The organism is Streptomyces chengmaiensis (genome assembly GCF_029846775.1).
GTDB classification, from domain to species: Bacteria; Actinomycetota; Actinomycetes; order Streptomycetales; family Streptomycetaceae; genus Streptomyces; species Streptomyces chengmaiensis.
This window is the reverse complement of record NZ_JARWBG010000052.1, coordinates 1-43,937: the sequence shown is the minus strand read 5'-3', so window position 1 is coordinate 43,937 and position 43,937 is coordinate 1. Positions and strand designations below refer to the sequence as shown.

Genomic DNA, 43,937 nt, shown 5'->3' with positions numbered 1-43,937 from the left:
GTTTCGGTGGTCATTGCGTTAGGGGAACGCCCGGTTACATTCCGAACCCGGAAGCTAAGCCTTTCAGCGCCGATGGTACTGCAGGGGGGACCCTGTGGGAGAGTAGGACGCCGCCGAACAATTATTGGGCCGTAGGCTCCTGGACTTGGTCCGGGGGCCTACGGCCTTTTTGCGTTGCCCTGCGGGCGGTCGGCGGGGCTCATGCTCAGAGCCGGCCCGCGGCCTTGAGCGCGAGATAGGCATCGGAGAGAGCCGGGGCGAGATTCTCCGGCGTCGCGTCGACCACCGTGGCCCCGTGGCGCTCAAGCTGTGCTGCCGTGCGGGCTCGCCGGGACTGCTCCTGCGTGGCCGCCGCGGCCTCGTACACGTTCTCGATCGTGCCGCGGCCGCGGTGGCTCATCTCAGAGATCCGGGGATCCGCCACGGAAGCCACCAGCACGGTGTGCCGTTGAGTGAGCAGCGGGAGTACGGGCAGCAGGCCCTCTTCAATGGGGGCGGCGTCCAACGTCGTGAGCAGGACGACGAGCGATCCCCGGGGAGCGCATGCGAGCGCCGCGGCGCTGAGGCCCCGGGCATCCGTCTCGACCAGTTCAGGCTCGATGGTCGCCAGTGCGTTGACCAGGGCGGGCAGAGTGTCCCCGGCGGAGCGGCCCTGGACCTGAGCGCGGATGCGGCGGTCATAGGCCAGTAGGTCGACCCGGTCACCCGCCCGCGAGGCCAGCGCGGCCAGCAGCAGCGCGGCGTCCATGGCTGCGTCGAGCCTGGGGATGTCTCCGACGCGGCCGGCCGAAGTGCGGCCGGTGTCCAGGACGACCAGGATGTGGCGGTCACGCTCGGGACGCCAGGTGCGCACCGCCACGGCGTTCTGCCGGGCTGTCGCCCGCCAGTCGATCGAGCGGGTGTCATCGCCCGGTACGTAGTCGCGGAGGCTGTCGAACTCGGTGCCCTGTCCGCGCGTCAGAACGCTGGTGCGGCCGTCCAGTTCGCGGAGCCGTGCCAGCCGGGACGGCAGGTGCTTGCGGCTGGTGAAGGGCGGCAGGACGCGCAGAACCCAGGGAACTTGGTGGCTGCCTTGGCGGGCGGCGAGACCGAGCGGCCCGTAGGAGCGCACTGTGATGCGGTCTGCCTGCCGCTCGCCGCGGCGGGTGGGGCGAAAGACCGTGGTGATCCGGCGGCGCTCTCCTGCGGGGACGGTGACGCTGTGGCGGGACGCCCTCTGATCGGTGCCCGCCGGCCAGCTGCTCGGAGGCCAAGCGTCCCGGACATGCGCTCGCATACGGCGCCGCGAGGGGTTTGTGATCGTTAGATCGATCTTGGCATCGTCCCCGAGTCGAACTGTTGTATCACCGGTTCGGGTGAATCGCAGGGTTCGTACTGGCGCGGCGAGGGCATAGTCGCACAAGATTGCCAGTGACAGGGGGGCGTTCACGGCCAGCATCCCCGTCCAGCTGGGCGCGAGGATGCCCACAGGAAGTGAGCCGAGAGCGGCGAGAAGCGCGGTTCGTCCGGTGAGGGCCATGGGTCAGCGCCTCAACGGGGGACCGGGACGTGGGCCAGGATTGCGGTGATGACGGAGTCGCTGGTGACTCCTTCCATCTCTGCCTCAGGGCGGAGTTGGATCCTGTGGCGCAGCGTGGGCAGGGCGAGAGCTTTCACATCGTCGGGGATGACGTAGTCGCGACCGGTCAGCCAGGCCCAGGCGCGCGCTGTGGAGAGGAGAGCGGTGGCGCCACGAGGCGAGACACCCAGAGTGAGCGAGGGGGACTCACGAGTGGCACGACAGATATCGACGACATAGCCGACGACCTCATCGGAGACCGCGGTCTTGGCGACGGCGGCGCGCGCGGTCTCAAGGCCGGCGGGGTCGGTGACGGGGCGCACTCCGGCGGCGTGGAGATCGTGTGGATTGAAGCCTTCAGCATGTCGGCTGAGAACGTTGATCTCATCCTCGCGAGATGGCAGAGGGACTGTCAGCTTGAGGAGGAAACGGTCCAGTTGGGCTTCGGGAAGGGGGTAGGTGCCTTCGTATTCGACCGGGTTCTGTGTCGCGGCGACGAGGAAGGGGTCCGGGAGCCGGCGAGGTGTTCCGTCCACCGTGACCTGACGTTCCTCCATCGCCTCAAGGAGCGAGGACTGGGTCTTGGGAGGGGTCCGGTTGATCTCGTCGGCAAGGAGGAGGTTGGTGAAGACGGGGCCGGGCTGGAAGGAGAACTCGGCGGTGCGTGCGTCATAGACGAGCGAGCCCGTCACATCACTCGGCATCAGGTCGGGCGTGAACTGGACGCGTTTGGTGTCGAGTTCGAGAGAGGCGGCCAGAGCACGGACCAGGAGTGTCTTGGCGACGCCCGGAACCCCTTCCAGGAGGACATGACCTCGGCAGAGCAAGGCCACGACGAGCCCGGTGACGGCAGGGTCCTGGCCGACCACAGCCTTGGCGATCTCGGTCCGCACAGCCTCCAGGGAGGAGCGGGCGCGGTCCGAGCTCTCGGTTGACTCGGGGGTCGGGGCGCTCATGAGGTGCGTACCTCTCTTTCGAGGGCGTCGAGTTGATCGGCGAGCTGGACGAGTGCGGCGTCGTCGGCCGGAGGCGGACCGAAGAGCAGGTGTCGAAAGTCCCGGTCGCTGTCGGGGAGGCGGGCGGAGAACGCAGCGAGCAGTACGCCGGGGGAGTCGGCATCGGCTGGAGGCACGCCGAGCAGCGGGGCAAGCCGTCTCCGGCTGGCAGCGCGCAGTGCCACGGCGGCTCGGCCACGGGCGTTGACTCTGCGGTAGAGACGGGCGCGGCCCTCCGTCGCTTCGGACGCCCTGATGGCGACGGGAAGCTGCTCGGTGACCAGCGGGCCCAGGCGTCGGGCGCGCCAGACGGCGGCGAGGGCTGCGGCGACGCCGAGCTGGAGAGCACCCCAGATCCAGCCGGGCGGAATGAGGTCAAAGAAGGAACTGTCGCCTTCGGGCGTGGCGACGCTGTCGCTGAGCGAAGGGAGGTACCAGATCAGATGGGGGCGAGAGCCGAGGAGTTGAAGAGCGAGAGAGGCGTTGCCGCGCTCGTCCAGACGGTCGTTGTAGAGGATATCGGGGGCGCCGAGCAGCACGGTGTCGCCGCCGGGGCCGTCGAGGCGCAGCAGTGTGGGGAAGCCGCCGCTGGGATAGCAGCTGTCCGCGTCAGGCGTGTCGGTCGAGTAGCGCTGACCGCCGAGGTCGACGCCGCCGGCGCGAACGGCGGCCGACAGGGCGCACTCCGGGGCCCGGGCGGACACCGAGGTCGAGCCCTCGGAGCGGACCTCCGGAGCGAGGATGCCGAGAGACGAGTCGGCGGACAGGAGCACGGTCCGCCCGGCGGAGGAGGCCATCGCCGCACGCAGCGTGTCCTGCTGGTTGACCGTCAGCAGATCCGGGTGGGTCACCAGCAGCGTGGTCGTGTCGTCCATCGAGGCAGTGGCTTCATCCAGGGTGGTCGTCACACGCGTACTGACGCCGTGATCGTCGAGGAGCTCGGCGACGGCTCGGCTGCCGTACTGGTCGGCGGAGCGGGGGTCGAGGCGGCCGTGCTGATCCCCGGAGCGCAGCGCGGCCATGGCGACGCCCGCCACGATGAGGAGGGTGAGCGCGATCAGCAGACCGCGGGCGCGCCTCCACATCCTGTGTGTGGTGGGAGCGGTGGAAGTGGTGCCTACGGCGTCGGTCATGGGACCGCCCCTGGGACGGTGTCATCCAGCCGGGGGTTGCTGCGCTCCAGCTCCTGGTCCAGATCGCGAAGCCGCTGGTACGCCTGGCGGTCCGCAGTACGCCCGCCGTATGTGACGTCGTCGAACTCGCGGGCGGCTACACAGAGTCGGTCGGCGTGGTCGGGCAGGGAACGGCCCGCTTCGGCGGCGGCCTCATCCGCGGTGCGGCCGGGGCGCGGATCGAGGAGGGCACGCTCCTCCAGAGCGCGGACCATGGCCCGCATCCGTTCCTGGACGGCGTCGTTCCACTGGCCGGCCGCCGCGTGCTCCTCGGCGGCGGTGCGGTGTTCGGCGGCGCTGCGGGGTCTGTCGTCGAAGAGCGCGTCCGCGGTGGCCGCCGTCCTGCGGGGGGTGCCCAGCCGCCACCACAGGGCGGCGATCAGGGCGAGGACGGCCAGGACGATGACGGCGACGCCGAGTGCGCCGCCCGGAGCAGCGTCTGATGCGGTGTCGAAGAGGCCGCCGACCCATTCCCAGAAGCGGTCGATGGCGCGCTGGAGCAGGTTCGGATCGTCCTCGTGGTACATCGGCCTGGACAGTTCCCGTTCCGCTGCCTCCCGGGCCGGTACGCGGGGGGTGTCGACCGGGACGTCGTCGCCTGCCCGGAGCAGTGCCCGCGCGGTGGCCCTGTCCCCCGTGGACACGGCATCAGCTCCCGGACGCGTCGCTGCCGCCGGGTGGCTCGGAGCCATATCCGGGCACGCCGGCCGCCCGTGCGAGCTCGAGGTCGAGTGCCTCGCGGCGGATGCGCTGGTCGATATAGAGGAGGACGGTGACACCGGCGGAGATCGGATACGTGATGGCGGAGGCGATGACCGAGCCGATGCCTGTGATGATCAGGTAAGCCCAGCCGAACTGGGGATCGGAGCCGTTGAGGAGGTCGCCGAACCCATTGCTGTCCGCCATGAGGGCGATCACGACGAACGGCACGATGATGATCAACGAGATGACGAACAACAACGCCATCGTGAGCAGCAGGATCCCGAAGACCCGCCACCAGGTGCCGCGGACCAGCTTGGCCGAGCGGCGCAGGGAGGGGATGACGCCCTGACGTTCCAGCATCAGCGCGGGCGAGGCGAGAGCGAAGCGGACCACCAGCCAGAGGATCACGACGACGGCCGCGATGCCTCCGAGCATGGTGAGCAGAACGCCGGACCCATCGCCCAGCAGCAGCCCCGGGAGAAGGCCGACAGCCATGATGCCGGCGCTCATCAGAGGCAGCAGCATTGTCAGGCCGAGCAGTTGCGGAAGCCGCGGCCGTGCCTCGTGCCATGCATCGGTGAGCGTCACCGGCCGGCCGAGCACGGAACGGCTGACCACGACCGTCAGCAGGGCCGTCGTGAACAGGGTTCCGATGAGGGTGATGAAGAGTGCGGGCCCGAGGGAGGTGAGGCTGTACTGCAGGGACTCGATGGACTGGTCGATGGCCTCGGAAGGCGTCGGGTTCGGGTTGACCGCGGGCGGCTCGGGCAGCGCATAGCGCTCGACGAGGATGTTGGCGATCTGGGTGATCACCGACACCGTGATGGTGATGCCCAGGACCGTGCGCCAGTGGGCGCGCAGGGTGGACACGGCGCCGTCCAGGATTTCGCCGACGCCGAGTGGGCGAAGGGGAATCACGCCCGGCTTTGCCGCCGGGGGCCGACCCCAGGCGCCGTGCGGATGGCCCCCGCCCCAGCCGGGAGCGGGAGGAGGAGGCGGTGCCGACTGGCCGGAGGGGGCGGACCACTGCCCCGGAGGGGGCTGCTCGCTGGACCACGTTGCCCCCGTGCCCTGCTCGGCGGCGGGGCCGGCGGGTCGAGGGGTACCGGAGGCGGAGTCCTGTCCGCCGGAGGGAGCAGATCCGGGCGAGGCCCAGCCCGGAGAGTCGTTCACGGTCGTCCACCTCATGGATTGGTCGCGGGACCGGCTCCGTGAGCCGGCACGTTCACGTCTTCCGCCTGTCCGCCGAGGCGGCAGGTTGGCAGCCATCGTGCCACGCGTCGCCTTGCGGCGGACCGGGCCCTGTGTCTCCTTCGCGTATCTCCTCCGCGCCTTCATTGTCAGTGCGTCACGGGGCAGACTGGGCGGATGGCTGATCAGTACGCGCACAACCCGGTGACTGCCGGGCCCACGCCGCTGCCGGTGCTGCGTTGGGAGGAGTCGCAGGACGGGCCCGTGCTGGTGCTGCTCGACCAGACGCGGCTGCCCGCCGAAGAGGTCGGGCTGGTCTGCACCGATGTGCCGATGCTGGTGGGGGCGATCGAGTCGCTGGCCGTGCGCGGTGCGCCGCTGCTGGGCATCGCCGGGGCCTACGGAGTGGCTCTGGCGGCCGCCAGGGGCTTTGACGTCGAGGAGGCGGCGGCCCTGATGGAGCGGGCGCGGCCGACCGCGGTGAACGTGGGGTATGGGGTGCGGCGCGCGCAGGACGCCCACCGGGCGGCGGTGGAATCCGGCGCGGACGCCGTACAGGCGGCCCGGGCTGCGCTCGCCGCCGCGAAGGAGCTGCACCGGGAGGACGCGCGCGCCGGCACCCGGATGGCGGAGTATGGGATGGCGCTGCTCGACGAGCTGCTCCCGGGCGGCGGACTTCGGATTCTGACCCACTGCAACTCCGGAGCGCTGGCTTCCGGGGGCGAGGGCACGGCGTTCGCCGTGGCGCTGCGGGCGCACCGCAGCGGGCGGCTGCGGCGGCTGTGGGTGGGCGAGACCAGGCCGCTGCTGCAGGCGCCCGGCTGACCGCCTATGAAGCGGGCCGCCATGGGATGACGTACACCCTGCTCACGGACAGTGCAGCAGGCTCGCTCTTTGCGGCAGGTGAGGTCGATGCCGTACTGATAGGGGCCGACCGGATCGCCGCGGACGGGTCCGTGGTGAGCAAGGCTGGAAGCTATCCGCTGGCGGTGCTCGCCAAGTATCACCATGTGCCGTTCGTCGTGGTCGCGCCGACCACGACGGTCGATTTCGGTACGGCGGACGGAAAAGCGATAGAGGTGGAGCAGCGACCGGGCCACGAGGTGACGGAGGTCATAGCTCCGAATGCCCTGGCAGGGGCAGGCGGAGGGCCGGCGGCGGCGCCGGTGGGAGCGCAGGCGTACAACCCCGCGTTCGATGTCACGCCGCCGGATTTGGTGACGGCCGTCGTCACCGAGCAAGGTGCGGTGCCCCCGGTCACCGGGGGCGCGCTGGCACGTTTGTGTGCCAGGTCACGCCAGGTAACGATTAGCTAATGGGATGATGTCGTTTATGAAGGGACGAGTCCTTGTCGTCGACGACGACACCGCACTGGCCGAGATGCTCGGCATTGTGCTGCGTGGTGAAGGGTTCGAGCCGTCGTTCGTAGCGGACGGCGACAAGGCGCTTGCCGCATTCCGGGAGACCAAGCCGGATCTGGTGCTGCTGGATCTCATGCTGCCCGGACGGGACGGCATCGAGGTGTGCAGGCTGATCCGGGCAGAGTCCGGAGTGCCGATCGTGATGCTCACGGCCAAGAGCGACACGGTGGACGTGGTGGTCGGTCTGGAGTCCGGTGCCGACGACTACATCGTGAAGCCGTTCAAGCCGAAGGAGCTGGTCGCCCGTATCCGGGCCAGGCTCCGCAGGTCCGAGGAGCCCGCTCCGGAGCAGCTGACGATCGGCGATCTGGTCATCGACGTGGCCGGTCACTCGGTGAAGCGGGACGGCCAGTCGATCGCGCTGACCCCGCTCGAGTTCGATCTGCTGGTCGCCCTGGCGCGCAAGCCCTGGCAGGTGTTCACCCGCGAGGTCCTGCTCGAGCAGGTGTGGGGCTACCGGCACGCGGCAGACACCCGGCTGGTGAACGTGCATGTGCAGCGGCTGCGCTCCAAGGTCGAGAAGGACCCGGAGCGCCCGGAGATCGTGGTGACCGTGCGTGGCGTCGGATACAAGGCGGGGCCGAGCTGACATGCCCCCCGGCGGCGTTGCTCCGAAGCCCGGGGAGCCGGGAGTCCGTGCGGAGCGGGCTGCCGGTTCCGGGCGTGCGCCCTCGCGCCTCGACCGGCTGAGGCACGGCGGCCGTCTCCTCCAGGACGGCGCGTCGGGCGGGCCGGTGCTGCGGCTCGTCATGCGCTGGGTGCGTCGGCCGCTGCTGCCCGCCGTGCGGCTCTGGCGGCGGAACATCCAGCTCAGGGTCGTGGTGAGCACGCTGCTGATGTCGCTCGGCGTGGTGATCCTGCTGGGCTTCGTCGTCATCGGTCAGGTACGGAACGGACTGCTGGACGCCAAGGCGAAGGCGGCGCAGAGCCAGGCGGCCGGCGGATTCGCCGTGGCGCGGGAGAAGGCGAACGCGCCGGTAGCCCCCGGTGCCGGACAGGACGGGACAGCCACGGACGGGCGCACCGCGGGCGCCACCTGGCGGTCCGATCTGGTGGAGCAGCTCGCCAGCGGCGGCCAGGGCTCGTACAACGTGGTGGCGCTGAGCCCCGAGTCCGACGGGGCGACCGGCTGGGGGCCTCGTACGACGGGCACGGTCGACCCGGCGAGCATCCCGCGTGAGCTGCGGACGGCCGTCGACCAGGAGACCGGCACCTTCGAGACCTATCTGCAGATCAAGTACAACAGCGACCGCGAGGCCGAGCCCGGGCTGGTCGTCGGCACCCGTCTGAACGACATCGAGGGCAACCCCTACGAGCTGTACTACGTGTTCCCGCTGGCGCAGGAGGAGCAGTCGCTCAACCTCGTCCGGGGCACGCTGGCGACCGCAGGGCTGTTCGTGGTCGTGCTGCTGGGCGCCATCGCCTGGCTGGTGGTGCGGCAGACCGTGACACCCGTGCGGATGGCCGCGGGCATCGCCGAGCGGCTCTCCGCGGGCCGGCTCCAGGAGCGGATGAAGGTCACCGGCGAGGACGACATCGCACGGCTCGGCGAGGCATTCAACAAGATGGCGCAGAACCTCCAGCTCAAGATCCAGCAGCTGGAGGAGCTCTCGCGGATGCAGCGGCGGTTCGTCTCCGACGTCTCCCATGAGCTGCGTACGCCGCTGACGACCGTGCGGATGGCCGCCGACGTCATCCATGAGGCGCGCAGCGACTTCGACCCCGTCACGGCCCGCTCCGCGGAGCTCCTCGGCGATCAGCTCGACCGGTTCGAGTCGCTGCTGTCGGATCTGCTGGAGATCAGCCGGTTCGACGCGGGCGCGGCAGCCCTGGAGGCCGAGGCGATAGACCTGCGCGAAGTGGTGCGCAGGGTCATCGGCGGGGCGGAGCCGCTGGCCGAACGCAAGGGCAGCAGGATCCGGGTCGTCGGCGACGACCAGCCGATCGTGGCAGAAGCCGACGCCCGGAGGGTCGAGCGCGTCCTGCGGAATCTCGTCGTCAACGCCGTCGAGCACGGCGAGGGGCGCGATGTGGTGGTGCGCATGGCCGCGGCCGGCGGGGCAGTCGCGGTGGCTGTGCGGGACTATGGCGTGGGTCTGAAGCCGGGCGAGGCGACCCGGGTGTTCAACCGGTTCTGGCGAGCCGACCCGGCGCGGGCCCGCACCACCGGCGGCACCGGGCTCGGTCTGTCGATCGCCGTCGAGGACGCCCGTCTGCACGGCGGCTGGCTCCAGGCCTGGGGCGAGCCCGGCGGGGGCTCGCAGTTCCGGCTCACCCTGCCGCGCACGGCGGACGAGCCGCTGCGCGGATCGCCGATACCGCTGGAGCCCGAGGACTCCCGGCAGAGCAGAGAACGGGCCCGGTCGGCCGAGTCAGCCGCGACGACCGGCGCGAAGGGGCAGATGTTCGCCTCCGCGCCCCCGTCGCACCTGTCGGACGGCACACCGCTTCCCGTGCCGCCGCGCGGCCCTCTGCCCGGCTCGGGCACGCCGACCGGGGTGGATCCGGCGGCGCTTCCCGGCAGCGGCGGCGCCCGCGTGGTGGCACGGCCCGCCGGGACGTCGCGCACCGGCGCGGCGCCGGCCCCCAGGGAGAAGCGGCAGCAGGCTCCGCACAAGCAGCAGGCTCCGCAGGAGAAGAAGGCCCCGCAGGAGAAGAAGGCATCGGAACGGTCCGCGAACCGTTCCGCAGAGCGGGAGGACACCAGGCGTGGCCGCTGACCCCCGGCAGTTCGGCCGTCGAGGCGTGCGGCGCGCCCTTGTGCTGCTCGCCGGCGCCGGTGTGCTGATCAGCGGATGTGCTTCGATGCCCGACAGCGGCGACATCCACCCGGTGAAGGCCCAGGGCGGGGACTCACAGGTACGGGTGTATGCGGTGCCGCCGCGTAAGGGAGCGCAGCCCGAGGAGATCGTCACGGGCTTCCTCGAGGCCATGACCAGTGATGACGCGGACTTCGCCACCGCGCGGAAGTATCTGACGGCGAAGGCGTCGAAGCAATGGCGTCCGGGGGACGGCACCACGGTCCTGGCGGCCGCGCCGGATGTGGGCCAGCCGGCTTCGGGCAGTCGTGGAGAGCCGGGTATGGGGTATCCCCTGCGGGGCAGGCAGATCGCCGCCGTGGACGCGCAGCAGGCGTATCAGCCGATGGCTCCCCGGGACTACCGCAGCAGTCTGCATCTGTCCCTGCAGACCACTCCCGAGGGCAAGGAGTGGCGTATCGACGCACTGCCCGCCGGACTGGTGCTGGGCGCGTCGGACTTCCAGCGCAATTTCGTCTCGATCAACAACTACTACTTCGCGTCCGGGCGTGACGTGGTGGTCGCCGACCCCATCTACATCAGACGGAAGCAGGACCCGGTGACGGGGATGGACGCGACCGCGCAGGCGGTCAAGTCACTGCTCGACGGTCCGACGAACTGGCTGAGACCGGTCGTCGAGTCGCCGTTCCCCACCGGTACGGCGTTGAAGGACGGCGTCACCTCACTGACCTTCGACGACCGGAACACCCTGAGGGTGCCGCTCAACGAGAAGGCCTCTCATGTGGGCAGGCCGCAGTGCGTGAAGATGGCGGCGCAGATCCTGTTCACGGTCAGGGACGTGACGTCCACGCGAGTGGAGCAGGTGGAGCTGGAGCGCAGCGACGGCTCGCAGCTGTGTGTGCTCGGCCGCGGCCAGGCGGAGGAGTTCGCAGCGGACCAGCTCTCCGGCCGGCCCGACAACCAGTACTTCGTCGATGAGAAGGGCCGTCTGGCGGTGCTCTCGGGCGCGGCCAAGGAGATAACCGAGCCGGAGCTCGTAACCGGTCCCCTCGGCGACGGCAGGCTGCCCGTCAGCGCCGTCGCCGTGGCGCGGGATGAGCACAACGCCGCGGCCGTCTCCAAGGACTCCCGCCGGCTGTTCGTGTCGTCCATCGTCTCGGACGGCGAACCGGGGGCGCCCGTGCTGGAGAGCCGCGGGCAGAACGAACACGACCGGTTGTCCGCACCCAGTTGGGACGGGCGGGGCGATCTGTGGGTCGCCGACCGCAACCCCGCCGATCCGGCGCTGCTGCGGCTCCCGGGAGGCACCGGCGAGCCCCAGAAGGTGAAGATCGTGCCGGGGCTGGACGGCGGCCGCATCGAGGCGCTGAAGGTGTCCGCCGACGGGGTGCGCATCGCCCTGCTGCTGAAGAAGGGCGACACGACCACGCTGAACATCGGCCGGGTGGAGCGCTCGGGTCCGAAGAACGACCCGGTGGTGTCCGTGGCGGAGCTGCGGCCTGCGGCGCCGCAGATGGAGACGGTCACCGCCGTCTCCTGGGCCGGGCCCAGCCGGCTGGTCGTGGTCGGCAAGGAGGCGGGCGGTGTGCAGCAGGTTCGCTACCTGCGGACCGACGGCTCCAGCCCGCCCGACAGCCTGCCCGGGCTGAACGGAGTGAAGTCCGTGGCGGCCTCCGACGATCCGGAGCGTCCGCTGGTGGCCTACTCGGAGGACGACGGCATCGTGCGCCGGCCCGCGGGCGGGAACTGGCAGACCATGGTGGAGAAGGAGCACGGCTCTTCCCCCGTCTACCCCGGCTAGCAGCCGGTCGCCCCGGGGCGGGTCGGCCGGGCCGACTGCCCGGCCGCGCCGGTTGTCCACAGGGGTGGCCGGACGGGGCCGGGCCCGCCATGGTGGAGCCATGCGGGGATGGTGGTGGCGGGAGATCTCCTCACTGGTGCTTCCCATGGCCTGCGGCGGCTGCGGCGCTCCTCGTACGCAGCTGTGCGGCAGGTGCGGCGACGCACTGTACGGGGCGGCGGCGCGACGGGCCCGGCCGCGGCCCGAGCCGGTGGGCCTGCCCGCCGTATACGCGGCGGCGGCGTATGCGGAGCAGGTGCGGGCTGTGCTGCTGGCGCACAAGGAGCGGGGCGCGCTGGGGCTGGCCGGTCCGTTGGGCGTCGCGCTGGCGGGGGCGGTGCGGGCCGCCGTGGGGCGGCCTCCGGGCGGCGCGGGAACGCTGCTGCTGGTACCGGTGCCGTCGTCGCGGCGAACGGTCAGGGCGCGCGGTCAGGACGCGACGCGGCGCATGGCCCTCGCGGCCGCCCGGGAGCTGCGGCGTACGGGGACGCGTGCGGCAGTGCTCAGCGTGCTGAGCCAGCGGCGCGCCGTGGCCGACCAGTCCGGTCTGACGGCGTCGCAGCGGCTGTCCAACCTCGCCGGGGCACTGCAGGCGCCCGCGGGCGCGGCGCGGCTCCTCGCGGCGGGCAGGCCGGTGCTGGTGGACGATCTCATGACCACGGGGGCGTCGCTGGCGGAGGCGGCACGTGCGGTCCGTGCCGTCTCTCCGGGCGTCGACGCAGGGGGAATCCCAGCCGCGGCCGCCGGAGCCGGGGCAACCGCAGCTGAGCGGCTCTGCGCCGCGGTCGTCGCCGTACCTTCTTTGTCCTTCGGCCCTTCTTTGTCCCTCGGCCCTTCGAAATAAACCGGAACTGACAGAGAAGTTGCAGCGTTGCAGGTGATGAGAGGCGAATAGCCCCTGAATGGAGGTACGTGCTGGTAGCGGGTGCCGCGAACCGTCCGATCGAGCTATGTTCGGTTGAGAGGCATGGCGAACGCTGTACCTCCCCCAGTGCACTCCTGGGTTTCCGGAAAGTGAAGTATCGCGCCGGAGAGTCGGGAAGTCAGTGGGTGGGGATCTTGTCGACTGGGGAGGAGGAGGTGAGACTCGCCAAGTCCGAGACTCCGGCGACCACCGGAGTCTGGTGCAAGAGGGAGATGCTCCGCAGCCGACGCGTATGCGGAGCGATCCGGGAACGGAGTTCTGCGTGGACATCGTCGTCAAAGGCCGCAAGACCGAGGTGCCCCAGCGGTTCCGCAAGCACGTGGCCGAGAAGCTGAACCTGGAGAAGATCCAGAAGCTCGACGCCAAGGTGATCAGCCTGGATGTCGAGGTGTCCAAGGAACACAACCCGCGGCAGGCCGACCGTTCCGACCGCGTGGAGATCACTCTCCGCTCCCGAGGCCCGGTGATCCGGGCGGAGGCCGCGGCCGGCGACCCGTACGCGGCGCTGGACCTCGCCACCGGCAAGCTGGAGGCCCGGCTGCGCAGGCAGCACGACAAGCGCCACACCCGCCGGGGCAACGGCCGTCTGACGGCCGCGGAGGTACCCGACGCGGTCCCCGGCGTCGCCGCCCTGAACGGCAACGGCAAGCCGCTCTCCGAAGAAGCGACGGAGTCCATTCCCACCACCAGGATCGGCTCGCTCGAAATCCAGGGCGAAGGGCCGCTTGTGGTCCGCGAGAAGGTCCACACCGCGGCTCCGATGACACTCGACCAGGCTCTCTACGAGATGGAGCTGGTCGGGCACGACTTCTATCTCTTCGTCGACTCCGAGACGAAGCAGCCCAGTGTCGTCTACCGGCGGCATGCGTACGACTACGGCGTCATCCATCTGGAGACGGACCCGCTCGCCGGCTCCGAGGCAGGCGGAGCGGGAGGCGCCCTCGGCGGCTGATCCCCCGCTGTCAGAAGGTGTGAGTGCCCCTGGAGCGCCCTGTGCGCCCCCAGGGGCACCACCGTGCCACCACGGGATCACCGCTGTGTCGTCCGGGCATGAAAGCATGGCGTCCCAGGCCAACATATGAGCGATGCACTGATGTTGGCTTCACCGCGAACCACCTATGCTCTTCAGGCCATGGCCTTCAGGGGGAGAACGATGGCGGACAGCTTCGGGCCCGTGCACGGCGACTCGGCCGACGTGGACGGCACGGTCGTCGACGCCGGGACGGACACGGGAGCATCCCGCAAGGAGCCGATCCGGGTCCTCGTGGTGGACGACCACGCCCTCTTCCGCAGGGGACTGGAGATCGTCCTCAAACAGGAGGAGGACATCCAGGTCGTCGGCGAGGCCGGCGACGGCGCGGAGGCCGTGGACAAGGCCGCGGATCTGCTGCCGGACATCGTGCTGATGGACGTGCGCATGCCCAAACGAGGCGGCATCGAGGCCTGCACCTCCATCAAGGAGGTCGCCCCCAGCGCAAAGATCATCATGCTGACGATCAGCGATGAGGAGGCAGACCTCTACGACGCGATCAAGGCGGGCGCCACGGGCTATCTCCTCAAGGAGATCTCCACGGACGAGGTCGCCACCGCGATCCGCGCCGTGGCGGACGGCCAGTCCCAGATCAGCCCGTCCATGGCGTCCAAGCTGCTGACGGAGTTCAAGTCGATGATCCAGCGCACCGACGAGCGACGGCTGGTGCCCGCGCCCCGGCTGACCGACCGGGAGCTGGAGGTGCTCAAGCTGGTCGCCACCGGTATGAACAACCGGGACATCGCCAAGGAGTTGTTCATCTCCGAGAACACCGTCAAGAACCATGTGCGCAACATCCTGGAGAAGCTGCAGCTGCACTCCAGGATGGAGGCGGTGGTGTATGCGATGCGGGAGAAGATCCTCGAGATCAGGTGAGCGTCAGGTGAGGTCGGCGACCAGGGGCGCGGCCAGCTCGAGCGGGTCGACCCGCTCCACCCGCACCGCGTCGCAGCCCACCCACCCGGCCGCCTCGCGCAGCGCCTGGGCCATCGGCGCCACCGCCTTGGGGCCGTCCAGCGAGACCTGTCGGGCCACCAGCGTCCTGCCGTCGCGGGCCGGGTCCACCCGGCCCAGCAGCCTGCCGCCGGACAGCAGCGGCATCGCGAAGTACCCGTGCACCCGCTTCGCCTTGGGCACATACGCCTCCAGGCGGTGAGCGAAGCCGAAGATCCGCTCGGTCCGCGGCCGCTCCCAGATCAGCGAGTCGAACGGCGAGAGCAGAGTCGTACGGTGCCGCCCGCGGGGCACGTTCTCCAGCGCCGCGGGGTCGGCCCAGGCCGGCTTCTCCCAGCCCTCCACCCGCACCGGCACCAGCCCGGAACCGGCGACTGCCGCGTCGAACTGCTCGCCCTTGAGGCGGTGGTAGTCGGCGATGTCGGACCGGGTGCCCACACCGAGCGCCTCGCCGGCCAGGCGCACCAGACGGCGCAGGCACTCGGCGTCGTCCAGTTCGTCGTGCAGCAGCCCGTCCGGCACCGCGCGCTCGGCCAGGTCGTACACGCGCTTCCAGCCGCGCCGCTCGGTGCACACCACCTCGCCGTACATCAGCGCCCGCTCGACGGCGACCTTGGCCTCCGACCAGTCCCACCACGGGCCGCCGTTCTTCGCGCCGCCCAGTTCCGTGGCCGTCAGCGGACCTTGGGAGCGCAACTGCCTGATCACCGTGTCGTAGGCGCCGTCGCTCAGTTCGTGGTGCCACTGCGGTCGGGAGCGGTAGGCGCGACGCCGGAAGGCGAAGTGCGGCCACTCCTCGATGGGGAGGATGCATGCCGCATGCGACCAGTACTCGAAGCTGTGGCCCTCGGTCCAGTACGCCTCCTCGACCGTGCGCCGGCCCACCGCGCCCAGCCGTGCGTACGGAATCAGCTCATGTGAGCGGGCCAGCACGGAGATCGTGTCGAGCTGTACCGCTCCCAGACGGCGCAGCACCCCCCGCACCCCGGCCTTCCGGTCGGGCGCGCCCAGGAAGCCCTGGGCGCGCAGGGCTATCCGGCGGGCCTCGTCGGCGGAGAGTTCGGCGGCGGGGGGCGGCAGCGTGGTCATGCTCGGCACCCTAGACGGCGCCACTGACAGCCCGGCCGGACGGAGCAGCGCGGGCCGGGTGGAGCAGCGCGGGCCGGGTGGAGCAGCCCGGGCCGGACGAGGCAGCGCGGGCGGGGTAGAGCAGCCCGGCCGCACCGAGCGCCCGGCCGGCCCGGGCCGAGGAGACCGTCGGCCGGCTCCGGGGTGGTTTCGGGCGGGCGCGGGGCGTCACTCTCGCGGGGCGGGCAGATAGGGGCAGGGCGCCGGCAGCCCGAGATCGGAGGGGAGCAGCGCGCCGATCCAGGCGTCCCGGAGTGTGTCCTTGTTCATGAGGGCGGCCCGCAGCGTCCCCTCGTGGGTGAATCCTGCTCTTTCCGCGACGGCCCTGGAGCCCGTGTTGCCGACTTCCGCGCGCCACTCCAGCCGGGTGGCCTTGAGCCGGGTGAAGGTCCAGTGGGCCACCGCGCCCAGGGCCTCGGTCGTCGCGCCCCGCCCCCGGTGCTCCTTCGCCGTCCAGAACCCGACCTCCCATGTGCCCGAGAGGGTGCGCAGAGTGACGCCGATGGAGCCGATGAGCGTTCCGCCGTCGCGGGTCAGCACCGCGAAGGTGCACATCGTGCCGGTCTGCCAGCCGTCGGGGACCATCTGCCCGGTGAACTCCTCCGCGTGCCGGTGTGCGTACGGAGAGGGGACCGTCGTCCAGCGCTGGATGTCGGGATCCTGACAAGCCTGGTACACCGCCTCCGCGTCCTCGGGGGTGAAGCTGCGCAGCAGCAGACGCCGGGTGGTGAGGGTGATGGGCTCCATGCCGGGATTCTGGTCAGCCGCACAGGCGGATGCGAGCACTTTTCACGCTCCCCGGCACCTTCCGTGCACTCCGCGCGTTCTCCTTGAGGGCGAGCAGGAGGGCCCGAGTGACGGCGGTGCACCGGCGGGCCTCCCGACCCGGGAGGGTCCTCGCTTACGATGGCCGTTGCGGTGGGGCCCGCCTGCCGTGCCCGTGCCAGAGTCCGATACACATCCAGTGCCAGGCCCGACCGGCAAGGAGACCAGCCTCAGTGTCCGTCTTCAACAAGCTCATGCGTGCAGGCGAAGGCAAGATCCTGCGCAGACTGCACCGCATCGCGGACCAGGTCAACTCCATCGAAGAGGACTTCATCAACCTCTCCGACGCCGAGTTGCGGGCGCTCACCGACGAGTACAAGCAGCGCTACGCAGACGGCGAGTCCCTGGACGACCTGCTCCCCGAGGCATTCGCGACCGTCCGAGAGGCGGCCAAGCGGGTCCTCGGCCAGCGCCACTACGACGTCCAGCTGATGGGCGGCGCAGCGCTGCACCTCGGCTATGTGGCCGAGATGAAGACCGGTGAGGGCAAGACCCTCGTCGGCACCCTACCCACGTACCTCAACGCGCTCTCCGGCAAGGGCGTCCACCTGATCACGGTCAACGACTACCTGGCCGAGCGCGACTCCGAGATGATGGGACGGGTCCACAAGTTCCTGGGCCTGACCGTCGGCTGCATCATCGCGAACATGACGCCCGCGCAGCGCCGCGAGCAGTACAACTGCGACATCACCTACGGCACGAACAACGAGTTCGGCTTTGACTATCTGCGCGACAACATGGCGTGGTCCAAGGACGAGCTCGTCCAGCGCGGCCACAACTTCGCCGTGGTCGACGAGGTCGACTCGATCCTCGTCGACGAGGCCCGTACCCCGCTGATCATCTCCGGCCCGGCCGACCAGGCCACCAAGTGGTACGGCGACTTCGCCAAGCTGGTCACCCGCCTCACCCGGGGTGAGGCCGGCAACCCCCTCAAGGGCATCGAGGAGACCGGCGACTACGAGGTCGACGAGAAGAAGCGCACCGTCGGCATCCACGAGCCGGGCGTGTCGAAGGTCGAGGACTGGCTGGGCATCGACAATCTCTACGAGTCGGTCAACACCCCGCTCGTCGGCTATCTGAACAACGCCATCAAGGCCAAGGAACTGTTCAAGAAGGACAAGGACTACGTCGTCATCGACGGCGAGGTCATGATCGTCGACGAGCACACCGGCCGTATCCTCGCCGGCCGCCGCTACAACGAGGGCATGCACCAGGCGATCGAGGCGAAGGAGGGGGTGCCGATCAAGGACGAGAACCAGACCCTCGCCACGATCACCCTGCAGAACTTCTTCCGCCTCTACGACAAGCTCGCCGGCATGACCGGTACGGCCATGACCGAGGCGGCTGAGTTCCACCAGATCTACAAGCTCGGCGTCGTCCCGATCCCGACGAACCGCCCGATGGTCCGCAAGGACCAGTCGGACCTGATCTACCGCACCGAGGTCGCCAAGTTCGCGGCGGTCGTCGACGACATCGCGGAGAAGCACGAGAAGGGGCAGCCGATCCTCGTCGGCACCACCTCGGTCGAGAAGTCCGAGTACCTCTCGCAGCAGCTCAGCAAGCGCGGCATCCCGCACGAGGTGCTCAACGCCAAGCAGCACGACCGCGAGGCCGTGATCGTCGCCCAGGCCGGGCGCAGGGGCGCGGTCACCGTGGCCACGAACATGGCCGGCCGTGGCACCGACATCAAGCTCGGCGGCAACCCGGACGACCTCGCCGAGGCGGAGCTGAAGCAGCAGGGCCTTGACCCCGTCGAGCACGTCGAAGAGTGGGCGGCCGCGCTGCCCGCCGCGCTGGAGCGCGCCGAGGCGGCGGTGAAGGCCGAATTCGAAGACGTCAAGTCGCTCGGCGGGCTCTACGTCCTGGGCACCGAGCGCCATGAGTCGCGGCGTATCGACAACCAGCTCCGCGGCCGTTCCGGCCGTCAGGGAGACCCGGGCGAGTCGCGCTTCTACCTCTCCCTCGGCGACGATCTGATGCGCCTGTTCAAGGCCCAGATGGTCGAGCGCGTGATGGCCATGGCCAACGTCCCCGACGATGTGCCGATCGAGAACAAGATGGTGACGCGCGCGATCGCGTCCGCTCAGTCCCAGGTCGAGCAGCAGAACTTTGAGACGCGGAAGAACGTCCTCAAGTACGACGAGGTGCTCAACCGCCAGCGCGAGGTCATCTACGGCGAGCGGCGCCGGGTGCTCGAGGGCGAGGATCTGCACGAGCAGATCCGCCACTTCATGGACGACACCATCGACGCCTACATCCAGGCGGAGACCGTCGAGGGCTTCGCGGAGGAGTGGGACCTGGACCGGCTGTGGGGCGCGTTCAAGCAGCTCTACCCGGTGAAGGTCACCACCGAGGAACTGGAGGAGGCGGCCGGCGACCGGGCTGGCATCACCGCCGAATTCATCGCGGAGTCCATCAAGGACGACATCCACGAGCAGTACGACGAGCGGGAGAAGCAGCTCGGCTCCGAGATCATGCGTGAGCTGGAGCGGCGGGTCGTGCTGTCCGTGCTGGACCGCAAGTGGCGCGAGCACCTCTACGAGATGGACTACCTCCAGGAGGGCATCGGCCTGCGTGCGATGGCGCAGAAGGACCCGCTGGTCGAGTACCAGCGCGAGGGCTTCGACATGTTCACCGCGATGATGGAGGGCATCAAGGAGGAGTCCGTCGGCTATCTGTTCAACCTGGAGGTCCAGGTCGAGCAGCAGGTCGAGGAGGTCCCGGTGGAGGAGGCGGCGGAGAGGACCTCGCTGGAGAAGCGGGACGCGGTGCCCGCGGGTGCGGGCCGTCCGGAGATCCGCGCCAAGGGGCTCGATGCGCCGCAGCGGCCGGATCGGCTGCACTTCTCCGCGCCGACGGTGGACGGCGAGGGCGGTGTCGTCGAAGGCGACTTTGACACGGACGGCCGGCCGGCGCGGCCGGAGGGGGACGGGATGACCCGCGCGGAGCGGCGCAAGGCGCAGAAGGGCGGGGGGCGTCGCCGCAAGAAGTAGCGTCCCGCGGGGTGGTACCCGCGATGTGACTCGGGCCGGGGCCGGACACATGGTGTCCGGCCCCGGCCGTGTTCTGCGGCGCGCCCGCGGAGGGGCGTCAGGCGGGCGCTGGGACGGTGACGGGGTGGGGCCCGGCCCATTGGGTCGTCGCCCGGCGGGACGCGCCTGAGAGGCGTGGCAGGCCGTCGTGAGGGGTCCGGGGCCCGGGGGTGAGGACAGGCGTTGCCGGGTGCCGGGCGCAGTGACCGTACGGCGGCCGGGGGACGAGGAGGGCCCTGCACTCGGGGCCCGTGCCATGGCGAGGGTCCGGGCCCCGAAGGCGCGTCGTCAGGAGGAGTGCGAGGCGTGGGGGCCGCCCAGTTCGACGGCAGTGCAGCGCCAGCGCTGGTCCGGGCAGAGTTCGAGGCGGAAAGCCATCGCGCTGAGGCGTTCGCCGGCCGAGATGCGGGCGAAGGCCTCGATCACGCCGGGCACCGGGTGGAACTCGTCACACGCGCGGACCACCGGGTTCACCCGCTCCGCCGGGCGCAGCGGAGCCCCCGGCGCCAGGCGGGCCAACTGGTCGTACGCCTCGCCGACGGTGTGGCCCAGCATCCAGTGCACCGGCCGCTGCCCGCTCAGGACCGCGAGAAGGCGGTCGGCGAACCAGTACCGGGGTGTCGACTGACGCCGGGCCCGCGCCAGGGCGGCAGTCGCCACTGTGGCCGCCGGGCGACGCCCGTCCCTTCGCCCGGGCGGCCTGGTCTGGCTGCCGCGGGTCGTGCGGTTCATGGTCCTGTCCATGCGGATCGCCCCCGATGCGAGGTCGGGCCCGGATCGATACCAGGTGGTAACTTCGGTGGTGATCTTCTACGGGGCCGAAAGGCGGTCCGCAACGCGAGCGCCGGCCGGGGCGCGCCTGCCGGAGGTTCGCCTATCAGAGTGAGGGGAACCGTGGAACGCCCGGCCGCGGCGGCCGCCCGACGGCACGAGGTGGACGTCCCGCGGCACGGCGGACGCACCACGAAAGGGGACGCCCGAAACGATCGCCGCACGTATCCTGAAGGGCGTTTCCCGACGAAGAAAGCGGCCAGTCATGCGCGTGTACGTCCCCCTGACCCTGCCCGGTCTCGCCGAGGCGTACAGGACGGGCGAACTGGGCCCCGCCCCCCTGGCGGCCTTCGCCGTCACCCCGGGGCTGCGCGAGTGGTACGTCTCCGACGACATCGAGGAACTCGAATACGCGGCGCTGAACCGGGCCGCAGCCGCGTCGCTGCGGCTGCTCGCCGGGGACCCCGGAGCTGCGCGCCGCCGCGTCGTCGTCGCCGTTGACGTACCGGATCAGCAGGCCGTCGTCGACCCCGACCGGGCGCTCGACGCGAACGCCGTCGGCGAGGTGCGCGTCGGGGCCGCGGTGCCGCTGGCCAAGGCCGCCGCCGTGCACATCGACGCCGAGGACGCCGTCGCGGACGTCTCCGCCGCGGCCGAGGCGCTCGGCGCGGCGGACCAGGGCGACGACGACGCCCGGTTCACGGTCGACGGCGCGGAGGACCACGAGCTGCTCTGGTACGGGGTCCAGGAGATCCCGAACCTGATCGGCTGAGCGATTGTCGGCGCCCCCCGGTACGGTTTGTCGGCATGGGGAAGCACCGCACGCATCTGGTCTGGGACTGGAACGGCACGCTGCTCGATGACATCAGCGCGGTCATCGGGGCGACCAATGCCGCGTTCGCGGAGATCGGTCTGGAGCCGATCACGCTGGAGCAGTACCGGGAGATGTACTGCGTGCCGATTCCCCGCTTCTACGAGCGGCTCACCGGGCGGCTGCCCTCCGACGCCGAGTGGGAGGTCATGGACGAGATCTTCCACCGGCACTACAGCGAGCACCGGCTCGGCTGCGGGCTGACACAGGGTGTGGAGGAGCTGCTCGCGGAGTGGCGGCGGGCCGGGCGCAGCCAGTCGCTGCTGAGCATGTACGGGCACGAGGAGCTGGTTCCGGTCGTGCGGGGCTATGGGATCGAGGACCACTTCATACGCGTCGACGGGCGCACGGGTCCCTCGGGCGGCACCAAGGCGCTCCACATGGAGCGGCACATCTCGGCGCTGCGCGGCGTCGTCGACCCCGAGCGGACGGTCGTGATCGGCGACGCGGCCGACGATGCGCTGGCGGCAGCGCACGTGGGGGCGCGGGCCGTCCTGTACACGGGTGGGTCGCACAGCCGCGCCAGTCTGGAGGCGGTGGGGGACGGGGTGCCGGTCGTGGACAGCCTGGAGGAAGCGGTGGACGCGGCGCTGCGGTTCGTCTGAGCGGGTTCGCCTGCGGCGGGCGCGTGTGGCGGAGCCGCGAATCGGATGCGGCCCCGGCCCCGCCCCCTTCCCGAACCTGGGGCTCCGCCCCAGACCCCGTTCCTACGGGGGCTCCGCCCCCGGACCCCCGCGCCTCAATCGCCGGCGAGGCTCGATTGCGCGGCTTCGCCTCGGGCTGGCGGGGGTTGATTGTGTGGCTTCGCCCCGACCGGCAACCGTCGATTGTGCGGCTTTGCCCGGGCCGGCCGGGTTGGTTTGCGCGGCGTCGCCCCCGGCCGGCGGGGCGGGTATTCGGGGGTCCGGGGGCTCGCCCCCGGTTACGCCACCGGCGCCTTCTCGCGCAGGACGCGGAGGAAGGCACGCATCCAGGACGGGTGGTCGGGCCAGGCGCGGGACGAGACCAGGGTGCCGTCGACGACTGCCTCCTGGTCCTGGAAGGAGGCGCCCGCGGCCTGCATGTCCAGTTCGAGGGCGGGGTAGGAGGTCACCCGGCGGCCCTCCAGGGAGCCGATCGCCGCCGTCAGCAGGGGGCCGTGGCAGATCTGGGCCACCGGCTTGTCGGCGTCGAAGAAGGACTTGAGGATCTTGCGGAGCTCGGGGTCGTTGCGGAGGTACTCGGGGGCCCGGCCGCCCGGGATGACCACGGCCGCGTACTGTCCGGGGTCGACCTCGGAGAAGGCGAGGTCGGCCTGGCAGGTGTAGCCCGGCTTCTCGGTGTACGTGTCGAAGCCCGGTTCGAAGTCATGCACCACGAACTGCAGCTTCTTCCGGGCCGGAGCGGCGATGTCGACCTCGTACCCCTCCTCCCTCAGCCGCTGGTACGGGTAGAGGACCTCGAGGGACTCGGCGGCGTCGCCGGTGACGATCAGGATCTTCGCTGTCATGGCCGCTCCTGGTCTTGAGTCCGGCCCGTCAGCCGTTGAGCCCGGCCGCGCGGGGGCACCCTGCGTCGAACGGGCCAATAGTGCATCACGGGCATATGGGGTATATAGGTGAAGATACGCATCCGTGGTCGATTCGGAGGCGTGTCGCGCGACGTCAACCTGCACCGCCCCGCGTGGTTTGCCAAGAGGGCCTGTGTCGCTGTCCAGAGTGTCAAACTTCCGGGCCGTCTTTTGTACACATACGGCTCATGACGGGCCGGGGGTGTGGGGCGTTAGCCTTATCCCGTGATCAGCGCGATATGCCGTGGGGGCAGCGAAGCCCCCGGCCTGCGCCCGGACCGCCACCGCGCCCGGGCGACCGCTGACCTTTTCGATCCGATCCGGCCAGTCTGGCTGCCAGAATTGGCCGATAACGGCTCGGACATCTCCCACCGCGGCATACCGTCGACTCCGACCGGACACTCCGCGTCGTGGCGTTGTGTCGCTTCTTTCACCTACGTCACGCAACGGCGCGCGACAGGAGCCAGAGGACATGCAGACCAAGCTGGACGATGCCAAGGCCGAGCTGCTCGAAAGGGCCGCCCGGGTAGCTGAGCACAGCCCTGTCGGGGGAAGCCTTCCGACCGGTGCCGAGCAGGGGGAGCGTCCGGACCAGGACACCGTGCTCTCGTACCTCCAGCGCTACTACCTGCACACCGCCCCCGAGGACCTGGCCGACGGCGACCCGGTCGACGTCTTCGGCGCCGCGCTCTCGCACTACCGCCTCGCCGAGAACCGCCCGCAGGGCACGGCCAACGTCCGGGTCCACACGCCCACCGTCGAGGAGAACGGCTGGACCTGCAGCCACTCCGTCGTCGAGGTCGTCACCGACGACATGCCGTTCCTGGTCGACTCGGTCACCAATGAGCTCTCCCGCCAGGGCCGCGGCATCCACCTGGTGGTCCACCCCCAGGTCGTCGTCCGCCGCGACGTGACCGGCAAGCTCATCGAGGTGCTGCCGGACCGGAGCAGGGGCCACCTCGGCGAGGCCGCCGCCAAGACCCTGCCGCACGACGCGCTCGTCGAGTCCTGGATCCACGTCGAGATCGACCGGGAGACCGACCGCGCCGACCTCAAGCAGATCACCTCCGACCTCCTGCGCGTGCTGTCGGACGTCCGCGAGGCCGTCGAGGACTGGGAGAAGATGCGCGACGCCGTGCTGCGCGTCGCTGAGAGCCTGTCCGGCGAGCCCATGGCCGACGATCTGCGCGAAGGCGAGGTCGAAGAGGCGCGCGAGCTGCTGCGCTGGCTCGCCGACGACCACTTCACCTTCCTCGGTTACCGCGAGTACGACCTGGTGGACGGCGATGCGCTGGCCGCCGTGCCCGGCACCGGCCTCGGCATCCTGCGCGCCGACCCCGACCACACCGGGGACGACGACACCCACGGCCACCCGGTGAGCCCGTCCTTCAACCGGCTGCCGGCCGACGCCCGCGCCAAGGCACGCGAGCACAAGCTGCTGGTGCTCACCAAGGCGAACAGCCGGGCCACCGTGCACCGGCCCAGCTACCTCGACTACATCGGCGTCAAGAAGTTCGACAAGGACGGCAACGTCGTAGGCGAGCGCCGGTTCCTCGGCCTGTTCTCCTCCGCCGCGTACACCGAGTCCGTGCGCCGGGTTCCGGTGATCCGCCGCAAGGTGGACGAGGTCCTTAAGCAGGCCGGCTTCTCGCCCAACAGCCACGACGGCCGCGATCTGCTCCAGATCCTGGAGACCTACCCCCGCGACGAGCTGTTCCAGACGCCCGTCGACCAGCTGCGCTCCATCGTCACCTCCGTCCTCTATCTCCAGGAGCGCCGCAAGCTGCGGCTCTACCTGCGCCAGGACGAGTACGGCCGCTACTACTCCGCGCTGATCTACCTGCCCCGCGACCGCTACACCACCGGTGTGCGGCTGCGGCTGATCGACATCCTCAAGGAGGAGCTCGGCGGCACCAGCGTCGACTTCACCGCTTGGAACACCGAGTCGATCCTCTCCCGCCTGCACTTCGTGGTCCGCGTCCCGGCGGGCACCGAACTGCCCGACCTCACCGACGCCGACAAGGAGCGCATCGAGGCCAGGCTGGCCGAGGCCGCCCGCTCCTGGGCCGACGGCTTCGCCGAGGCCCTCAACGCCGAACTGGGCGAGGAGCGCGCCGCCGAACTGCTGCGCCGCTACTCGAACGCCTTCCCCGAGGGCTACAAGGCCGACCACTCGCCCCGCGCCGCCGTGGCCGACCTGGTCCACCTCGAACAGCTCGTCCACTCCGACAAGGACTTCGCGCTCTCCCTCTACGAGCCGGTCGGCGCAGGCCCCGGCGAGCGCCGGTTCAAGATCTACCGCAGCGGTGAGCAGGTCTCCCTGACCGCTGTGCTGCCGGTGCTCCAGCGGCTCGGCTGCGAGGTCGTCGACGAGCGCCCGTACGAGCTGCGCTGCGCCGACCGCACCACGGCCTGGATCTACGACTTCGGTCTGCGCATGCCGCAGACCGGTAGCAGCGGCAACGGCGGCGACTACCTCGCCGACGACGCCCGCGACCGCTTCCAGGACGCGTTCGCCGCCGTGTGGAAGGGCGAGGCGGAGAACGACGGCTTCAACGCCCTGGTGCTGCGCGCCGGGCTGACCTGGCGGCAGGCCGTCGTGCTGCGCGCCTACGCCAAGTACCTGCGCCAGGCCGGCTCCACCTTCAGCCAGGACTACATGGAGGACACCCTCCGCAACAACGTCCACACCACCCGGCTGCTGGTCTCCCTCTTCGAGGCGAGGATGTCGCCCGGCCGCCAGGCCGCCGGCACCGAGCTGACCGACGGGCTGCTGGAGGAGCTGGACGGCGCACTGGACCAGGTCGCCTCCCTCGACGAGGACCGCATCCTGCGCGCGTTCCTGACCGTCATCAAGGCCACTCTGCGCACCAACTTCTTCCAGAAGGCCGCGGACGGCGGCGACCACGCCTATGTGTCGATGAAGTTCGACCCGCAGGCCATTCCGGAGCTGCCCGCCCCCCGCCCCGCGTACGAGATCTGGGTCTACTCGCCGCGCGTCGAGGGCGTGCACCTGCGCTTCGGCAAGGTCGCCCGCGGCGGACTGCGCTGGTCCGACCGCCGAGAGGACTTCCGCACGGAGATCCTCGGTCTGGTCAAGGCGCAGATGGTCAAGAACACGGTGATCGTGCCGGTCGGCGCGAAGGGCGGCTTCGTCGCCAAGCACCTGCCGGACCCGTCCGTCGACCGCGACGCCTGGCTTGCCGAGGGCATCTCCTGCTACCGCATCTTCATCTCCGCCCTCCTCGACATCACCGACAACATGGTCGCGGGCGAGGTCGTTCCGCCGGCCGGCGTGGTCCGCCATGACGAGGACGACACATATCTGGTCGTCGCCGCCGACAAGGGCACCGCGACCTTCTCCGACATCGCCAACGAGGTCGCCGTCGCGTACGGCTTCTGGCTCGGAGACGCCTTCGCCTCCGGCGGCTCCGCCGGCTACGACCACAAGGGCATGGGCATCACCGCCCGCGGCGCCTGGGAGTCCGTCAAGCGGCACTTCCGCGAGCTGGGCCACGACACCCAGACCCAGGACTTCACGGTCGTCGGCGTCGGCGACATGTCCGGCGACGTGTTCGGCAACGGCATGCTGCTCAGCGAGCACATCCGGCTGGTCGCGGCCTTCGACCACCGCCATATCTTCATCGACCCGACGCCGGACGCGGCCGTCTCCTACGCGGAGCGCCGCCGGCTGTTCGAGCTGACCCGCTCCTCCTGGGCCGACTACAACACGGAGCTGTTGTCGCCCGGCGGCGGCATCCACCCGCGCACCGCGAAGTCGATCCCGGTCAACGCCCATATGCGGGCGGCCCTCGGCATCGGGTCCAAGGTCACCAAGATGACCCCCGCCGAGCTGATGCAGACGATCCTCAGGGCCCCGGTGGACCTGCTGTGGAACGGCGGCATCGGCACCTACGTCAAGGCGTCGACCGAGACCCACGCCGACGTCGGCGACAAGGCCAACGACGCCATCCGCGTCAACGGCCAGGACCTGCGGGTCAAGGTCGTCGGCGAGGGCGGCAACCTGGGCCTCACCCAGCTCGGCCGGATCGAGTTCGACCGCAGCGGCGGCAAGGTCAACACCGACGCCATCGACAACAGCGCGGGCGTGGACACCTCCGACCACGAGGTGAACATCAAGATCCTTCTCAACGGTCTGGTCGCCGACGGCGATCTGACCGTCAAGCAGCGGAACAAGCTGCTCGCCGAGATGACCGACGAGGTCGGCGCCCTGGTGCTGCGCAACAACTACGCCCAGAACGTGGCCCTGACCAACGCGGTCACCCAGTCGCCCTCCCTGCTCCATGCCCACCAGCGCTTCATGCGGCGGCTCACCCGCGACGGGCGACTGGACCGGGCGTTGGAGTTCCTGCCCGCCGACCGCCAGATCCGTGAACTGCTCGCCGCGGGCAGGGGGCTGAGCCAGCCGGAACTTGCCGTGCTCTTCGCCTACACCAAGATCATGGTGGCGGAGGAGCTGATCGCCACCCGGCTGCCGGACGACCCGTACCTGCTCAAGCTGCTGCACGCGTACTTCCCCAAGCCGCTGCGCGAGAAGTTCCCCGAGGCGGTCGACGGCCATGCGCTGCGCCGGGAGATCATCACCACGGTCCTGGTCAACGACACCGTGAACACGGGCGGTTCGACCTTCCTCCACCGGCTGCGCGAGGAGACCGGGGCGTCGATCGAGGAGATCGTCCGGGCGCAGACCGCCGCCCGGGAGATCTTCGGCCTCGGCGCGGTCTGGGACGCCGTCGAGGACCTCGACAACAAGGTCGCCGCCGACGTCCAGACCCGCATCAGGCTGCACTCGCGCCGCCTCGTCGAGCGCGGCACCCGCTGGCTGCTGGGCAACCGCCCGCAGCCGCTGGAGCTGGCCGGCACCGTCGAATTCTTCGCCGACCGCGTCGAGCAGGTCTGGGCCGAGCTGCCGAAGATGCTGCGCGGCGCGGACCTGGACTGGTACCAGGGGATCCTGGAGGAGCTTGTCGAGGCGGGCGTGCCCGAGGAACTCGCCATGCGAGTCGCGGGCTTCTCCGCCGCGTTCCCGACACTCGACATCGTCGCCATCGCCGACCGCACACAGAAAGAGCCGATGGCGGTCGCCGAGGTGTACTACGACCTCGCGGACCGGCTGCGGGTCAGCCAGCTGATGGACCGGATCATCGAACTGCCGCGGGCGGACCGCTGGCAGTCGATGGCCCGCGCCTCCATCCGTGAGGACCTGTACGCGGCGCACGCGGCGCTGACCGCGGACATCCTGTCGGTCGGCGACGGCGCGGCGGCGCCCGAGGAGCGGTTCACGGCCTGGGAGGAGCAGAACGCGGCCATCCTGGGCCGGGCCCGCACCACGCTGGAGGAGATCCAGGGCTCCGACACCTTCGACCTGGCGAACCTGTCGGTGGCGATGCGCACGATGCGCCAGCTGCTGCGCACCCACAGCTGAGCCCTCCAAGAAGGTGCCGCGACCGGTCCCCGCGCCCCTTCAAGGGGCGCGGGGACCGGTCGCGCCGGACGGGACCAGGCCCTCTGGCCAGGCGCCGTCCGCCGCCGCCGGCGCCGGCAGCCGACGCAAGGGGTGTCCGGAGCGATCCGGACGCCCCTTCGCCGTTCTCCGCGGCCGCGTCACCCACACGGGCGTTGAGGGGTGACTGCAAGCGCCGGGAGAGGTTGTTCTCCGCGCAACCTGTGAGCAACCCACCGGCCATCCGCCGCTGTTGAATGGACGTGCGCACCAATGACGATTCGGCTCAGTGTCGTCGTACCCGTGTACAACGTGGCGGACTATCTCGACGCATGTCTGCGGTCGTTGGCCGAGCAGACCCTCCAGGACCTGGAAGTCGTCATGGTCGACGACGGCTCCACCGACCAAAGCGCCGACATCGCCCGAGCGTTCGCCGCACGCGACGAGCGCTTCCGGCTGCTGTCACAGCGGAACGCGGGCCTCGGCGCGGCGCGCAACGCGGGCGCGCGCGAAGCCGTCGGCACGCATCTCGCCTTCGTCGACAGCGACGACATGGTCCCCGAGGACGCCTACGCGCGCATGGTGGCCTCGCTCGAAGGGTCCGGCTCGGACTTCGCCACGGGCAATGTGCTCCGGCTGCGGGCGAGCGGAAAGCGTGAGCAGTCGCCCATGTTCCGCGAGCCGATGGCGAAGAGCCGCACCGCCACGCACGTCACCCGCCACTGGCCTNCCGCACCGCCACGCACGTCACCCGCCACTGGCCTCTCCTGTACGACCGGATCGCCTGCAACAAGGTCTTCCGCAGGGACTTCTGGGACCGGCACGGCTTCGCCTTCCCCGAGGGCGTGCTGTTCGAGGACATCCCGGTGATCGTGCCCGCGCACTTCCTCGCCGCCTCCGTCGACGTGCTGCACGACGCCGTCTACCTCTGGCGCGACCGGGACGGCTCCATCACCACCCGCAGGGCGCGCCCCGCGGCGGTGCGCGACCGGGCCCGTTCCGTGGCCTCGGCGAGCGGGTTCCTCGCCGCGCAGGCGAAGTGGCCGGAGGGGAAGCGCCGCTACGACTCCAGCGCCCTGAGCAGCGATCTGAAGCTGTTCATGGACGCGCTGCCGGACGGCGACACGGAGTACCACCGGGCGTTCCTCGACCACGCCGGGGAGTTCGCCCGCGGTGTCGAGCAGTCCGTCCTCGACGGACTGCCGTTCACCCTGCGCGCCGCATGGCATCTCGTCCGCGAACGCCGTATCGAAGAACTCCTCGCGCTCCTCGCCCACCAGAGGCAGAGCCGCGACGCCTTCCACATCCGCGGCCGCCGCGGCCCGCGCCTGCCCGGCGGAAAGACCTACGCCGAGCACCCCGCCGTGACCGGCGGTCTGCCGAAGGACGTCAGCAGGCTGGGCACATCCGACCTGCCCGTACTGTCGGACGTGGTGGAAGCAGAGTGGCGTGACGGACGGCTGCGGCTGCGCGGCTACGCCTACATCCGCAACCTCCCCGCCGAGCAAGGGAGCCGGCCCCGCGTCCTCGGCTGGCTGCGCCGCGGCCGGCGGAGGATCGCACCGCTGCGACTGCGGCCGGCCGAACTGCCCGAGGCGACCGCCGCCTCCCGGCAGAGCCTGCACCGCTACGACCTGGCGGGCTTTGAGACGGTCATCGACCCGGCCCGGCTCAGGCCGCGCGACGGACGCACCGCGACCTGGAACGTGGAGGTCGGCGTCCTCGGCGGAGGGGTGCTGCGTCGCGGGCCGCTGCGCATGCGGGGCAACCCGGCCCCGCCCGCCGTCCACTACCTCGACGACTCCACGCGCATCGTGCCCGAACTGTCCGGGAACAAGCTGCGCCTCAAGGCGGAACGCGTCCCCGCCCTGCTGACCGGCCACGGCCCCGGGGACGGCCGGGCCGCGTCCGTACGCATCACATGGCGGGGCCGGCAGCCGTTCACCGCCCTCCGCATCGAGAACCGGCGCACCAAGGACGCTCACGAGGTGCCGGCCGACGCGGCGGACGAGGCGGGCGCATGGCGCGCCGATGTGCCCCTGGAGCTCTTCACGGCCGAGGGGGGCGAGGGCACGGGTGAAGAGGGCGCCGGCACGGCGGAGACGGCGACGCCGTGGACCGTGCGGCTCGTCCGAGCCGACGGCGGACGGGTTGCGCTGGGCGTACGCGACAGCCTGGCCCCCGGCCGCTACCGCGTCGCCGACGGGCGCGAGCTCGTCCTCACCGCCACCGCCGCCGGCAACCTCGCCCTCAGCAGCCAGTGCCCCCACCCGATCGCCGACGCCTTCGCCTGGACCTTCTCCGGCGGACTCGTCATCGAAGGCAGCCACCCCGCGCCCGCCGCCCGCCGCCCCGCGCCCGAGCTGGTGCTCCGGCACAGCGCCACCCAGGAGGAAGCGGTCTTCGACGTCCGGTTCGAGGAGGAAGGCCGGTTCCGCGCCGAGCTCACCCCCGCCGCGGTCGGCGTCGTCGACGGTACCGCCAGTACCGCTGGTACCGCCGGAGTCTGCGGAGTCGGCGGATTCGGCGGTGAGACGCCGCTGGCCGAGGGCCGCTGGTACCTCTTCTTCCGCGACACCGGCGAGCACGACCCCGAGCGGTGCCGCCCCGTGCGACTCGCCGCCGCCAAGCACGCGGCAGTCCCCGCCGTACAGCGGGTCCGCGGCCGCGACTTCACCTTCACCCGGCGCTTCCACGACCAACTCGTCCTGGAATCGGGGTCCGTGCTGGGCGTGCGCGAGCGCGGCGCGTACGGCGAGCGGCGGCTGCGCGAGCGGTACACGGCGCTCAACCAGGCCCCCGAGCGCCGCGACACCCTGCTCTTCAGCAGCTTCGACGGCCGCCAGTACTCCGACTCGCCGCGCGCCGTGCACGAGGAGCTGCTCCGCCGAGGCAGCCCCTTCGAGCATCTGTGGACGGTACTCGACCAGCAGGTGCAACTGCCCGAAGGCGCCCGGCCCGTGGCGTTCGGCAGCACCGAGTGGCACGAGGCCCTGGCGTGTTCCCGGGCCGTCGTCACCAACACCCAGCTCCCCGAGTGGTACGAGCGAGGCACGGGCCGCCGCACCGTGCAGACGTGGCACGGCACACCGCTCAAGCGCATCGGGCGGGATCTGCTCGACACGGCCCAGGCCAACCGCCCGTACATCGACTCCCTGCCCCGCCGGGCCGCCCAGTGGGATCTGCTGATCTCCCCGAACCGCTTCTCGACCCCCATCCTGCGCCGGGCCTTCGGCTACGAGGGCGAGGTGCTGGAGTCCGGCTATCCGCGCAATGCGCTGCTGCACAGCGAGGACCGGCACAAGATCGCGGCGAGTGTGCGGGAGCGTCTGGGCATCGAACCCGGCCGCACGGTCGTGCTCTACGCGCCCACCTGGCGCGAGGACCGCCCCAAGGGCGCCGGCCGCTACGCACTCGACCTGCGGCTCGACCTCGCCGCGGCGCGGCGCGCGCTGGGCGGCAGCCATGTGCTCCTCGTCCGCCGCCACTACCTGGTCGGCGACCGGCTGCCGCAGACGGGCGGCTTCGTCCGGGACGTCTCCCGCTACCCGGACGTCGCCGAGCTGCTGCTGATCAGCGATGTGCTGGTGACCGACTACTCGTCGCTGATGTTCGACTTCGCCCACACGGGCAGGCCGATGCTGTTCCACACGTACGACCTGGAGCACTACCGGGACACGCTGCGCGGCTTCTACTTCGACTTCGAGGCGAAGGCGCCGGGGCCGTTGGTGCCGGACGGCGGGGAGCTGATCGAGGCGCTGAGGGAGCCGGAGGTGGCCGTTGCGGGGCATGCGCGGGCGTATGAGGCCTTTCGCGAGGCCTTCTGCGATCTGGATGACGGGCGGGCCGCCGCGGTGGTGGCCGACCGGTTGCTCGACCTCACCTTCCCGTGACCGGGGCTCCGCCCCAGGACCCGCGCCTCAATCTCCCCCAGCTACCTCCCCCAGCTACCGCTGGGAGGTGCCCCCATGGAGGTGCCCCCATGGAGGTGCCCTCAGCGGGGCTGGGTTTGCGCCTCAATCGCCGACGGGGCTTGTTTTCGGGGGCTCGGTCCCAGGCCCGGTGCCTCAATCGTCGGCGGGGCTGGGTTTGCGCCTCAATCGCCGGCCGGGCTTGTTCTCGGGGGCTCGGTCCCAGGCCCCGTGCCTCAATCGCCGGCAGGGCTGGAATTTCCAGCCCGCTGGGGCACCTCCCAGAGGTAGCCGGGGGAGACCGAGGACACGGCCGTCAGGCCGTACGGGGGGTCTGGGGGCCTGCCCCCAGTTTCGGGAAGGGCGGGGAGGGGAAAGGACACCGCCCGTGGCCGAAGGCCACGGGGAGAGTGGCCGCGCGGGGCGACGCGACAGGTTAGGCGTCGGCGCGGGCCCTGGTGTTCACCGTGGCGCGTGGGCCCTGGTGCTCAGCGTGGTGCGTGGGCCCTGGGGTTCACTGCGGCGGCGGGCTGACGGAGCCCACGACCCACGGGCCCCGGTGTTCACTGCGGCGCGCGGGCCCCGGTGTTCACTGCGGCGCGCGGGCCCTGGTGCTCAGCGTGGTGCGTGGGCCCTGGGGTTCACTGCGGCGGTGGGATGACGGAGCCCACGACCCGCGGGCCCTGGTGTTCACCGTGGCGCGCGGGCCCCGGTGTTCACCGCGGCGGCGGGACGGAACCCACGACCCGCGGCTCAGCCGGCTCCTCCGCCGCGGCCGTCTGCTGGTGCGGGACGGCGGCGAGCGGCCCCGCGGCTCCCCGCCCCGCCGGAGGCGCCACCGGCAGCACCGTCTCCTCGCCGAGCAGCACATGGCGCACCACTCGCTCCGCGGCCCGCCCGTCGTCGAAGGCGCAGAACCGCTCCCGGAACGCGGCACGCAGCGTGCGGCTCCGCTCCCCGTCCCAGGAGCCGTCCGTGAAGGCCCGTACGACGTCCTCGGTCGTGCGCGTCACCTCGCCCGGGGTGTCGCCGGGCAGGCCCGACAGCAGGTCGAAGGTGACGCCGCGGACCGCGCGGTAGATCTCCCAGTCGGGGGCGTGGATGATGATCGGACGGTCCAGCAGGGCGTAGTCGAACATCAGCGACGAGTAGTCGGTGATCAGCGCGTCGGCCGCCAGGAACAGCTCTTCGACGCGGGGGTGGCCGGAGATGTCGATCAGCCCCGAGCGGCCGTCCAGCCCGAAGCGGCCGTCGAGCTCCGACCCGTCGTGGAAGTAGTGGGCGCGGACCAGGAACACCGTGTCCTCGCCGCGTTCGCCCAGTTCCCGCACCACCCGGTCCAGATCGAGCCGGCAGCTGAAGGTCCGCTCGTAGTCGCGGAAGGTCGGCGCGTAGAGCACCGCTCGCTGTCCCCGGGCGAGGCCGAGCCGCTCCCGCGCCGCCTCGACCTCGTCGGGGCCCGCGTTGACCAGGACGTCATTGCGCGGATAGCCGGATTCCAGATGGCGTACGGCCCCGGGGTAGGCCCGTGACCAGACCTCCGTGGAGTGCGGATTGGACGACAGGCTGAGATCCCACCGGTCGACGCGGTGCAGCAGGCCGCGGAAGTTCATGCCCTGCGCCGCGGCCGGGTACTCCTGCTGGCCCATGCCCATGACCTTCAGCGGAGTGCCGTGGTGGGTCATCACATGGATCTGGCCGCGCCGCTTGACCAGGTGGTTGTGGAAGTTGACGTTGCTGATGAAGTATGTGCCGCGGGCGAGCACCGACCAGTAGCGGAGGGTGCCGGGCACCACATGGTCCACGCCCGGCGGCAGCCCGGCGGCCGCGGCCTTGGCGGAGACGATCCACACCCCGCGGATGTGCGGGGCCAGTTCGGCCGCCTTGCGGTGGACCGCCGCCGGATTGCAGCTCACACCGCGGTTCCAGTACGCGGTGTAGACGGCCAGCCGTTGGTCGAGCGGACGCAGCCGCTGCAACCGGTAGTACAGCGGCGTCAGCCGCCGTACGGCACGGGCGCGGGCCGCGGCCGTGAGCGTCAGCAGCCCGCGGCGGGCCGCGAACGCCGCGTCGAGTCCCGCGAGCAGCGCCCCCCGGCCGCCGCACAGCAGTCGCAGCCGCAGCGTCGCGAAGCCGCGCCGCTCCTGGTGCCCGTTCGGCCGGTGCACCCGGCAGAACGCGGCGACCGCCCGCCCGTAGCGGCGTCTCCGGGTCGCCCTCGGATACGCCTCCAGCAGCTCCCGGGCCGCCACGTCGAACAGCGCGCCGTGCACCTTCGCGAAGCGCGGTGTGTCGCGCAGCGCCGTGAACAGCTCTTCGAACTGTTCGATGAGGTCGGCAGGCGACGTCTCGGCCTCCTCCGGTTCGGCGAGCGCCGGGAGATGGCGCTGTACGCGGTGTTCCACGCACGGCGTCGGCAGCACGGCGACCGACTCCGCGGTGACCAGGGTGGCGAGGGCGTACATCCGGTCGCCCTCCGGTCCGGACGCGAAGCCGATCCGCTGTGCGCGATGGACGTCGCGGCGCACGGCACGGTTCCAGCACACCGCCGCGACGCCCAGCAGTTCGGGGTGTTCGGCGAGGGTGCACACCTGTGAGGCGCCCGTCTCATGCAGCAGCTGGAGCGAGCGCGTGGGCTGCGGAACGCCGCGGAACGGGGTGCGCAGATGCCCAAAGAGCAGGACGTCCGGATCCTTGGCCGACTCCAGCCGCTCGGCGATGCGCTCCAGTGCGCCGGGCAGCAGCACATGGGCGCCTTCGAGGAAGAGGAGATAGTCGCCTGTGGCCCGCTCCGCTCCTGCGGTGCGCCGGGTCTCTGCGCCCGCGGGCTCCGGCAGATGCACCGCCCGCAGGCGCGGGTCGCCGTCGGCGATCTCGTCGAGCAGCCGGTCCGAGCCGTCCGGGGACCCGTCGGCCACTCCGATGACCTCGATGTCCCGGAAGGACTGCGAGAGCACGGATCGGAGGCATTCCCGCAGGGTTCCGCGCACACGGCGGACGGGGACGATGATGCTGAGGCGGGGCGGCATGCGCGGGCTCTTTCTCAAGGGTCGGGCGGACTGAGGGGACGCTGTGGGGCTCACGGCCCGGGGACGGTGGACACGACGGTCGAGGCGTCGCGCTCTGCGCCCTGTGCCTGGTGGGGCAGCACCCGCGGCCGGTGCGCCGGGGACGGGGCCGGCCGGCGCTCGGCGAGGGGGACGACGGCCGGCAGCCCCGCCGTCTCGTTCAGGAAGACGCGGCGCACCACGCGCTCCGCGGCGAGCCCGTCGTCGTACGGGCAGAACCGCTCCCGGAAGGAGGCGCGCAGCTGCGCCGAGCGTGAGCCCTGCCAGTGCCCGCTGGTGAAGATGTCGATCAGCTCGTCCTCGTCGCGGGCGACCGCTCCCGGCGGTGTGGCCCGTACGTCGAAGTACAGCCCGCGGGCCGCCTCGTACGCCTCCCAGTCGCCGGTGTGCAGCACGATGGGCCGGTCCAGGTTGGCGTAGTCGAACATCAGGGACGAGTAGTCGGTGAGCAGCGTGTCGGAGGCGAGGCACAGCTCCTCGACGCTGGGGTGGTCCGATACGTCGAGGATGCGCGGCGGCTTCCCGGTGGCGGCCGGGGCCGGCAGCCCGTCGCCGAGGCGGTGCGAGCGGGTGAGCAGTGTGAAACGGGGGCCGAGCGCGGTCGCGAGCCGTTCCAGGTCCAGCGGGGAGCGCTGGGTGCGGCGGTAGTCGCGGTGGGCAGGCGCGTACAGCACGGCCACGGTGCCCTCCGGCAGGCCCAGGGACGCGCGCGCCGCGGCCACGTCGTCGGCGTCGGCGCGCTGGAACACGTCGTTGCGCGGAGCGCCGTACTCCAGGACGGTGGCGGCGGCCGGGTAGACCCGCTCCCACACCAGCGTGGAGTGTCGGTTCGCGGAGAGCGAGTAGTCCCATGTGTCGGCGTCGGCGAGGAGCTGCTCGAAATCCGTGCGACCGCCCGCCGCCGGGCGCTCCTGGAGGTCGAGTCCCATGGACTTCAACGGGGTGCCGCGGTGGGTCTGGAGGATGATCTGCCCGCGCCGTTTGACCGGCCGCAGGTCGAGGCCGGTGTCGCTGACCAGGCCGGTGTTGCCGACCAGGTAGGTGGCGCGGGCCAGGGCGGTGAGGCAGGCGAAGCCGCCGGGCCGCAGCCGGCGGGCGGCCGTGGGGACGGTGTGCGCGTGCTCCGGGTCGCAGACCCAGGCGGTGCGCAGCTTCGGGACGAGTTCCCGGGCTTTCGCCTCGATCGCGGCGGGGTGGCAGGTGTAGCCGCGGCTTCCGTACGCGGAGAAGACGGCGTGCCCCGGCCGCAGCGGCAGCCGGAGCTGGATGCGGTAGTGCAGCCGCAGCGCGGCGGCGCGCAGCGCCTGTACGCCCGTGGCCGCGGCCCTGCGCGTCCGGGCGCGCAGCCGGTTCAGGCTCCGCAGGGTGGTGAAGGTGCGGCGCAGTCCGAGTCCGAGGAGGGCGTGGCGCAGCCGGTCGCGGCCCGCGGGGGCCGCGCCGGGACAGCGGTGGCGGCGGCAGTGGGCGCGGGCCCGGCGGAAGAACTCGGGGCGGCTGCCGTGTGGCAGCCGCCCCCGGGAGGCGGCGATCGCCGCGAAGTGGTCCAGCATCCGGCGGAAGAGGACGGGCCGCCACCGGGCGAGTGCGGGCCGGTCGGCGAGGAAGGCGAAGACCCGGTCGTACTGGTCGAAGACGTCGAAGTGCCTGCGGTCGGCGGTGGCCAGGATGTTGCCGCCCTGGCGGCGCTGCCGGTAGTGGACGCAGACCTGGTCGAGTGTGGCGAGGGAGTCGGCGGTCAGCAGCGCCGGATAGGTCCAGGGGGTGTCCTCGTAGTAGCCGGGTGGGAAGGTCAGGCCCTCGCGTTCGATGAACTCCCGCTTGTACGCCTTGTTCCACACGACCATCAGCAGTTTCAGCAGTTCCGGGCGGTCGGTGAGCCGGAAGGGGGCCGGGCCCTGTTCGGTGAGGAGGGCGGCGAGCTTGTTGCGCACCGTCCGGCCCGTCCAGTAGGTGCGGGCGTAGTCAAAGACCAGCACCTCGGGTGCACCGGTCGCCTCGATCCGGTCGGCGATGGCGCGCAGTGCGCCGGGGACCAGGGTGTCGTCGCCGTCGAGAAAGATGACGTAGTCGCCGCGGGCCTGCTTGAGTCCGGCGTTGCGGGCCGGGCCGAGGCCCGCGTTTCGCGGCAGATGCACGGGGCGCACCCGGGGGTCGCGGGCCGCGAACTCGTCGATGATCGCTCCGCAGGCGTCGGGGGAGCAGTCGTCGACGGCGATCAGTTCGAGGCCGTCGTAGCTCTGGCTCAGCACCGACTCCAGGCATGCGTGCAGATAGGCCTGGACCTTGAACGCGGGGACGATGACGCTGAACCGGGGCACGGCACATATCCAGTCGTTTGGCGCGGGCAGTTGGCCCGAGAACGTCTGATGGGATGACCTGGTTACGCCGTCTGCTGCAGACGGGGGACGTACAGCGGGCGACGGCCCGGTGAACAGGCCTCAAGACCGTCGCCCGCGTCAACTCGTCGTCGGTGCGACGGATTTACGCACGCGGTTGACGCTTCACGGCTCCGGTGCACCGCTCCGGTGCGGGCCGTGCGCCGCTCATTTGACCGCTCCCGCCATGACGCCGGAGACGAACTGGCGCTGGAAGGCGAAGAACACGGCCAGCGGAATGACCATGGAGAGAAACGCTCCCGGGGCGAGGACGTCGATGTTGTTGCCGAACTGCCGCACCTGGCGCTGCAGGGCGACCGTGATGGGCGCGCTCTCGGAGTCCGCGAAGATCAGCGCGACGAGCATGTCGTTCCACACCCACAGGAACTGGAAGATCCCCAGCGAGGCGATCGCGGGTGCGCCCAGTGGCAGCACGACCCGGGCGAACAGCCGTATCTCGCCCGCTCCGTCGAGGCGTGCGGCCTCCAGCAGCTCCCGCGGGATCTCCGCGAAGAAGTTGCGCAGCAGGAAGATCGCGAAGGGGAGGCCGAAGGCGACATGGAACAGGACCACTCCGAGCGTGGTCTCGAAGATCCCGACGACGCCGAACAGCTTGGAAACCGGCACGAGGGCGACCTGCACGGGGACCACCAGGAGGCCGACGACGACCAGGAACCACCAGTCGCGGCCGGGGAAGTCCATCCAGGCGAAGGCATATCCGGCGAGAGCGCCGATCACCACCACCAGCACCGTGGCCGGGACGGTGATCACGACGGTGGAGAGCAGGGAGTCGGTGATCGCCTCGTTCTCCAGCAGCCGCCGGTAGTTCTCCGTGGTGAGCTGCGCGGGCCGGGTGAAGACCTGCCACCAGCCGCTGCCGGCGATGTCGCTCGAGCCGCGCAGCGAGGAGACCAGCAGTCCGAAGGCGGGCATCAGCCAGAACAGGCCGACGAGCACGAGGAAGGCGCGGACGGCCCCGCCGCCGGCGCGGGCCGCGACGCGCGCGGCCGGGGACTGCCGCGCCTTGGGGTGCTGTGCCGTCCGCACCCGCGTCGTCACGGTGTCGGGCTGCGCGGTCATCGGCGGCTCTCCCTTCGCAGCCTGCGGATGTTGACGAGCATCACCGGGACGACGAGCAGGAGCAGCAGGACGGCGATGGCGCTGCCGAGGCCGAGGTCCGCGTCCGTGCCGAACGAGGAGCGGTACAGCTGCAGCGCCAGCACATTGGCGTCGTCCTGTGCGGAGCCGGGCGCGATGATGAAGACCAGGTCGAAGATCTTCATCACATTGATCATCAGCGTGACCAGCACCACGACCAGGACGGGCGCGAGCAGTGGGACGGTGACCTTGCGGAACACCTGCCACTCGTTCGCTCCGTCGACGCGCGCCGCCTCCAGCAGCTCACGCGGCACGCTCGCCAGACCAGCCGCGATCAGCACCATCGCGAAGCCCGCCCACATCCACACATAGCTGCCGATGATCGCCGGGGTGACGAGCGTCGGGCCGAGCCAGTTGACGCCGTTGTACGGCTCGCGGAAGTTCTCGCCGGGCAGCCGAAGCGTCGCGCCGTCGGCGGAGGCGGGCAGGGTGAACACCCCGTCCGGCCCGGCCCGAGCGGAGGCGACGACCTCGCCGTCCTTGACGGCCTCCACCTTGATGCCTTTCAGGCCCAGCTCCGCCGGGTCGACGGCATTGGGGGCCCCGCCGCCGCCCCGGGTGAAGTCCAGCCAGGCGGTGCCGGTCACCGTGCCGTCGGCGGCGGGCTCCGCCTCACGCGCGGGCCGGGCGTCCGACGGCATCCTCGCCGGGGACACCCCGATCAGCGGCAGCCGGACCGAAACGCCCGCGGACACCGGCTCCTTGGTGACAAAGGCCCCGTCCTCGCCCGCCTCGAGCGGATGGACGGGCAGCGGACGGGCCTTGGGGAAGCCGGCCGACTCGGAGAAGGTGTCATGGACGCCCACCCATACCGCGTTGGCGACCCCGCGGTCCGGGTCCTGCTCGTAGACGAGCCGGAAGATGATGCCGGCGGCCAGCATCGAGATCGCCATCGGCATGAAGACGATCAGCTTGAACGCCGTGCCCCAGCGGACGCGTTCGGTCAGCACGGCGAAGATCAGACCGAGCGCAGTGGCGACGGTCGGGGCCAGCACCACCCAGATGGCCGTGTTCTTCACCGCGGTGAAGGTCGTGTCGTCGGAGAAGATCGCCGCGTAGTTGTCGAGCCCGGCGAACGAGTCCCCGGTCCGGTCGAGGAACGAGCGATACAGCGAGTACCCGATCGGGTAGACCACGAGCGCGCCCAGCAGCACCAGCGCGGGCAGCAGGAACGCCGCCGCGACCGCCCGGTGCCTGCGGGCCGTGCTCCTGCGCTTGTCCACGGGGGGCGCCGGTGCGCCGGCCGGGCCCCCGGAGGCGGTCGGTGCCACCGCGTCAGCTCTTGAACGCCTTGGCGGCCTCCGACTCCAGCTTCTGCTGGGCGCCCGCCACGTCGTCCGGGTTCTTCAGGAAGTCCTGGAGGATCTTCCACTCGCCCTTGCCGGGCGTGCCGCCGAACGACTGCGGCATCTGGTCCGACATGTCAAAGCGGACGTCGTCTCCCGCGTCGATCAGCGCCTCGGCGATGCCCCGCTGGACGTCGTTCGGGTACGCGGCCGGATCAAGCGCCTTGTTGGGGGAGAGGAAACCGCCCGCGCCCGCCGAGATCGCGGCCGCGTCCGGGGAGGCCAGGAAGGTCAGCAGCGCCTGGGCGCCCTTGCTGTCCGTCAGCGCCACCGCCGCGTCGCCGCCCGTCACCACCGGCGGCTCGGACCCGACCGCGGGGAACGGGAACACCTTGGCGTCCGTGCCGATCTTCGCCTCGGTCTGGGCGATGTTGACGGTCACGAAGTCGCCTTCGAAGACCATCGCGCCCTTGGGCTGGTCGCCGCCGGTGAAGGTCTGGGTGACGGACGCCGGGAACTCCGTCTGGAGCGCGCCGTCCGCGCCGCCCGCGATCAGCTCGGGCCTGCCGAACAGTTCGCCCAGCGTGGTCAGCGCGTCCTTCACGGAGGCATCGGTCCACTTGATCTCGTGCCTGGCCAGCTGGTCGTACTTCTCGGGGCCCGCCTGGGAGAGATACACGTTCTCGAACCAGTCGGTGAGCGTCCAGCCGTCCGCGCCGGCCACCGAGACGGGGGTGACGCCCGACGCGGAGATCGTCTCGGCCGTGGTGAGGAAGTCCTTCCAGGTGCTCGGCGGGGTCACGCCCGCGTTCTCGAAGGCCGTGTTGTTGTACCAGACCAGGGACTTGTTGGCGGCCTTGTAGTACACGCCGTACTGGGCGCCGTCCACCGCGCCGAGATCCCGCCAGACCTGGGCGTAGTTCTTCTCCAGCTGCGCCATGGCCTCCGGGCCGACCGGCTTGGCCCACTTGCGCTGCACGGCCTGCCGGATCGCCCCGACCTGCGGGAGCATGGCCACATCCGGGGGACTGCCGCCCGCGATCTTCGTACCGAGGAAGTTGACGATCGGGTCCTGAGCCGGGACGAAGGTCACCTCGGCTCCGGTGCGCTTCTCGAACTCGTCAAGGACCTTGGTGAAGTTCTGCTGCTCCGGGCCGCTCCAGACCGCGGCGACCTGGACCGTCTCACCGTCCAGCTTGGGGAGTTGGACGGTCGCCGCGGCGGAGGTCTGGTTGTCGCCGGGCGATACGCCGTCCTTGTCGCCGTCGCCGTCGCCGTCCCCGCAGCCGGTGAGGGTGAGCGCGCCTATGGCGCAGAGCACCACGGCGGCCTTGCTCGTACAAAGAGTTGTGCGCATCTCTGCCCCGTCTCCTTCGTGCGCGTGCATCCCATGCGCCGTTTCGCGGGTCGAGCGTGCTGGTGACCGAAACCGGCGCGTCCCGTGACCGACAGGTGTACGCCCGGCCCGTCGCACGCCGCAATACCGCGCCGGCAGTCAGCCCGCCTTCTGTGATGCCCTTGTGACGCTCTGCCTCCGGCTGCACGGTGATCCGCCGCTCTCGGCGGCGACTGGACCCCGGCTCAAGGGGAGTTGACCGGGGCGAGAGGCGCCGCGGGAACGGCTGCCACGGAGCGTGCGGCACGCTCCAGGGCGCTGGCGAGCAGCGCCAGGTCCGTCGGCCCGTTGCCCAGTTCGCGCACGGGGCGGCGGGTGGGCGGATCGCCCATCCGCTCCCACTCGAGGGGGACGACCGTGGGGCGCAGGGTGGCCGTACGGGGGATGCGGCCGGTCACCCTGCCGCCCTGGAACGGGGTCACCCGGCCGTCCGGATGCCCCAGCCTGCCCCGGCCGGGCGAGGGGTCGTCGGGCCCCGCGCCGGTCGGCGAGGGAGGCTGGTCCAGCACGACGCGCAGCCGCGCCCCGCGCGCCAGGTCGGTGTCCGCCGTGCGGTCCGGGCGGGCCGAGGCCGCGACCAGATGCACTCCCAGCCGCTCGCCGTCCCGTGCCACGGCCTCCAGCGCCCGTACGACGGACCCGGCGGCGGGGCGTCCCGCACTGCCCAGGGAGGGGGCGACCAGTGCGTCGAAGTCGTCGACGAGGACGACGAGCCGGGGGAGGCGCGCGGTGTGCGGGGCGTCGGACGCCTCCGGCTGGGGTGCGTCCGGGGGCGGGGCCGCCTCGCCGGGGCGTCCGGCCGGGGCTGCCGGTGATGCGGACGGGGCTGCATCGGACAGGGCTGCATCGGACGGCGATGTGGACACGGACGCGGGTGTGAAGGCGGACGGGGATTCGGGCGGCGCATCTGCCTGGCGCGGGACCGTGGGCCGGGCCGCCGGGGGCTCCGCTGCCCGGCGTTGGCCCGCACGACGCTCCGCTGCCCCGGGCCGGGCGCTCGTGCCGTACTCCCGGCCGGTGCTGTCCTCCCGGCCTTGCTCGGCCCGGGCGTTGAGGGTGTGCCAGTCGGTGAACGCGACGCCGTCCAGAAGCTCGGCCCGGCGCTTCAGCTCCGCCCCCAGGGCCTGGGCGAAGGCCCGCATGCGCAGCGGGTCGGAGGCGGACAAGTGGTCCGTGACGTGGGGGAGTTCGGCGCAGGCGGACAGGCCCGCCCGCGGCGCTACGCCATCGGCGCCCCCACCCCCGCCCCCGCCCGCGCCGTCGACGAGCAGCAGCGCGAGCCGGTCGGGGCGGTCCCCGGCCGCGAGCGAGGCGGTCAGGGAGCGCAGCAGCTCGGTGCGGCCGCTGCCCGCGGGACCCTCGATCAGCAGATGCGGGCCCTCCGCGGTCAGGTCCACGGCGAGCGGGCCGTGCGGGCCCGCGCCGAGGACGGCCGTCGCATCTCCCGCGGGATGCGCCGCGGCGGCCCAGCGTGCCAGCAGCGAAGCGGGTGTGGCGCGGGCCAGCCCCAACTCGTCCAGCAGTCGCGCGGTCCGGGGCAACGGTGCGGCATGCCCCGGTCGGACCGCAGCACCCTCCGTCCGCAGCGGGGCCAGCGCCCGGGCGAACCTCTCCGCCCAGGCCGCCGAGACCGCGTCCACCGTGCCCACCGTGCCGTGCCCGGCGGGCTGTCCGCCGGCCGTGCGCATCACCCGAAGCGCCGTGGCGACGTCTCCGCTGAGCAGTCCGACGGCTCCGCACTCGCGGAACGGCTGGGACAGCGCGCACGCGCTCTCATACGTCACCGCCACCGGAGAGGCGGGCGACGCGGCCGCCGTCTCGGCCAGAGCGATCAGATGGATGCCGGCGGCCGCCCCGGCCGCGGCCAGCCGGGCCGCGGTCTCGCGCAGCACGGCCGTGCCGGGGTCGCCGTCGACGACGACCACCGTGCGCGGGCCCGTGTACCGGGCGGCCGCTTCGGCGACGGCCTGCCGCTCGGCGTTCGCCCAGCCCGGACCCAGCGGCCCGTCGTCCAGACGGCGCGTCAGCTCCGCGCCGCGCGCCGCCGCCTGCTCGCCGTCGTAGGCGAGCAGCAGGCGGCAGTCCTGGCCGTGCCCCGGACGCAGCTGCGGCAGCCAGCCGAGCCACGCCCACTCCGCCTTGCGCTCCGCAAGGCTCCTCGCCCGGTCCGCACTGATCAGCACGATCTCCAGGTCCGTCGGCGGGTGCAGCGCCGCGAGCTGGGCAAGCACCCATCGGGTGAGCCCCGACAGCCGGGCCCGCGGGCCCGCGAGGCCCAGCGAACCCGCCTCGCGCAGGCTCACCGTCACCGGCACCGAAGGCAACTCGGCGCGGTCGGCGGTGCCGAGCCTGAGCACCATGGCCTCCGGGTGGTCCGCGTCCCGCTCCCACAGGCGCGGACCGGGCCCGAGGGCGGCGAGAAGCACCGCGGCCGGGTCGGGCCAGCGCTCCACGGCGGGTGCGGGCGGCGACGCGGCGGGCGGCTCGGCCTGGTGCGGCCGCGCCCGGGACGGCTCGTCCCGGGCGCCGGTCAGCCGGCGCGCCCACGCGCCTATC

Annotated in this window: 27 protein-coding genes, 1 rRNA gene and 1 pseudogene; 14 read left to right on the top strand and 15 right to left on the bottom strand. The window is 71.4% G+C overall.

Going from position 1 to position 43,937, the window contains the following annotated elements:
* Positions 1 to 2: 2 nt before the first annotated feature.
* Positions 3 to 119 (top strand): 5S ribosomal RNA (gene rrf, locus QCN29_RS30135).
* An 86-nt stretch (positions 120 to 205) separates the two neighbouring features.
* Here the strand turns inward: rrf and QCN29_RS30130 are convergent.
* The 5 genes from QCN29_RS30130 to QCN29_RS30110 are packed head-to-tail and all read right to left on the bottom strand — an operon-like array spanning position 206 to position 5,600.
* The gene (locus QCN29_RS30130; protein ID WP_279932141.1) at positions 206 to 1,519 is read right to left on the bottom strand and encodes a DUF58 domain-containing protein; all 1,314 of its coding nucleotides are present in this window, start codon (positions 1,517 to 1,519) and stop codon (positions 206 to 208) included.
* Positions 1,520 to 1,530: 11 nt separating this feature from the next.
* Positions 1,531 to 2,514, bottom strand: coding sequence for an AAA family ATPase (locus QCN29_RS30125; RefSeq protein WP_279932140.1), 984 nt, complete (start codon positions 2,512 to 2,514; stop codon positions 1,531 to 1,533).
* A complete protein-coding gene (locus tag QCN29_RS30120) occupies positions 2,511 to 3,686 on the bottom strand; it encodes a DUF4350 domain-containing protein (protein ID WP_279932138.1) in 1,176 nt (391 codons plus the stop codon). The genes QCN29_RS30125 and QCN29_RS30120 overlap by 4 nt, the downstream gene beginning before the upstream one ends.
* A complete protein-coding gene (locus QCN29_RS30115; protein ID WP_398860256.1) occupies positions 3,683 to 4,417 on the bottom strand; it encodes a DUF4129 domain-containing protein in 735 nt (244 codons plus the stop codon). The genes QCN29_RS30120 and QCN29_RS30115 overlap by 4 nt, the downstream gene beginning before the upstream one ends.
* A complete protein-coding gene (locus tag QCN29_RS30110) occupies positions 4,374 to 5,600 on the bottom strand; it encodes a glycerophosphoryl diester phosphodiesterase membrane domain-containing protein (RefSeq protein WP_279932136.1) in 1,227 nt (408 codons plus the stop codon). The genes QCN29_RS30115 and QCN29_RS30110 overlap by 44 nt, the downstream gene beginning before the upstream one ends.
* Positions 5,601 to 5,795: 195 nt before the next feature.
* Here QCN29_RS30110 and mtnA point away from each other — a divergent pair.
* The 7 genes and pseudogenes from mtnA (at position 5,796) to QCN29_RS30075 (ending at position 14,469) form a co-directional block, all read left to right on the top strand.
* A pseudogene (mtnA, locus tag QCN29_RS30105) lies at positions 5,796 to 6,934 on the top strand (S-methyl-5-thioribose-1-phosphate isomerase).
* 4 nt (positions 6,935 to 6,938) lie between these two features.
* Complete coding sequence (gene mtrA, locus QCN29_RS30100; RefSeq protein WP_191870552.1) at positions 6,939 to 7,628, top strand: two-component system response regulator MtrA; 690 nt, start codon at positions 6,939 to 6,941, stop codon at positions 7,626 to 7,628.
* Between the two features lies 1 nt (position 7,629).
* On the top strand, positions 7,630 to 9,759 hold the full coding sequence (gene mtrB / locus QCN29_RS30095) for an MtrAB system histidine kinase MtrB (protein WP_279932135.1): 2,130 nt from the start codon (positions 7,630 to 7,632) through the stop codon (positions 9,757 to 9,759).
* Entirely contained in the window at positions 9,749 to 11,599 is a 1,851-nt protein-coding gene (locus tag QCN29_RS30090) for an LpqB family beta-propeller domain-containing protein (RefSeq protein WP_279932134.1), read from the top strand. Before mtrB ends, QCN29_RS30090 begins: the two co-directional genes overlap by 11 nt.
* A 100-nt stretch (positions 11,600 to 11,699) precedes the next feature.
* On the top strand, positions 11,700 to 12,482 hold the full coding sequence (locus QCN29_RS30085) for a ComF family protein (protein WP_279932132.1): 783 nt from the start codon (positions 11,700 to 11,702) through the stop codon (positions 12,480 to 12,482).
* A gap of 343 nt (positions 12,483 to 12,825) precedes the next feature.
* Positions 12,826 to 13,515, top strand: a complete 690-nt coding sequence (gene hpf, locus QCN29_RS30080; protein ID WP_240139447.1) for a ribosome hibernation-promoting factor, HPF/YfiA family — start codon at positions 12,826 to 12,828, stop codon at positions 13,513 to 13,515.
* A gap of 201 nt (positions 13,516 to 13,716) precedes the next feature.
* Complete coding sequence (locus QCN29_RS30075; RefSeq protein ID WP_279932131.1) at positions 13,717 to 14,469, top strand: response regulator transcription factor; 753 nt, start codon at positions 13,717 to 13,719, stop codon at positions 14,467 to 14,469.
* 3 nt (positions 14,470 to 14,472) lie between these two features.
* On the opposite strand, the gene QCN29_RS30070 is transcribed toward QCN29_RS30075, so the two are convergent.
* Both QCN29_RS30070 and QCN29_RS30065 read right to left on the bottom strand, forming a co-directional pair.
* The gene (locus QCN29_RS30070) at positions 14,473 to 15,636 is read right to left on the bottom strand and encodes a winged helix-turn-helix domain-containing protein (protein ID WP_279932130.1); all 1,164 of its coding nucleotides are present in this window, start codon (positions 15,634 to 15,636) and stop codon (positions 14,473 to 14,475) included.
* A gap of 207 nt (positions 15,637 to 15,843) precedes the next feature.
* On the bottom strand, positions 15,844 to 16,422 hold the full coding sequence (locus tag QCN29_RS30065; RefSeq protein WP_279932129.1) for a GNAT family N-acetyltransferase: 579 nt from the start codon (positions 16,420 to 16,422) through the stop codon (positions 15,844 to 15,846).
* A gap of 251 nt (positions 16,423 to 16,673) precedes the next feature.
* Between QCN29_RS30065 and secA the strand changes: the two genes are divergently transcribed.
* On the top strand, positions 16,674 to 19,493 hold the full coding sequence (gene secA / locus QCN29_RS30060) for a preprotein translocase subunit SecA (RefSeq protein ID WP_279932127.1): 2,820 nt from the start codon (positions 16,674 to 16,676) through the stop codon (positions 19,491 to 19,493).
* Positions 19,494 to 19,820: 327 nt separating this feature from the next.
* Here secA and QCN29_RS30055 read toward each other — a convergent pair whose 3' ends face one another.
* Entirely contained in the window at positions 19,821 to 20,264 is a 444-nt protein-coding gene (locus tag QCN29_RS30055) for an Rv3235 family protein (protein WP_279932126.1), read from the bottom strand.
* Positions 20,265 to 20,568: 304 nt separating this feature from the next.
* Between QCN29_RS30055 and QCN29_RS30050 the strand changes: the two genes are divergently transcribed.
* Positions 20,569 to 21,075 carry a DUF6912 family protein gene (locus QCN29_RS30050; protein WP_279932124.1) on the top strand — a complete coding sequence of 169 codons (507 nt, stop codon included), beginning with the start codon at positions 20,569 to 20,571 and terminating at the stop codon, positions 21,073 to 21,075.
* 35 nt (positions 21,076 to 21,110) lie between these two features.
* Positions 21,111 to 21,779 carry an HAD family hydrolase gene (locus QCN29_RS30045; RefSeq protein WP_279932122.1) on the top strand — a complete coding sequence of 223 codons (669 nt, stop codon included), beginning with the start codon at positions 21,111 to 21,113 and terminating at the stop codon, positions 21,777 to 21,779.
* 317 nt (positions 21,780 to 22,096) lie between these two features.
* On the opposite strand, the gene QCN29_RS30040 is transcribed toward QCN29_RS30045, so the two are convergent.
* Positions 22,097 to 22,663, bottom strand: coding sequence for a DJ-1/PfpI family protein (locus QCN29_RS30040; RefSeq protein ID WP_279932121.1), 567 nt, complete (start codon positions 22,661 to 22,663; stop codon positions 22,097 to 22,099).
* A gap of 532 nt (positions 22,664 to 23,195) precedes the next feature.
* Here QCN29_RS30040 and QCN29_RS30035 point away from each other — a divergent pair.
* The 3 genes from QCN29_RS30035 (at position 23,196) to QCN29_RS30030 (ending at position 32,080) form a co-directional block, all read left to right on the top strand.
* A complete protein-coding gene (locus QCN29_RS30035; RefSeq protein ID WP_279932119.1) occupies positions 23,196 to 28,169 on the top strand; it encodes an NAD-glutamate dehydrogenase in 4,974 nt (1,657 codons plus the stop codon).
* 291 nt (positions 28,170 to 28,460) lie between these two features.
* The gene (locus QCN29_RS36925; RefSeq protein ID WP_318036751.1) at positions 28,461 to 29,057 is read left to right on the top strand and encodes a glycosyltransferase family 2 protein; all 597 of its coding nucleotides are present in this window, start codon (positions 28,461 to 28,463) and stop codon (positions 29,055 to 29,057) included.
* Complete coding sequence (locus QCN29_RS30030; protein ID WP_318036750.1) at positions 29,033 to 32,080, top strand: CDP-glycerol glycerophosphotransferase family protein; 3,048 nt, start codon at positions 29,033 to 29,035, stop codon at positions 32,078 to 32,080. The genes QCN29_RS36925 and QCN29_RS30030 overlap by 25 nt, the downstream gene beginning before the upstream one ends.
* 734 nt (positions 32,081 to 32,814) lie before the next feature.
* On the opposite strand, the gene QCN29_RS30025 is transcribed toward QCN29_RS30030, so the two are convergent.
* From QCN29_RS30025 to QCN29_RS30000, 6 genes are all read right to left on the bottom strand, one after another.
* Complete coding sequence (locus QCN29_RS30025; RefSeq protein WP_279932118.1) at positions 32,815 to 35,127, bottom strand: bifunctional glycosyltransferase/CDP-glycerol:glycerophosphate glycerophosphotransferase; 2,313 nt, start codon at positions 35,125 to 35,127, stop codon at positions 32,815 to 32,817.
* A gap of 50 nt (positions 35,128 to 35,177) precedes the next feature.
* Positions 35,178 to 37,484: a bifunctional glycosyltransferase/CDP-glycerol:glycerophosphate glycerophosphotransferase gene (locus QCN29_RS30020; RefSeq protein WP_279932116.1), complete on the bottom strand. Its 2,307-nt coding sequence runs from the start codon at positions 37,482 to 37,484 to the stop codon at positions 35,178 to 35,180.
* A 225-nt stretch (positions 37,485 to 37,709) separates the two neighbouring features.
* Positions 37,710 to 38,621 carry a carbohydrate ABC transporter permease gene (locus QCN29_RS30015; RefSeq protein ID WP_279932114.1) on the bottom strand — a complete coding sequence of 304 codons (912 nt, stop codon included), beginning with the start codon at positions 38,619 to 38,621 and terminating at the stop codon, positions 37,710 to 37,712.
* Complete coding sequence (locus tag QCN29_RS30010; protein ID WP_279932112.1) at positions 38,618 to 39,922, bottom strand: carbohydrate ABC transporter permease; 1,305 nt, start codon at positions 39,920 to 39,922, stop codon at positions 38,618 to 38,620. The genes QCN29_RS30015 and QCN29_RS30010 overlap by 4 nt, the downstream gene beginning before the upstream one ends.
* Positions 39,923 to 39,974: 52 nt before the next feature.
* Entirely contained in the window at positions 39,975 to 41,342 is a 1,368-nt protein-coding gene (locus QCN29_RS30005) for an ABC transporter substrate-binding protein (RefSeq protein ID WP_279932110.1), read from the bottom strand.
* 224 nt (positions 41,343 to 41,566) lie between these two features.
* A partial coding sequence (locus QCN29_RS30000; protein WP_279932109.1) for an FtsK/SpoIIIE domain-containing protein occupies positions 41,567 to 43,937 on the bottom strand: 2,371 nt, incomplete at its 5' end.

Coding starts and splice junctions, on each gene's coding strand:
- QCN29_RS30005 (WP_279932110.1), bottom strand. CDS start 41,342: ATGCGCACAACTCTTTGTACGAGCAAGGCCGCCGTGGTGCTCTGCGCC.
- QCN29_RS30130 (WP_279932141.1), bottom strand. CDS start 1,519: ATGGCCCTCACCGGACGAACCGCGCTTCTCGCCGCTCTCGGCTCACTT.
- QCN29_RS30040 (WP_279932121.1), bottom strand. CDS start 22,663: ATGACAGCGAAGATCCTGATCGTCACCGGCGACGCCGCCGAGTCCCTC.
- QCN29_RS30070 (WP_279932130.1), bottom strand. CDS start 15,636: ATGACCACGCTGCCGCCCCCCGCCGCCGAACTCTCCGCCGACGAGGCC.
- mtrB (WP_279932135.1), top strand. CDS start 7,630: ATGCCCCCCGGCGGCGTTGCTCCGAAGCCCGGGGAGCCGGGAGTCCGT.
- QCN29_RS30035 (WP_279932119.1), top strand. CDS start 23,196: ATGCAGACCAAGCTGGACGATGCCAAGGCCGAGCTGCTCGAAAGGGCC.
- QCN29_RS30115 (WP_398860256.1), bottom strand. CDS start 4,417: ATGGCTCCGAGCCACCCGGCGGCAGCGACGCGTCCGGGAGCTGATGCC.
- QCN29_RS30125 (WP_279932140.1), bottom strand. CDS start 2,514: ATGAGCGCCCCGACCCCCGAGTCAACCGAGAGCTCGGACCGCGCCCGC.
- QCN29_RS30075 (WP_279932131.1), top strand. CDS start 13,717: ATGGCGGACAGCTTCGGGCCCGTGCACGGCGACTCGGCCGACGTGGAC.
- QCN29_RS30045 (WP_279932122.1), top strand. CDS start 21,111: ATGGGGAAGCACCGCACGCATCTGGTCTGGGACTGGAACGGCACGCTG.
- mtrA (WP_191870552.1), top strand. CDS start 6,939: ATGATGTCGTTTATGAAGGGACGAGTCCTTGTCGTCGACGACGACACC.
- QCN29_RS30120 (WP_279932138.1), bottom strand. CDS start 3,686: ATGACCGACGCCGTAGGCACCACTTCCACCGCTCCCACCACACACAGG.
- QCN29_RS30065 (WP_279932129.1), bottom strand. CDS start 16,422: ATGGAGCCCATCACCCTCACCACCCGGCGTCTGCTGCTGCGCAGCTTC.
- QCN29_RS30050 (WP_279932124.1), top strand. CDS start 20,569: ATGCGCGTGTACGTCCCCCTGACCCTGCCCGGTCTCGCCGAGGCGTAC.
- QCN29_RS30015 (WP_279932114.1), bottom strand. CDS start 38,621: ATGACCGCGCAGCCCGACACCGTGACGACGCGGGTGCGGACGGCACAG.
- QCN29_RS30085 (WP_279932132.1), top strand. CDS start 11,700: ATGCGGGGATGGTGGTGGCGGGAGATCTCCTCACTGGTGCTTCCCATG.
- QCN29_RS30055 (WP_279932126.1), bottom strand. CDS start 20,264: ATGAACCGCACGACCCGCGGCAGCCAGACCAGGCCGCCCGGGCGAAGG.
- QCN29_RS30025 (WP_279932118.1), bottom strand. CDS start 35,127: ATGCCGCCCCGCCTCAGCATCATCGTCCCCGTCCGCCGTGTGCGCGGA.